The sequence below is a fragment of the Reinekea sp. genome (assembly GCF_982785585.1).
In genome coordinates this window covers 7892-55776 of record NZ_CEYAVF010000022.1, presented here as the reverse complement: position 1 = coordinate 55776, position 47885 = coordinate 7892, and the positions used below count along the sequence as shown (strand labels likewise).

Genomic DNA, 47885 nt, shown 5'->3' with positions numbered 1-47885 from the left:
GCGCCGCGAATATTATTGGGCGTAGCTTGGCGGACCTAAAAAAGCAAGCCGCTGATCGCATCGGCGGTTTCTTGTTGAGATAGCTGGTATTTTGCATTTCTATTGTAGATATTGGTCATGACAAGATCTATTAATAGCAACTGCCCTACTTTGGACGCCAGCTTCCCCGCTGTTAGGGGGGATTCAGGTGAACTGGCGACTAATAGACAGTCGGCGTCCTTTGCTAACGGGCTTTTTTTGGTATTGGAAATCGCAATAACTTTTGCACCCTGTTCTTGTGCGAGTTTGGCCGCTTTGACGATATCGACAGTTGAGCCGCTGCTTGAAATGCAAATAACCACGTCGTTCTGCTTTCGCTTTACCGCACTCATTAAACCTAAGTGCATATCGCTGTATGCCCGCGATGTAATTCCCAGTCTTATCATTCGATATTCAGCGTAGTTGGCGATAATAGACGATGCGCCGACACCATAAATATCGACTGATTCGGCCTTATCTATCCAGTCCGCACACTGCTTTATGAGCAGGCTGTCTATGAGTTCGGCAGTTGTTGCCAGGGCCTGCATGGCATCATTGGCAGTGTCGAAGGGGGTTTCGAAAGTATTATTGGTGCCGTTGTTCTTCCGTGCATTGAGAGAACCCTTACTATTCAACTCAATAGCAAGAGACATCTTAAAATCTGCAAAGCTGTTAAAGCCAATGTCTCGACAAAACCGAATAACACTTGCTTCACTTGATTTGGCATTCTCACTCAATTCTGTAATTGTTTGAAAAATCACTTTATCTGGTTCTTTTTTAACATAACTGCCAATGCGTTCTAGGGCGGGGGAGAGTCCATTAGTGTTGGAAAGAAGCTGCGCCAAAACCTTAGGTTGAGTTTTCATCATATATCTCAAGTGGGATCCAATGGTAGGCACTTTACTAAATCAAACTTCCACTAGCAAATATTCCTTCATGAAAGGCATGGTGTATGAAATATTTCATCATGGCGTATTGAAATATTATTTCACTGGTGTTAGTTTATGGTGAAATATTTCAGCTTTCATTATTGTTATGATTATTAGCTTCATATAAGGTTAATGTTTCTTATGAGCGACCTAGATATAAGTACCAATGTCCGCCAGCGACTTGATCGCGGTCTCATAGTGTCATGTCAGCCCGTCTTGGGTGGCCCAATGGATTCGATAGTTATCATAACTGCTATGGCTAGAGCGGCGGTGGAGGGAGGCTGTCACGGTCTGCGAATTGAAGGCGCTGCTAATGTGGCAGCAGTTTTTAGTGCAGTGAGTGTGCCCATCGTAGGCATTATTAAGCGCGACTTGACCGACAGTCCGGTAATTATAACGCCCTTGTTGGCAGATGTTGATTCCTTAGCTAGAGCTGGCGCACAGGTTATTGCATTTGATGCCACTAACCGCAAGCGCCCAGTGCCCGTGAAACAGCTTATTGAGCGAATACATCAGCATGGTTGCTTGGCAATGGCTGATGCCTCCAGCTTTGAAGACGGTTTAAACGCCTATCAGTTAGGGTGCGACTACATTGGCAGTACGCTTTCGGGTTATACCTCAGGGGTGGCGCCAGACTTGCCAGACATAGGCTTGGTGACCCAGCTGAAATTGGCCGGATGTGAGGTGATTGCGGAAGGCCGATATAATTCACCTGAATTAGCGGCAGCCGCGTTGCACGCTGGCGCCTTCGCTGTGACAGTCGGTTCAGCCATAACTCGAATCGAAAGAATTTCTAGTTGGTATGTTACATCATTGGCAAATGTTGATTACCCAGTTGGGGGGGCAAGCAGGTGATACTTGCATTGGATATTGGTGGAACCAAGACTTCGGCGGCCTTAATAGGCCCCAACTTAAAAATTGTCGAAAAAAGGAGTATATCAACCCAATCGCCGAATTGGGCCATGTTTGCGCGAGCGTTAAGGGAGTTGATCGGAACTTGGCAATTTGATCGAGTTGCAGTGGCCACGACGGGTCGAATAGTCGAGGGCGTTTTACAGCCACTTAATACGGAGATGATTTCGTTCTGGAACGCCTTGCCTATTACCGATGAATTAACAAAATTATTTAGCCAGCCCGTATTCGTGGTTAATGATGCAGCGGCTGCAGCTTGGGGTGAATTCCAATGCATGCAAACCAGCGATGGTCCGCTGGTGCACAGCATCCTATATCTAACGATTTCCACGGGAGTAGGCTCGGGTTTAATTGTAAACGATAGGCTTGTGAGCAGTGCGAATGGCTTGGCTTCCCATGCTGGGCACTGTCAGCATTCCTTGCCCGGACTGGGTGTATACCATTGTTCCTGTGGTCGTACGAACTGTATTGAAACCATTGCCTCGGGAACCGCGATTGCTCATCGAGCAACGGTTGCTTGTGGCGAAACACTCAGCACTATTGAGGTCTTTGCTCGATACTACACCCACAGCGAATGTGCGCGGGTAATCGACCAAGCTGCCCATGCGATATCGGATCTGATTGTCAACATGAATGCAACAATGGGCATAGACCGTGCAGTGCTGGGCGGTGGGGTTGGATTACTTGATTTATTTCGCGAGCGAGTGAGGTTTTATATGCTTAAAAATCCGACGGTATTTCGAGCTGAGATCACAACAGCTGCCTTAGGTTCCGATTCGGGTCTGGTCGGAGTTGCACAATTAAGTAATAAGGATGAGGCTGGTTAAGCAGAATAAGGTGTAGCATTGTTAATCTAATCTGAGGGTTATGCTCGGTAGTTCTGGGGCTGAGGTTAGGTGACACAAAATTCAGATATGCAATTCACAAAATATTTTTTTGGTAACGTGAATAGAATAAATGGAATATTTATATATAATTTTTTAATGTAATTCGGAGGTTTATATGACTAAAAATTTTGCTGGAGAATATGCAGCGCTGCTTACCCCGTTTGACCAGAAGGAAAACATAGATTTTAAAAGCCTGCAGTCGTTAGTTGTTAATGCAATAGACCAAGACTTAACGGGGGTTTATGTGGGTGGTTCTACGGGCGAGGCCTTTTTGCAAAGTCAGGCCGAAAGAAGAGATTGTTTGGAGTCGGTAGCTGAATCAAGTTTAGGGAAGTTAAATCTGATCGCTCACGTAGGTTCTATCCGAACTAAGGATTGCTGTGAGCTGGCTAATGCGGCCAAAGGTGCAGGCTATCATGCCGTCTCTGCAGTTACGCCGTTCTATTACGGTTTTAGTTTTGATGCTTTACTTGACCACTATCGAGCGATAGTGGATGCGGCAGACGGACTGCCCATGATTGTATATAACATACCCGTTCTGACAGGTGTTGCACTGAGTGATATGCAAATTGAAGAATTACTTAACTTGGAAAACGTCATAGGGATAAAGCAAACATCTATTGATCTGTACCAGCTGGAAAAAATCGCCAACAGAAATCCGGGAAAGATAGTTTTTAATGGGTTTGATGAAATATTCCTTCCTGGGCAGATGGCTGGAGCTCAGGGTGGTATTGGTAGTACTTATAATGTTATTGGAAGTAAATATAAAGAAATTCAAAAATTAATTTGTAGTGGCGATGTGGGTAGGGCGAAGTCTGTACAGAAATCCGCGAATAGGCTAATCGATTTATTGGTTCTTGTTGGTGTAATTCCAGGGTTGAAATACATATTGCAACAGAAAGGCATCATTGCGACAGATACGGTTAGGGCGCCTTTTAGGATGTTGGATTCTATGCAGAAAAGATTAGTTGATGATTTTATTAGTTCAGCTTTATGAGATTAACTAATACCTCAACTTCTTGATATTTATATTTAGTCGTGATGTGATTTATTTTTACATTCCGGGTGCGTGTCGAATTTTTAAATCGACTGTTTTGATTTAACAAAGAAAAAAGAAAAAAGAAAAAAGTTAATGAGAATGTAGTGATGGTTCCATTGCCAAACCCAGGCTGGGTCTATCTTACGGGAAAGGTGTCTGTATTTTTAGATGGTCTCAGGCCGTCTTGTAAATCAGATGGGTTGTATTATAATAACAATTATAGGTGAAGTAATGAAAAAAATATTCGGAATAGCAGCACTAATTGCAGCTATACAGGTATCATCTTCTTTTGCTTTTGCGGAAAAGGTGAACCAATTGTCTGATGTTCGTGTACGGCAGGCCATTGCCTATGCAATTGACATGGAGACTATTGCTGACACTTTGCTAGAAGGGAAGGCCATTGCGGCCGACTCGATGATTCCTAATGGGGCTTGGAAAGCGCCTGGCCTTGATAATTATGGGTATAATCCAGACAAGGCGCGTGCGTTATTAAAAGATGCCGGCTGGGATGACACGCAAACGCTCGATGTAGTTTACTACTATGGCGATCAATTGACAGCCGACCTAATGGTAGCGCTGCAGGCCTATCTGGGTGATGTTGGTATTAAGATTACCTATCGAAAACTTGAAGGTGATGTAGGTGGCCAATTAGGTAAATTGGCTACTGCAGGTTCTGAAACAAGTGCCATTGAGTGGGATATGGCATACGGTGCGAAAGCGGCGTTAGCTTTACAGGAATATTATAATGGCTACCAGTCAGGCAAGAACTCCTATTCGCCCGGTAGTGCGCAAGTCGACAAATTGATCAGCCGAATAAATGGTACTGTCAATGTAAAGGAGCAGAAGCAGGCTTTTGTTGATTTCGAGAAATATGAAAACAAGAATCTAACTGATATTCCTTTGTATTATCAGCAGCTTTTTGTGTATGAAAGTGATCGCATAAATCGTCACGGTGGATCCTATGGCAACGAGCAATTCAATTATGATTGGGGTCTATTAGACTGGACTGTTGAAGCTGATAAGGACGGCAAGAGAGTCGCTTATACCAATACCGCTCCAAGCCAGTTTTTCGAGCATCCTTGGCTAAATCCTGGCATAACAATCCAGCAAAAAATAACTTTTGATCGGCTCTTGACTGCGGATGGTTCCCTGGTGCCAACCAAAGGTCAGTTAGCCAAGAGCTTTAAAGTAAGCAAAGACGGCATGTCGGTGTCATTCGAACTTAAAAAGGATTTGAAATGGCATGATGGTTTTGACCTGACAGGTAGTGATGTTAAAGGGTCTGTCGAATTGGCAATGAAGGTTCCTGGCATTAACGCAGTGTTCGCTAAAACGTTTGAATCAATTGAGGGTGCTCAAGACTATACCTCTGGCGGTGTGAAAGGAGTATCGGGTATTGTTGTGGATGGGCGTAAGGTGACGTTCAATTTCGCAACCTTAGATCCCAACATGTTGTTAACCTTTAGTCAGTTCCCTCCATTGCCTATGCACCTATTGGGTAGCGTAAATCCACTGGAATTTCAACAGCAGTCATATTGGCAAAATCCGGTGGGTTCCGGTCCGTATAAGATTGAAGAAGTTCAGATGAACGATTTTGTTCGATATACGCCATTTGCCGACTATCATGGTGGAATTGCAAAGATAGGCGAGATCGTTTCATTCCCAAGCGGCGAAAATGACGCGAACGTTTTGAAAAATGCGGCAGCAGGCAGACTCGACTTTGGCTTTACAAAATCGGTTGGGGATGTCAAGGCTCTTGAGGCAATGGAAAATATGAAAGTTGTTCCTGCTGATATTCCATACACTCGTTCGCTGCGGATGAACTCATATCCAAAAAAACCATAGTTAGATAAAGTTCAGGCAACCTGAAGAAATTCAGGTTGCTTTTTTGTATTTTTTATAAATATTATATTTGTCAACGCTATTTTTTTTATTACTAATATAAACATAGGAAACCGAAATGCTAACATTTATTATTCGGCGATTATTAATTGTATTCCCCATGTTGATAATAATTAGCTTCTTGGTATATCTAGGATTAGAACTTACTCCAGGTGATGCTGTTTCCCATATGATTAATCCGGAAATTGCGAATCAAATTTCACCAGAACAACTTTTGGCGCTGCGAGAAAATTTGGGTCTAAATAAACCTTTTATTGAGCGGTATTTTATATGGCTATCGCATGTATTACGGGGTGACTTTGGCCACTCGCTATCAGGTGGGGTCGCCATTTCTGAAATTGTTTTTGATCGCTTGCCTGCTACGTTAGAGCTATCTTTTGTTGCTATTGTTTTTTCGACGATATTTGGCTGTGTCTTGGGTATATTTGGTGCTCTAAATAAAGGCACTTGGACTGATAGCACCCTATCTGTCACGGGTATGCTCGGTATTTCAATACCAGAGTTTTTCTTTGGGCTTGTGGCTATTTTGCTCTTTGCTCTGCACCTGCATTGGCTCCCCGTTGGTGGACGTTTGTTGCCGGGTTATGATTCGTTTTTTGATAGGATCCCTCACTTAGTGTTACCCGGGTTAGTGATGTCGCTGATGATGACTGCTGGGGTTATGCGCTATTCTCGGTCAGCAATGCTGGATTCGCTCTCTAGGGAGTTTATTCGGACTGCTCGGGCTAAAGGTTTATCTGAATGGCGCATAAATTTCATCCATGGGTTTAGAGTAGCTTTAACACCTGTGGTTGTGTTGATCGGCTTCAGATTGCCGATTATGATTGGTGGTTCAGTGATAATTGAACAAGTATTTCAATGGCCAGGTATTGGCAACGAATTTGTTTTTGCAGTGCGCGGTCAAGATTATCCCTTAGTGATGATGATAGCTCTGCTGTCCGTATTTGCTGTTTTGATATCAAGCCTAGTTATAGACGTGTTGACAGCACTTATCGATCCGCGTATTCGATTGAATTAACGGAGTTAATTTATGATAAATAGAACCGAATCAGCACTAAATAGAAAATTTGATCTTTTGCTTGCAATGGAAGAAGCCGGAAAGCTAAAGCCCAGAAAGGGCAATAGAGCGATGCGGAAGATGTTTAATAATAAATTGGCTCTGGTCGGCTTGGTCGTATTTTTAATTATCACCTTATCTTCAGTGTTTGCCCCTTTTTTAGTGGATCACGATCCACAAAAAATTGATCTGAGAGGTATGCTACAAGAGCCATCTTCTGAGCACCTATTTGGCACGGATAAGACAGGGCGAGATGTGTTTTCTAGGGTTTTATATGGTGGTCGTGTTTCAATATTAGTAGGCTTAGGAAGTGCACTAATTGCAGCATTTATAGGTGTTGGCATCGGTAGTTACGCAGGCTATAAGGGAGGGTGGGTAGATCTATTGGCGTTGAGGATGTCTGAAATATTGATGGCCTTTCCGCAAATTATATTGGTTTTACTGTTGGTTTCTATTGTGGGGCAAAGTTTATTAAATCTTATTTTTATCTTTGTCTTAACCGGCTGGGGACCAATGTACAGACTAACCCGAGCACAATTTCTTTCGCTCAGAGAAGAGGAATATGTTCAAGCTCTACGAAGCTTCGGGTTATCCACATCTGTTATTTGCTATAAACATATTTTGCCAAACGCATTGGGGCCTATTGCAGTTAATATCACCCTGACAACGGCAATGTTTATATTGGCAGAGGCCGGGCTCAGTTTTCTCGGTCTGGGTGTCCCTCTCAACATACCGACCTGGGGAAATATCCTGAATGTAGCGCAAGATCTAAGGGTATTGCAAAATTATTGGTGGCTTTGGCTTCCGGTAGGAATGGTAATTTCCCTTTTTGTAATGAGTATTAATTTTATTGGTGATGGTCTACGCGACTCCGCCGATCCAACTCAACAGGGGTAGTTCAATGGTTGATGATATTGCTTTGAGCGTTAGGGATTTAAAAACATACCTATATACCAACAACCGATGTAATAAGGCCATAAATGGTGTTTCGTTTAATGTTTTGAAAGGTAAGACACTTTGTATTGTCGGCGAAAGTGGTTGTGGAAAATCCATTACTGCCTTGTCGATTATGCAGCTTTTGCCAGATTTATCTAGAATTGAAGACGGCGGTATTACCTATTTCTCTGAAAAAGGTCCGATGCGTTTAGACCAACTTCCTCGGAAAGGTGTGGAAATTAGAAAAATACGAGGGGCTGAAATAGCCATGATTTTTCAGGACCCCATGACAGCTTTGAATCCTGTATTTACAGTAGGATATCAAATCGCGGAGAGCCTAAGGCAGCATTCAGTCCTAAACGACAAAGAGATAAAGTTAAAAGTAATTGATTTATTGCATACCATGGGTATTCCAATGCCAGAGGTGAGGATGAATGAATTTCCACATCAGTTCTCTGGCGGTATGCGACAACGAGTCATGATCGCCATAGCGATGTCTTGCAATCCAAAAGTCTTAATAGCTGATGAACCGACCACGGCCTTAGATGTTACCACTCAAGCACAGATCTTCACATTAATGGATAAGCTTAAGCAAGAACACAAAACTGCCATTATGTTAATCACTCATGATATGGGTGTTGTAGCGGAACTGGCCGATAATGTAGCCGTTATGTATATGGGCAATATTGTTGAAGCCGGCACTGTTGAGGATGTCCTGCGTCGTCCTAAGCATCCGTATACCCGAGCCTTGTTGGCGTCAATACCCATATTAGGTCGAGGGCGGCAACAGAACATTAAGGCTATTCGAGGATCCACCCCAGATTCCTATGACCGACCTAAGGGGTGTAGTTTTGCACCGCGATGTGACTATGCTACTCAGGCCTGTGACGAGATGCCAGATGAAATTTATATTTCCGCAACTCATAGTGTCAGGTGTTCCCAATTGGAGGCCATTTCATAAATGAACAATCATACTGATAATTCTAACCAACTCCTCGGAGTTGAAGCTAAGCCTAATCAAGCATTGCCTGCTGACCCTAATGAGAAAATATTGGCATTGCGTGATCTGAAGTTATTTTTTCCGGTTAAAACTGGAGTATTCAAAAAAACAACGGGGCATGTGAAAGCTGTAGACGGCATAGATTTAGATATTTATAAAGGTGAGGTACTTGGCCTTGTGGGTGAAAGTGGTTGCGGCAAAACGACATTGGGAAAAGCGATTCTGCAGCTCATTAAGCCAACAAGTGGCGCGGTCTATTATCAAGGCTCAATAACCAATCAGCTGCCCATTGATCTTTGTAAACTTAGTCGCGACGAAATGATTCCGTTTAGGAAGAATTTACAGATCGTTTTTCAAGATCCTCATTCCTCACTTAATCCAGCCTTCACTATTTTTGGTTCTCTTGAAGACCCCTTAAAAGCACATGGTTTCTCAAAGAAGGCCGAGCGACGAAGGGTTATTGGCGATTTATTAGTATCGGTAAATTTACATCGAGAAGATATGGACCGTTACCCTCATGAGTTCTCGGGTGGCCAGCGGCAGAGGATTGGCATTGCGCGAGCGTTACTCGTTAATCCCGAACTTGTAGTTTGTGATGAGGCCGTCAGTGCATTAGATGTCTCAATACAAGCACAGGTATTAGAACTGTTGCTAAAATTGAGAGCTGAACGTAACCTAACTTACGTTTTCATTACCCATGATCTTAGCGTGACTGAATATATTTGCGACCGGATTGCAGTGATGTATTTAGGTAAGATTGTCGAGCTGGCTAATGCGGACGATCTCTACAGTCACACATTACACCCCTATACTGAGGCTCTTTTGTCAGCAATTCCAATCGCTGACTTAGATCGGAGATCGCATCGGATTATTCTAGAAGGGGACGTCCCCAGCCCCTTAAATCCGCCATCAGGTTGTCCTTTTCACCCGAGATGCCATAAAAGAATAGAGCGTTGTAAAACTGAAGTGCCGACATTGAAGGCGGTCCGTTCTGATAAGGGTATGCACATGGTTTCGTGTTTATTAAGCGAATAGATCCCAAGAGCTAAAGAGGTTTTTCGACGATAATGGCTACGTAGTGTTTGAAGGGTTTCTGGATCAAGGTGAGTGTTTGAACCTAGTAGCCTAGTCGCAGATGGTCATTGAGACTGCGGTGCCATCAGCTATAGCTGTTACGATGTCCATTTTAAAGATAAATTAAATTTAGTCACCCTAAAGCACGTAGAACGTATCCACAATTAGAGCGATTATTATCGCGAGCTTCCTCACAAAGGCCTTGGTGTCATTATCCGACTAGCTGTTAGGTGGGCTGTGGAGCTGAAAAAGCATGCATTGTTTCAATGAGGTCGCAGTAGGCGGAGCGGGTATGCCTGCTCATCAAGATGACAATTATTTCAAGGTTAAGCATCAAACGGCCGTGACCACGTGGTTGTCATCAAGCCACGCCGACGAGTTTAATGGTGCAATTTGTTATATCCCAGGCTTACATAAAAATGGCCTACTCGATCATGGCAACACATAGATCTTGGGGTTTTCGTTGGCAATCAATGATTGGTCTGACAATGACCAAAAATTAGTCGTCGGGCCCTATGAACAAAAGGCTGGGCTGTTTGAGCTACAAGGCTATTGAGTCTTTGACTTGGTTAAATAACTGGTTAAACACCCGACATAGAGGATACTTCCTCAAGCTCATATATAGCACACTGTTCGTCCTAGGTTAGCCTTTCGTGCCCGGTCGGTGGTGCTAATAGGATACCGTTTCGGTGGACCGGTAGTAGGACCGGATGTGTTCCCTAGATAAACCTAACTTGATTCAGCAAACACTGTCTCTCAACTTGACCAGTTAGTGTTCTTTTCTGTATGGGTGCAATCCCCGTCACGGTGCGGGGCTTGTACTCTCACGATAACGAAGGTTGCATATTACCAGGGCTGCTGAGCTAGGCCCTGTTCCGTGACCGGGCAGCGTAGCAACGATCAGCTCGCTAGCCTGGCGCGGCTGGACTCACTAGAGCACCTAATGAGTTCAGATCCTAATCTAGGGGTCAAATTTACGATGAACTGTGTTGTTCTGAGATCAAGCTGCCTATAATTCCGACCTTGAATTCCTTAAGGATCTATTGTGATCGAAATATCTGCCACGCTCAGCTTTCTCGTTTTAGGGTCCGATGGCCAGGCGGGTTTGGCGTTGTGCCAATATTTCTCTGAACGCCGCGTGCCGTATCAGGGCATAGCGACCCAGGAGTGCGCTTCGCTGGATCTGTTGGCGCAACAGATCGACACAACGGAGCACCGCTATGTGTTTAATTTGCTGTTCGAAGAACCGACCGGTCATAGTCTGGCGGTGATTGATCACTGGACGCCGTTAGCAGAAACCATTGCAACCCGTTGCGCCCAACATCAGCGCGGTCTGTTTCAGTTGTCCAGTGCTCGGGTCTTTTCCGGCAAGCTGGCCCGTGCTTATTCGGAGTTGGATGTGCCGGACCCAATTTCGCCCTTGGGGCAACAGTACTGGGCGATCGAGCAACGCACGGCCGAGCTGTGCCCACAGTCGATCCTAGTGCGACCGGGTTGGCTGTTCAGCGAATACGGGACAAACTTCCTGACCCAATTGGTCGATGCCGCTATTGGCCAGCAGGCCTTGAACATCACCGGTAAGTTGCGCGGCAATCCGACCGATGCCCATGCCTTGGCCAAGGTCCTGCTGGCTATGGCCGAGCAGCTTGACTGCAACGCCCAGGAGCCAGCCCTATGGGGCACTTACCACTACGGTGATAGTGACGCCTGCAGTCTCTTTACCTTTGCTAAGGCGGCGATTACCGCCGTTAAGTCGATGACCGAAGTTCAGGTTGAGACCGTAGAGGAGGGTGAAACGGTCACCATGGTGAATACCATTGCGGAACCGGAAAACTCTGAACTGGCCTGTAAGAAAATCCTCTCAACCTTTGGTATCAAGCAGCGGCCTTGGCGCCGAGGTATTCACGATGTGCTGAAGAGTCTTTATCCCAGTCCCAGCTAGGTTCGTCAGATTTGCCAAACAGTTCTCAATTCTTGGCTATGCTTCTAGGTGATAACCTAAGGTTTTAGCCCAACTATGCCCACCCATGATCTATCTAAAATGCGTTTAACAGCCGGTCTCAGCATTAATTTGGAGGTTACCGGTGGGGAGGGGCAACAGCGCTACAAGGGCACCCTGATTGGCCTCGTGCCTGGGCGCACGGTATTGGTCAATACTCCAATGCTGGGCGATAAGCGGCCATTGTTGTTGCGTAAGAGCCAGGCGGTGGTGTGCCGATTTTTGTCTCACAAGGTTGTCTGTGCCTTTCGCAGCCAGGTGGTGCACCTCTGTACAACACCGATGCATTATATGCATCTGGGTTGGCCCAGTGAGGTAGAGGTCGGTACGGTGCGCAAATCTGAACGGGTTACGGTGAATTTACCGGTAGTGATTATTAATCAGACCAAAAACAGTGGCGAGGGTGCGCACGGCGCCATTGTCGATCTGTCGACCTCCGGTGCTCGTTTGGAGTCTGTTGATCCCGTCGGAGGAGTCGGTACACCGATTCTGGTCAGAGGCAAGGTTCTAGTCGGCCATGTCTCGAGATTGATTTCGATTGAGGCGCTGATCGTGGCCGAAGTGGGTAAATTTGAATTGGCCAATACCACCGCTGCCTACGGCATCGAGTTTACGGTGTTATCGGACCTGGATTTTCTGGCCTTGCAGGCCTTTGTCAACTGTCAAATAATCAAGCAAGACGACACCGATTGACGGCGCCCATGCCGACGGACGGGGCATTTGCCCAAACCTAGGTGCTGCGCTGGACGGCCATGGCTGCTAGGGCGGCTAGGGCGCGTTGGTAATCGCCGGTCGGAAAGTCTGCCAGGCTGGCAATGGCGCGCTCAGCGTGCTCAATCGCCTTGGCTTCGACATAGGCCAGGGCCTTGGTGCGTTGCAAAATTTGCAATATGTCGGGTAGTTGCTCGAGCGCGCCTTTGCGAATGGCGCGACGGATCAGCTTGACCTCGGCGTCGGTGCCCATCGCCATCGCATGAATCAATGGCAGGGTCGGCTTACCCTCGGCCAGATCATCACCAACGTTTTTGCCCAAGGTGGCCGAGTCGCCTGAATAGTCCAAAACGTCATCGATCAATTGAAACGCCAGACCCAAGTTTAGGCCATATTGCGCCAAGGCCTTGGTCTGTTCAGGAGTACAACCGGACAGGATGGCTGAAGTCTCTGCCGATGCCTGAAAAAGTATCGCGGTTTTACCCGTGATTACACTCATATACTGCTGTTCTGTGGTGTCAGGGTTCTTCACGTTCATTAGCTGCATCACTTCGCCCTCGGCTATCTGGCGAGTCGTGTTAGCCAGACGTTCCATGACCGATAGGTTACCAATCTTGACCAAAAGTTCGAAGGAGCGAGCATACAAAAAGTCACCAACCAACACACTGGGCGCGTTGCCCCAGTTGGCATTGGCCGTGGGCCGGCCGCGGCGCATGTCGGAAACGTCGACGACGTCGTCGTGTAGCAGAGTCGCGGTATGCAAAAACTCGATCACGGTGGCCAATTCATGGTGCTTGCTGGTAACGCCGCCGGTTAGGCCAGCTGTTAGCAGCACCAGGGTGGGGCGCATGCGCTTCCCGCCACTGGATATGATGTGTTCGGCTATTTTTTCAACCATCGGCACGCCTGAGGCGAGTTGCTGGTGAATAGTCTTGTTGACCGCGTCGAAATCGTCGGCGATAGTCTGAAATACGGCTTTTTGGTCCATCTAAGGATAGTTCTGCAGCTGCTATTGGGTGGGGATGCTAGGGAGCTGATTGCAGCCTGTCAAGAACGTTAACAAACGACTTGCATCGAGTGGGCTAAATCCGTATTATTTGCCGCCCGATCGGATAGCAACATTCCCTGTTATAGGGTGCCACAGCGTAGGCGTCGCCTTTAGAAACAGGTAGTAATGGTTTTCAGGATTGGTTGGTTAACTTTATTGGAGTAATTTATGTACGCTGTAATTGTGTCTGGCGGTAAGCAATACCGTGTCAGCGAAGGGCAAACCCTCAAGCTGGAAAAAATTGAAGCTGAAACTGGTGTCACCATCAGTTTTGAACGAATTCTGCTGGTTGCAGATGGCGATAAGATCAACATCGGCGCACCTGTTGTTGCCGGCGCTGTTGTTACAGCAGAAATTATTGCGCAAGGTCGTCACAAGAAAGTGAAGATCATGAAGTTCAAGCGTCGTAAGCACCACATGAAGCAAATGGGCCACCGTCAATGGTTCACTGAAGTTAAAATTACTGGTATCCAGGCATAACGGAGATAAATTATGGCTCATAAAAAAGCTGGTGGTAGTACTCGTAACGGTCGCGACTCGGAAAGCAAGCGTCTCGGCGTTAAAGCTTTCGGTGGCGAGGCTGTATCATCGGGCTCTATCATCATTCGTCAACGTGGCACTCGTTTCCACGCAGGTTTGAACGTAGGTATGGGTAAAGACCATACATTGTTTGCAAAAACCGACGGCAAAGTTGAATTTGTTGTTAAGGGTGGAAACAACCGCAAGTTTGTTAACATCGTAGCGTAATCTACGCACTTAACTCCTAAAAAGCCTCGCCGTGTTGCGGGGCTTTTTGCGTTTAAAGCAGGGTGTATCCAACAGTGAAACGTGCTGCTAGTTGATATTTTGGTGTTGAATATACGCTGTATTTTGTTTGCTCGGACCGGCGCATAGAACTTAAGATGTTAAGGCCTGTTCGGTTCAAGCTTACCTAACATTTAATGAGTATTAAAAGATGAAGTTTGTAGATGAAGCCACAATTGCGGTCGAAGCCGGCCATGGTGGCAAGGGTTGCCTGAGTTTTCGGCGCGAGAAATTTATCGCCAAAGGCGGCCCCGATGGGGGTGATGGCGGCTTCGGCGGCAGCGTTTGGGTCAAGGCCGACGTCAACGTCAACACCCTAGTGGACTATCGCTTTGTGCGCCGTTACCGGGCTGAAAAAGGCCAGCAGGGCATGGGCGCCGATATGACCGGGCGTGGCGGCAAAGAAATGTTTCTGGTGGTGCCGGTGGGTACGACGGTAATCGATGTCGATACCGACGAAGTATTGGTTGACCTTAAAGAAGACGGTCAGCAATTTAAGGTCGCCGAAGGTGGCGCTCGTGGCCTCGGCAATACGCGCTTTCGCTCCAGTACCAACCGCGCGCCGCGTCAAACCACCCCGGGCAAGGAAGGCGAAAGTCGTAATATCAAGTTTGAGCTCAAGGTCTTGGCAGACGTCGGTCTGTTAGGCCTGCCCAATGCTGGTAAATCCACCCTGATTCGGGCTGTGAGCTCGGCCAAGCCTAAGGTCGCCGACTACCCCTTTACCACCATGATTCCCAATTTGGGCGTCGTGCGTGTCGATGAGATGCGTTCGTTCGTGATGGCCGATATTCCGGGCCTGATCGCGGGCGCCTCGGATGGTGCGGGTTTGGGTATTCGCTTTTTGAAGCACCTGGTGCGCACACGGGTGCTGCTGCACATAGTGGATATGTTTCCGTTTGACGAATCAACACCAGCGGATAATGCGTTGGTGATAGCCAATGAGCTGGCTGCTTTTTCGCCCACCCTGATCGAACGGGAGCGCTGGCTGATTCTCAATAAGATTGACCTAGTGCCGGAAGACCAACGTCAGGCGTTGATCGACTCAGTGGTCGACGCATTAGCCTGGACGGGTCCGCTCTACGTTATTTCAGCCATGTCGAAGGTTGGTACTGAGAAATTGGCTCAAGATTTGATGACCTGGTTGGAAAATCGACAACTGCATCTGATCGAAAATCCGGAATTGGCCAAAGTCGATGACGAAAAACGCGCTCAGGTCGAAGCCGAAGCGCGTGAGCGCATCGAGCTGCTGACGGCTCGTCACCGAGCCAAGCGCGCTGCTGCTAAAGCGGGTGTCAGCGTTGAGAGTGATGATGACGACGATTTCGATGAAGACGACTACGATGTTGAGGTCGTCTACGAACTCTAGGTAATCGAGGTGCTCTATCGGTTGCCCTCTGGGCCGTTGCACTGCGGCTGAACCACAGGACAACGGCCCAAGTCGACGGCGGACCCTAACTGGAACAGGAAACTGAATTGAAAACAGCCTTGGTACCAACGCCGCTGACACGCGGGACCCGGTGGGTGGTCAAGATCGGCTCTGCCCTGCTAACTAACGATGGCAAGGGCTTAGACCTGCTGCGCATTGAACAATGGGCCGCCCAGATCGCCGAGCTTAAACTAGCCGGCATCGAGGTGGTTCTGGTGTCCTCTGGCGCCGTAGCCGCTGGCATGAGTCGACTCGGCTGGACCGAACGGCCCGGCTCGATGGAACTGCTGCAGGCGGCTGCGGCTGTCGGTCAAACCAAGCTGGTACAAACCTATGAAGACCTCTTCCAACCCTATGGGTTGCATACCGCACAGATTTTGCTCACCCACGATGACTTATCCGATCGCAAGCGTTATCTAAATGCCCGCAATACCTTGCGTGCTCTATTAGCGATGGCGGTGATCCCAATCGTCAACGAAAACGATACGGTCACTACGGATGAAATCAAGGTTGGCGACAACGACACCCTGGGCGCATTGGTCGCCAACTTGGTCGAGGCGGATGCCCTTATTCTGCTCACCGATCAGGACGGGTTGTTCGACGCCGATCCGCGCCAAAATCCACACGCAACGCTTATTCGTCATGCCCAAGCGACCGATCCGGCCCTAGTGGCAGTCGCCGGCAGCGGCGGTAAGTTGGGTCGTGGCGGTATGGCGACCAAGATTCGGGCAGCCCAGCTGGCGGCGCGCTCTGGTGCCGTGACGGTGATCGCCGGTGGTCGCATTGATCGAGTGCTCACCCGGTTGCGCGCGGGAGAGTCTGTCGGCACCTATTTGGAACCCGATTTGGCGCCCCTAGTCGCACGTAAGCAATGGCTGGCCGGCCACTTACAGATGAAGGGCGAGCTGGTTATCGATTCTGGTGCGGCGCGCGCCCTGCTCAATCAGGGTAAGAGCCTGTTGGCTGTGGGAGTGGTCTCGGTTAAGGGTAGCTTTCAGCGCGGTGAATGCGTCGCGGTTAAGAGCGAGCAGGGGCTTACCCTTGCTCGTGGCTTGGTTAATTACGATGCCCAGGATGCCGCCAAAATTGTGGGTCAGTCGACGCAGCAGATAAAAAGTCTGTTGGGCTTTATCAATGAGCCTGAATTGATCCATCGCGACAACCTGGTGGTGCTCTAAGATGGACGCAGTGCAACGTTGTGCCTGGTGTGGTGTTGATCCACTCTACCAACATTATCACGATACCGTTTGGGGCCGACCGGAACGCGACAGTCGAGAGCTGTTTAAAAAGCTTTGCCTCGACGGTCAGCAGGCGGGCCTGAGTTGGATTACCATCCTGCGCAAGGAGGCCAACTATGATGCGGCGTTTTTTGCTTTCGATCCGCTGCGCGTGGCGGCTATGACCGACGCCGAGGCAGCTGCGCAGATGCACAATGCTGGTATCGTGCGCAATCGATTAAAGATTCGCTCGATCATTAACAATGCCGCAGCTTATTTGGCCATTGAGCAAGGTGGAACGGATTTTTCGACTTACATCTGGTCCTTCGTCGGTGGCCAAACCGTAACCAACGCTTGGCTGACCCAGGCTGAGGTGCCGACCGAAACAGCGCAAAGTCGAGCCATGTCCAAAGCCCTTAAAAAGAGCGGTTTCAGTTTTGTCGGACCGACCATCTGCTATGCCTTTATGCAGGCGGTGGGAATGGTCAATGACCATCAGCCATCCTGTCATTGTTACCAAAGCCTAACCAAGCGAGCGAGATAAGGGCGATCAATTGTGACTTTTGACCGCTGAAATTTGGCTCTAAGCACCTTACACTGGCGACATTCTTTACAGGGCACAGCTTATGAACGAACGGCCGCCAATATTGCCACCGGCTTTGGGGCTTTTGATGATGTTGGGCGTGTTCAGTGCGCACTTTATTAAACCCCTTGCGATCCTATTGCATTACCCCTTTAACTATATTGGATTGATCCCTATTGCCTTGGGCTCGCTCTTAAATCTCCTTGCCGACCGCGAGTTTCGCCTCAAGGGTATGACTCAACTCCCGCTGGGCACGGCACCCGATACCTTGATACTGGTCACCAGTGGCGTCTATCGCTTTACCCGCAATCCAAGTTATCTGGGTTTAGTGTTGATTATCGCCGGTATCGCCCTATGGGTTGGCAGTTTGAGCCCGTGGATCGTGGTCATCCTGTTTCCCCTGTTTTTGTACAAAGCCTATATTCAGGTTGAAGAAAGCGAGCTTCAGGCACGTTTTGGCAGTCGCTATCAACAATATTGCCAATTGGTTCCGCGCTGGATTTTCAATCGACGCAAATTACCCGAATAATAGGGCCAATATCCCACCTTTTCGCTTTATCATGTAAACTGCTGTGCTGGTTATTAGTAGACAGGACGCAGTTTATGTTGCTCAAAGGTCAACAGTTTTACGAACGGCAAATAGCAGAAAAGTCGCATTGGTTACTTTTCTGGGTTGTTTGCGTGTTACTTATTTTAGGTTACCAGACACGCCACTTTGCACTCGATGCGTCCGCCGAAAGCCTGCTGCTGGAAAATGACAGCTCATTGGAGTATTTTCGCGAGGTGTCGGAACGTTATGGCTCGCAAGAGTTTCTAGTTCTGACCTTTACTCCGAATGGTCCCCTGTTCGGTGCTGAGTCCCTCGGTGCCTTAACGGCCTTGCGCAATGAATTGCGCGAACTGCCGCGTGTTGCTTCAGTAGTCACGGTGATGGATGTGCCGCTACTGGCCAATCCGCCGGTGCCAATGGCGCAACTCGTGGCCAACATTAAGACCTTGGAAACGCCTGAGGTTGATGTTGCTTTGGCCAAAACAGAGTTGGCCAATAGCCCGCTCTACGTGAACTTATTACTCAATCTGGACGCCAATACCACTGCCCTGCAGATTAACTTTCCCATTGATCAGGCCAAGGCAGACTTGCTGAGCGTGCGCACCGAGCTGCGCCAGCAGGTTGCCAACCTGCCCAAAAATGGCGCGGCCAAACAACTGGCGCTGATCGATCAATTGATTTTCCAACACAACCGCAATGTGGCTGACTTTCTGCATCAGGACATTGAAACGATCCGGGGCATTATCGCGACCTATCGCGGGCAGGGTGAACTGCATCTGGGCGGTGTGCCGATGATCGCCGACGACATAGTGCGTTTTGTAAAAAATGACCTAATTCTGTTCGGTTCCGGTGTGTTTCTGCTGATCGTGTTAACGCTGGCGGTTATCTTTCGCCAGCTGCGCTGGGTGGTCTTGCCGCTGGTTTGCGCCAGTGCAGTGGTCTTGGCCATGCTCGGACTGCTTGGTTGGTGGCGTTGGCCGGTCACGGTGATTTCGAGTAACTTTATTTCTTTGCTGTTGATCCTTACCCTGTCGATGAACATTCATATGATCGTTCGTTATCGTGAATTATTGCGTCGTAATCCTGCCTGGGATCAGCGCCAGCTGGTGGTGACCACGGTGCGGCTCATTGCCATTCCGTGCGTGTACATGGCCTTGACCACCGCAGTGGCCTTCTTATCGCTGATCAGCAGTGGTATTCGACCAGTGATAAACTTTGGTTGGATGATGACGGTGGGCATCTTGGTCGCCTTTGTGATGACCTTTGTGCTGTTTCCCGCCCTGTTGATGTTAATTGGTAAGCATCGCCAATCCGGAGAAGTCGAAGGCGGTGGACCGGTTCCGCTTATGTTAGCGAACTTTACCTTGCGTAACGGCCGCTTAATTATTTTACTCGGCGTTGCCATTGCCGGCTTTACCCTGATCGGTATCTCGCGTCTGATCGTCGAGAACAGCTTTATCGATTACTTTGATGAGGAAACCGAAATCTATCAGGGCATGACGGTCATCGATCAGCGTTTGGGTGGAACCACGCCGCTCGAGGTGATCGTCGCCTTTGGCGACCAGACCATTCCGCCCGCAGTGTCGGTAGCTTCGCCAGAGATGGCCCCGAATAGTGCGGATACCGATCTACCGGCAGAAACCGTCGATGACTTCAGCGATGACTTTAGCGATGAATTTGTCGACGAGGACTTTTTGACCATGGACGGGGACGGCATCGGGTCATTTGAGGACGATTTTGTTGGCATCGACGATCCCGATAAATATTGGTACACCACCGATAAGGTTGAGCGCATCAAAAAGCTTCATCGCTATTTGGATGAACTGCCACAAACCGGCAAGGTACTGTCGCTGGCGACCATGATGGAGATCGCTGAAGAATTCAACGATGGCGTGCCGCTGACCAATATCCAATTGGCGTTACTCTACACCGTTGTGCCGCAAGAGTTTCGCGCTATTGTGGTCGATCCCTATGTCTCGGTGGCCGACAATCAAGCCCGTTTGAGTGTTCGCATCCTGGATTCGCGTGAGGGCCTTCAGCGCGACATGCTGCTCAAGCAAATTGAACGCGATGCGGTTGAATTGCTTGGTTTTGCTCCTGGTGAAGTGAGGCTAACCGGGATGATGGTGCTCTACAATAATATGTTGCAGAGTTTGTTTCAGTCCCAAATTCTCACCTTGGGTGGGGTCTTTTTCGGCATTATGTTGATGTTTTTGATTCTGTTTCGCAGTTTGAAGCTCGCGCTGATTGCGATGGTGCCGAATCTGTTAGCCGCCATGTTGGTGCTCGGCATGATGGGTTGGCTGGGCATCCCGCTGGATATTATGACCATTACTATCGCTAGCATTACCATTGGTATTGCGGTCGATAATACGATTCACTATATAGTGCGCTTTAAGGCTGAGTTTGCTCACGATGGCAATTATGTCGAGGCCCTGAAACGCAGCCATAATTCGATTGGCAAAGCGATCTTCTATACCTCGGTGACCATCATCATGGGTTTCTCCATTTTGGCCTTGTCGAACTTCAAGCCGACCATCTATTTTGGTCTGTTGACGGCCTTTGCCATGGGGGTTGCACTGCTCGGTGCGCTAACCCTATTGCCCAAGCTGATCGTTATCTTCAAGCCCTTCTCGGTGGTTAAATAGCCAAAAAAAAGCCTCCAGAGGAGGCTTGTTTTGCTAGTCGATGCGCGGGCTGACCTCAAAGGCCCGCACGCGCCGGTTGTCGGCGGTGGTGACCCTAAGCTTGAGATCCCCTAGGTCAATAGTGTCGTCCCGTTTCGGGACGCAGCCAAACTCATGCATTACGATGCCGCCGATGGTATCAAACTCTTCATTACTGAACTCGGTGTTAAAGTGTTCATTGAAGGACTCGATCGGGGTCAGTGCTTGGACAATAAAGGCACCCGCGCCATTGGGCGTGATGTTGGTAACCGCCTCATCATCATGTTCGTCTTCAATTTCACCGACTATTTCTTCGAGCACATCTTCAATGGTAACCAGGCCGGCGATGCCCCGATACTCATCGACGACGATTGCCATATGGTTGCGATTTGAGCGGAAGTCGCGCAATAGGACATTGACTCTCTTACTTTCCGGCACAAAGGTCACCGAGCGAATTATGCCTTTCATCTGTTTTTGCATATCGGATTCGCTGAAATCGTTTTTCAGACTCAACGACAACATGTCCTTGGCCAGCAAAACGCCGATAATTTCATCCGGATTTTCGCCAAAGACCGGAAAGCGGGAGTGACCGGAGGAAACGATTTTAGAGGTCCATTGCTTGATGGTCTCGTCGAGTTCAAGACTGACCATCTGCGAACGGGGGATCATGATATCGCGGACATGCAAGTCCGATACATTCATGGCTCCCTGAATGATGCGTAAGGAATCATCATCCAGGATGTCATTTTTGTGTGCTGCGTGGACAATAGCGAGCAGTTCATCACTGTCTTTAGGCTCCCCGGTAAAAGCATCTCCTAAACGTTCAAAAAATGATTTTTTACCGGGGTTCCTACTCGTCGGTCGGTCGTCGCTCATTGCTCGTTAATCCTCAAAATTCACCCTTATATGGATCGGAAATGTCCAGGCCCGCCAGTATGTCGCGTTCCATCTGCTCCATTTGTTCCGCTTCAACCGACTCAATGTGGTCGAAACCGAGCAAATGCAAGGCCCCATGAATCAACATATGGGCCCAGTGATGATATAAATCCTTGTTCTGTTGTGCCGCCTCACTCGCGACCACGGCAGCACAGATTACCAGGTCGCCGAGCAAGAAGTTCATTTCTTCGGCCGGCACGCCCGGTGGCAGTTCAAACGGGAAGGACAGCACATTTGTTGGGCTATCTTTGCCACGGTACTGCCCGTTCAATTCCTGGCTCTCAGCCTCCTCTACGATACGCACGCTGATCTCGGCCGAGTCCAGTCGACCGGCCAAGGCCGCTTCCAACCAACCGGTCACTTGCGCCTCGGAGGGCAGGTTGGGTTGTTGGCTGGCTTGTTGCAAATCGAGGGTCAGATTCATCATTGCCCCTTGGCTTCGTAGGCTTCAACTATGCGTTGCACCAATGGATGGCGCACAACATCGCTGGAGTGGAAATGGGTAAAGCTAATGCCGGGTACCGCTTCGAGCACCTCTAAAGCATGCTTTAGGCCGGACGGTTGACCCTTTTGCAGGTCCGTCTGGGTAGGGTCGCCGGTAATGATGGCGGTGGAGCCAAAGCCAATACGGGTTAAAAACATCTTCATCTGTTCTCGGGTGGTGTTTTGGCTTTCGTCCAGAATAATATAGGAGTGGCTCAGGGTGCGTCCACGCATGTACGCCAAGGGCGCGACCTCGATCACATTATGTTCAATCATCCGAGCGACCTTTTCGAAGCCGAGCATATCATAGAGGGCGTCGTAAAGCGGTCGTAAATAGGGGTCGATCTTCTGACTAAGATCGCCCGGTAAAAAACCCAGCTTTTCACCGGCCTCTACCGCCGGTCGGACCAGTAAGATTCGCCGTACCTCATCTTTCAATAGAGCCTGCACGGCGCAAGCGACCGCCAGATAGGTTTTTCCGGTGCCAGCCGGACCAATACCAAAGTTGATATCGTGATTGAGCACGTTGTGGACATAGAGCTTCTGATTAGTGCCTCGCGGGCGCACCACCAATTTTGGGGTGTGTACTAGATAGAGCTTGTCATCATGCAGCTTGTTGGCGCCGGTTCGAGTGCGGTTGGCGTCAACTTCGGACGGTTGCAGAAACAGATGGATCGCATCGGGGGACAGATCTTTGCCACCCTTAGTCTCGCGATACAGGCGTTTGAGAATGTTTTCCGCCGCAATCAACTGTTCGGGATCGCCAGTAAGCTGAAATCGATTTCCCCGATTGGACAGACCAATGTCGAGCCGGCTGGCGATTTGGTTTAGGTTGTTATTAGCCAGACCACAGAGGGTTGCGAGTCGTTGTGGATTGTCGGGTTCCAGCGTGAATAGACGTTCTGATAAAGCCACCAATGGCTTGCCTTCAGGGGGTGGGGTGTTCAAATTGCTGTAATCCTCATGACTTTTGCTCAAGCATACCCATCGGATCGCACATGTCAAAAAGTCTTTAAGGCGTGCGCTGATCTGCCACACCATTTCGACCTTGCCGCGAACAAACCGTGGCCAGACTCTAGCGAGTGCTGACCACCTAGACGATCCGGTTAAGACCGAGTTTCAATAGGCCAGATCGACGTGCATTACTTCGCCGCGCAAACTGTTGGCGAAGGCTTCGGTAATACGGACCTGGACGAACTTGCCAATCACGCTTGAATCGTCACACACAAAATAGGTGTTGCGATTGTTCTCGGTGCGGCCATAGAGGTCTTCAGGGTTCCGATCGGACCGACCGGTGACCAGGATGATCTGGGTCGTGCCGACCATGCGCCGGCCGATCGCGGCGGCCTGTTGGCTGATGCGTTGCTGCAGTATCTGTAACCGCTCTTTCTTGACCTCCGTGGAGGTGTCATCGGGTAGCTCTGCAGCGGGTGTGCCGGGGCGAGAGCTGTAGATGAAGCTGAAGGAATGGTCGAAGCCGATGCGTTGAATCAAATTCATGGTATCGGCAAAATCGGCGTCGGTCTCACCGGGAAAGCCGATGATGAAGTCGGATGAAAAGCTTATGTCGGGCCGATTGGCGCGGATGCGTTCCATCTTGTCGACATAGGCCTCAACCACATGGCCGCGTTTCATGGCGGCCAATATGGTGTCCGAGCCGCTTTGCACCGGTAAATGCAGATGACTGACCAGTTCTGGCACCTGGGTATAGGCATTGATTAGGCTGTCACTGAATTCGACCGGGTGACTGGTGGTGAAACGGACCCGATCGATGCCATCAATCTGAGCCGCTAGGGCAATCACATCGGCCAGATCGGCTTCCTGCTGGTCATGACGCATACCCTGATAGGCATTGACGTTCTGTCCCAGGAAGTTAATTTCACGCACGCCTTGGCTGGCCAGGTGAGCGACCTCAGCAATCACGTCATCAAACGGCCGGCTAACTTCTTCACCACGAGTATAGGGGACAACACAGAAGGTGCAGTATTTTGAACAGCCTTCCATGATAGAAACAAAAGCGCTTACCCCGTCACTTGTGGGAGCCGGCAGGTGGTCGAATTTCTCGATTTCTGGGAAGGTAATGTCGACTAGGGCAATATTATTTTTGCTCAGTTTGGCGGCCGCATCGCTGGCGTCGATCATGCCCGGTAAGCGATGCAAGGTTTGGGGACCGAAAATCAGGTCGACATGGGGCGCTCGTTTGGCAATATTATCCCCTTCCTGTGAGGCCACGCAGCCGCCAACACCAATTTTCAAACCGGGTTTTTTATCCTTTAGTTTTTTCCAACGACCCAGCTGATGAAAGACCTTTTCTTGGGCTCTCTCGCGAATGGAACAGGTGTTGAGCAGAATCACATCCGCCTCGTTTTCATCCTGAGTCAATTCATAGCCATGGCTGTCGCCGAGCAAATCTGCCATGCGGGATGAATCGTATTCATTCATCTGACAACCGTGGGTCTTAATAAACAGTTTCTGGGTCATTGGGTCTCAAAAAGGTGGTTTTTCTAGGCGCGCAATTGTACCTGTCCCGAGCGTAAATCGAAACAATCTGTGTGAAAATGACTGCCGATGTGTAGACTCAAAGGCTTCTAAATGACCGGCTGAACGCAAATTAATGACTACTAACCAGGCCAAGACGGTATTTCGGGTGATCTTTGTTAATCAGGACAAGGTCTATGAGGTGTATTGCAGCCATATATATCAAAGTGAAATGTACGGTTTTATCGAGATAGAAGAGCTGATCTTTGGTGAACGCAGTCAACTGGTGGTTGATCCCAGTGAGGAGAAACTACAGCAAGAGTTTGCTGGGGTCACCCGATCCTTCGTGCCGATGCATGCGATTGTGCGTATCGATGAGCTCGAGAAAGAAGGAACACCGAAAATCAGCGATGCCAAAGGCACCAATGTCAGTGCCTTTCCGTCGGTGTTGCCGCCCAGGCGCGGTAACTGATGTGCACGAGGCAAGGCACTCAATGGGTCACCGGTAGATAATATTATGGCATTCTGTGTTGTTATTCGGCTTTGCGGCCTAATATAGTTAAAAAGGTTTGATTCATAAGAGGGTTGTCTATGGTCTTTTCAAGTTTGCTTGTTATCGCTGTGTGTTATCTCGGTTGGTCCAGTCTGCAACCAAAACGCCAAGCCATCCGTATTCGCCCGTCAGATCAACGACGAGATCGTCGCTAAAGCCAGTCGGGTCATTGCAGCACGAAAGTTGTTAAGAATTGTGCGTTTGGTTGATTATTGATCAATTAACTTTATAATCTCGCGCTTTATTCTCGACAAAGGTGTCATGTCAATTGAAAATTTATGCTGTCGGTATGTTACTACTAGGATCGCTGTCGATCGTGTCGAGCCAGGCATGTAGTGAATCTGCGCTGCCATCCTATGTGCTCACCGAGCAGAGCGACTTGCCCGATATGGCCAGTATTCAAGATGTTGACCAAAAGAAGCAGACCTTTTTCGAATTCCTTCAGCCTATCGTCGCGCAAATTAACGAAAAGGTACAAGCCGAGCGGGCTTGGCTCAAGGTCGTCGAGGCTAAAATCCGGCGCGGCGATAAGCTTGGTCGGTGGCAAACGAACTTTATGAGCGATTTGGCAGATTATTATAAGGTCGATGAAGCCCTCGGTTCGAAGCCATTCTTCAGTGCGTTGTATCACCGGGTCGACACCCTACCAACATCCTTGGTGTTGGCGCAGGCTGCGAATGAAAGTGCCTGGGGCACCAGTCGATTTGCCGTAGAAGGTAATAACCTATTCGGCCAATGGTGTTTTAGCGAGGGCTGCGGCTTGGTGCCATCGGAGCGCGATAACAGTGCCCGGCACGAGGTAAAAAAGTTTGCCTCGATTCACGCCTCGGTAGCCGGTTACTTTCGCAATCTAAACACCCACCAAGAATACCAACCGTTACGTCAAATTCGCTCCGAATTGCGCTACCTGCAGATACCGATCGACAGCACCTTTATCGTTTGGGGTCTGGAAGGTTACAGTATTCGCGGTGAGCCCTATATTCGCGAGCTGATCAGCATGATCGACCACAACAAGCTGCAAGCCTTCGATCGACCGGCCTTTTACGCTAAAAACGATGTCCAAGTGACTTTTGACTAGCAAGGTGACCATCTAGACTTGAACTTAGTGCCCTAAATAGCGTAAAACGAACATCAATCACTACCGATAGGAGTCGGGCATGTTTACCGGAATCGTACAGAATTGCACGGCACTCAAAATAGAGCAGACGCTCGACCAATTTAAGTCCTTTTCGATCAGCCTGACCGAGCGCCAAGCAGATAATTTGCAGACTGGCGCCAGCATCGCTTTGAATGGCGTGTGTTTAACGGTGACTCGGATCGAACAGGGACGTGCGTATTTCGATGTCATGATGGAGACCTTACGCGCGACCAACCTTGGTCAACTGGACGATGGTGCCCTGGTCAATGTAGAACGCGCCGCGCGCATGGGAGATGATATAGGTGGCCATCTGATGTCCGGTCATGTCGCCTCGACGGCGGCCCTCATTGCTATTGACCGGCCCGCCAATAATTGGATTCTTTGGTTCGCCGTCAGCCCTCAACAACGTCGTTACCTCTTCAGTAAGGGCTTCGTTGGTCTCAACGGCTGCAGCCTGACCATCGGTGAGGTTCAAGCTGACCGCTTCAATGTGTATCTGATACCCGAGACACTGGCGGTGACCACCTTCGATCAGGCCCAGGTGGGCACGCTGATCAACCTGGAGTTCGACGCGCACACCCAGGCGATTGTCGATACCCTTGAGCGAATGAAAGGCGAGGGCGCGTTGTGATCGGCAGCGCATCCCTAGCCGACGGCTTGTCACTGCAATGTCGGGCCTTTGATCGACTCGACAACCAGAGTCTCTACGATCTGCTCGCACTGCGCATTGCGGTATTTTGTGTTGAACAGAACTGCGCTTATCAGGATGCCGATGGCAAGGATGCTTTGGCCTGGCATCTGTTGGCCCATCGCCATGGCGAATTGGTTGGCACCGCCCGTCTGCTGATGCCCGGGGTGTCTTATCCGGATGCCTGTTCCATCGGCCGGGTCGCTAATCGAGCCGATCAACGCGGGCAAAAAATTGGTCAACAGCTCATGGCCTTTGCGATCGCGCAGTGTGAACAGCTGTTTGCGAACTATCCGATTCGGATTGGCGCGCAACACTATCTGATCGGTTTTTACCAACAATTTGGTTTTGTGTCTCAGGGTGAAAGCTACCTCGAAGACGGTATCGTGCATATCCAGATGGAACGACCGGCAATCGCCTAGGCCTATTCCGCCAAGATCCGATCGACGAACACCATATGGTCTTGGGCCAGTGACCGAGCTTTATCGGGCTTACGATAATAGATGGCTTCAAATAGGGCAGTATGCTGACGCATCAGGCGCAGCCGAGTCTCCGGTCGTTTCGCCAAGGAGCGAATATTGAGGGTAACGTTTTCGCGCAGCAGGGCAAACAGGCTGGTCAGACTGTGTGCCAATATTCGGTTGCCACTGGCCTCCGCAATGGTTAGGTGAAAGCGAGCATCGGCCAGGCCCTCAGCCTTTAGATCATCCTTCTGATGCACGTGTTTTAAATGCCGATGGGCCCGTTCGATGGCTTTAAGCTGATCCGGCGTGGCACGCGACGCTGCTAGAAAGGCGCATTGGGCCTCAATCGCAAAACGATATTCGCGCAATTCGTCATGACTGGGACTGAAATGCTCATTCAGCGCCGTCTCGATGATCAGTCGCTCGGTCGGTTGTGGATCGCTGACAAAGTGGCCGCTACCGGGAAGGCTATAGACTACCCCCTGTTGCTTCAAGGTCACCAACGCTTCACGCACCGTCGCGCGGCTGAGGCGCAAACTCTCCGACAGTTGTCGCTCCGACGGTATCCGTTGGCCCGGATGCCAGTGGCCTGCGCTCAGTTGTAGGAGCATATAATCGGATACTTGCTGGAGTCGATTCAAATTGGTCTGACCGCTTAAGGGGTAATAGGTTTATACGGGCTTCATAGGGGTCGATTCAAGCAGCTTAGCGCCTAATTGCGACTAAAGTACGGTCTTGTCTGCCAAATTAACCGGTTTTTAGGCATTATGATCAGATCAACACCCTACATCGAGCCAAGGTAACCGCCATGCAATTTGACGCCTTTATGACTGAGATTCACCAACTGTTGCCCAGTGAGCGAATCATCAGCGACGAATTTCGGCGTTTTGCCTTCAGTACCGATGCCAGCTTTTATCGCATGTTGCCGCGCTTGGTGGTTTTGGCGGACAACGAAAGTGAGATCAGCGCTCTACTGTTGCTCGCGGCTCGTTACGAGGTGCCGATGACCTTTCGTGCTGCGGGTACCAGTCTGTCCGGCCAAGCCGTAAGCGACAGCGTGCTGGTTATGCTGACCGATAACTGGTCCGGCTTGCGCATTGAGCCCCTCGGTGAGCTAATCCATCTACAACCTGGCGTCATTGGGGCCGCGGCCAATAAGGCCTTAGGCGTTTATGGTCGCAAGATAGGGCCGGATCCGGCGTCCATCCAAGCCTGTAAAGTCGGCGGCATCGTCGCGAATAATGCCAGTGGCATGTGCTGCGGTACCCGCCATAACAGTTATCACACCCTTAAGGGTTTACGCCTCATCCTGGCCGATGGTGCGCTGCTTGATACCCGTGACAGTGATAGTGTTGAGCGCTTTCGCGCAACCCACAGCGACCTATTGGTCGGCATCGGTCAGCTGCGCGATCAGCTCTTGGCCGATGACCCACTGGTGCAACGGGTGCGCCATAAATATCGGCTCAAGAACACCACCGGTTACGGTCTCAATGCGTTGCTCGACTACAGCGATCCAATCGATATTTTGGCGCATCTGATGGTCGGCTCAGAGGGCACACTGGGTTTTATTGCCGAGGTTAGCCTGGCAACGGTTGAGGATCACGCCCATCGCGCCTCCGCAATGGTTGCCTTTGCCAACTTACAGCACTGCGCCGAGGCGGTCGCCTTACTGAAAACGGTGAACGTCGACGCGGTGGAATTGCTCGACGCTAGATCGTTGCGCGCCGTGCAGCATATGCCGGGTCTGCCGGCCTTTAGCCATACCCTACCGGATAAGGGCGGCGTGTTACTGATCGACGTCCGCGGTGTCGATCTGGCCACCCTACAGGCCAATATTAGCCAGGTTGAGGCGGCCTTGGCGCCGGTTGCAGTGCTCGCCAATACCGGCTTTTCAACGGATCAGCACCTGATCGATGGTTACTGGCAAATTCGCAAGGGTACCTTTCCCGCAGTCGGTGCCGTGCGCCCGGTCGGCACGACGGTGATCATTGAGGACGTCGCCTTCCCGATCGATCGTTTGGCCGAGGGGGTCGATCGACTGCAGCAACTGTTCGACCGGTTCAATTATTCTGAGGCGATTATTTTTGGCCATGCCTTAGAAGGCAATTTGCACTTTGTCTTCACCCAGGCCTTCGACCGGCCCGATGAGATTGCCCGCTATCGCGACTTTATGGCTGCGGTGACTCAGATGGTGGCAATCGATCTGAGTGGGTCGCTCAAGGCGGAGCATGGTACAGGGCGCAATATGGCGCCTTTTGTTGAGTTGGAATGGGGCGAGGATGCCTTCGGCCTAATGAAGCAGATTAAGGCACTACTGGACCCCAGTACTATCTTGAATCCGGGTGTGATCATCAATGATGATCCGGACGCCCACATCCAGCATCTCAAAACTCTGCCCCCCGCCGATGAGATCATTGACAGTTGCATCGAATGTGGCTTTTGTGAGCCCGTTTGCCCGAGTAAGAGTCTCAGTTTAACCCCCCGCCAACGCATCGCGGTCTATCGTGAGATGGCGCGAAAGCAGCTTGTTCAAGAGCCGATACCGGCCGAGTGGGACGCCCAATTCCAGCATCTAGCGGTAGATACCTGTGCCGCAACCGGGCTGTGTGAGGTGCGTTGTCCAGTGGGAATCAACACTGGCAGTCTGGTATTGAAGATTCGCGCCAAGAACAATCAGCCCTATCGCTGGCTGGCACAGGGGTTAGCTCGCCATTATGCTGCTTTGGCCGGTTTGACCCGGTCTGCATTGTGGTTGGCCAGTGGGACGCAACGGATCTTGGGGGCTGCGCGCCTCGAGGCTTGGTCGGGCGCGGTGCGCGGTTGGACCGGGCAACGTACTCCGCTCTGGCTGGCGACTACCCCAGGACGTGCTAAACCCATATATGCGCGCAATGAGCGCGTCGACCCCGGGGCCAGTAATACCATCGTCTATTGGGCGTCCTGCGTCAGTCAATCGATGGGTAAGTCAATTACCGACGATCGCCAGTCTATTCCGACAGCGGTGCGCAGCGTGCTTAAAAAAGCACAATTGCATGTTGTTTACCCTCAGCCTACTCGCGGTCTGTGCTGCGGCCAGCCGTTTCACGCCAAGGGTCACGGCGCAGTTGCGCAGCGGATGATGAATGAAGTGCTGGACGCCCTCTGGGAAGTCTCCGGTGGCGGTCGCTACCCGGTTCTGTCCGACACCAGCCCCTGTTCGTTGCAGCTGCGCGACCAGGCCCTGCAAAGGGGTATTCACCTTTATGACAGCAGTGAATTTATCGATAAGTTCCTTTTAAACCGATTGCATATCGACCCGGTCACGGAACGAGTTGCCGTCCATGTGACCTGCAGTACCCAAAAGCAGGGTCTGGAAAAAAGTATGCAGCGAGTGGTTAAGCACCTTGCGCCGAACTGGGTACAACCTGAGGGGATTGCCTGCTGTGGCTTTGCCGGTGATAAGGGTTTTAGGCAGCCAGAGCTCAATGCCTCAGCGCTGAAGACCCTAGCGCCCCAGGTCAGTGACTGTGCCTTTGGTGTATCGACCAGCCGGACCTGCGAGATTGGCCTCAGTAAGCACAGCGGCCTGACCTACTATTCACTGTTTGAGGTGCTCGATAAACAGTCTAAGACCTTTCCGGAGTTAAACACGCAGACCTGATTGACTGTGGTCGGAACAAGGAGGGAGAGTTGACCGGAGACAGGGTAAGCTGTCTCCGGAGCCTGCTTAGGCCTTGATAAATGGATTGAGTATCCAGCCCAAGGGGCCAGTTAAGCGGACGGGTGCCTCGACCACAGACAACAACCAGCAATCACCATCGGCATCAGCCTGCGGCGAGTGGTGATGTTCGGTCGACAGGGTAATGAAGTCACCAACGCCATAGGATCCCATTTGGTCGGAAAAGCCACCCTCAATCACCAAGCTTATTTCATGACCACGATGGGTGTGTTGCGGCACTCGACAACCTGCCTTCATATGATGCAGACCAAGCGTCAGCCCCTGTTCGTCGGTTAATAACTGACTTACGCGTAAATTTTTCATCGGCTTCTTCCAGCACAGCGCGTCAGTGCCGTGGGCCATTAGCTTTTCCACCACCGGGGGAAAGCGAGATGGTACAACGCGCGTGGTGCTAGGCCTCGATACCGGTTGTCTGACAATACGCTCCATCAGGGTCTCAAAACCGTCTTTGGCCATTGTGACTTCTGCCTGCTGCTCGAATAATACCGCAGCGACACTTTCATATTCGACGACCTGTCGCAGGCAATCTTTGCAAAAATGCAGATGGGCCGACACAGCAATGTTCATCGCAGCTGAGCCGACGCCGCTGGAAAACTCGATTAACTTATCGCTACTTGGATGCCATAGAGTCACAGTTCATTTACCCCCATGGTTAGTTTTAATTTTTGCATCGCCAGCCGAACCCGGCTCTTGACGGTACCCAGTGGTAAATTCAATTCGTTTGCCACCTCTTGATGACTCTTATCTTCTAAGAAAACCTTGGCTACAATCTGTTTTTGTTCCGGCGGCAAATGGCGCAACTCACGATTGACGTTTTTTTGAATTCGGGTATCACGAATTTCGCCAAACAAATCAGTATCGCTGGTGAGCTCCCATACATCGTCTGCATTGAGGTCATTTTGATATTTACGAAGTCGGCGCAGGATATCGATACGCTGATTCCGGGCTATAGTAAATATCCAGGTGGAGGGGGCTGCTTTGCGGCGATCAAAGAGGTGGGCTTTGCGCCAAATAGACAACATCACCTCTTGGGCCAGTTCTTCTGGCAAATGGTCGCCCTGATAACTCAAGCCAGATGAAATTCCAAACGACTTTATAAGCGGCGAAAAATGCGTATAGATCGCTTCAAAAGCACGTGTGTCTTGGCTCTGCGCGACCTTTTCCAACTGATTGGCAAAGTGTTCGCGGAGTTCGATCTGTTGTTGCGTCATCACCCGACCTATGTTGTCGCGACCTGTTTTAATAGCTGCGCTCGCCATCGTAAGCCCTTGTCAATAACAGTTGCTTACTTTACGAGTACCTGAATTTACTGGATCATTTTTTAAGCTGTTCTTTTATCCATTTGAGCAGTTTTTTGCTGTTTTTACCGCCGGCAATCGGTGCGGCCGGATCGTCCGGTTGCTCCTTCTTGGCCGCTCGCACTATATTGCGAAAGGTTTGCCGATCTGTATCCGGATAGGTTTCGAACCACTCCGCATCGGCCGCTTCGGTCTTGATCAGCTTTTCGCGCCAATATTCGGCTTGATTCTGGACCCGAAGATAGAGGTCTGAGGATGGGTCGAGACGATCAAGTTCGCGCTGAATGCCCTCGATATCGGAGACACGCATGATTTTGCCGATATATTGCAGGTGACGACGCATCGCCTCATTGCTTTTTATCCGCTTGCTCTCTTCGATGGCAGCGAGCAGTTCATCGTTGAGGGGGAATTTGGCCAACTTGCTTTTTTTAATGCCCAGTAAACGCTCACCCATGGCCTGCAGTCGGTGGCTATCGCGTTTCATTTCAGACTTACTGACCCATTCAATATCGTCGTGGGTATCGTCAAATTCGTTCATGTACTTACATGCCTTATAGTAAAAAAAGTGTTGCTAAGCCTAAAAATGTCAAAAAACCGAAAACATCGGTCAATGTCGTCAAGATCACGCTGCCGGACAAAGCCGGGTCTATGTTGGCGGCCTTAAGAAAAAAAGGCAGCACGGTACCAGAGAGCACAGCAATGCAAATATTGACCAAAATTGCCGCAGCGATGACCAAGGACAATGATACTTGATGATACCAGAAGAAGGTGATGACGCCGATAACAATAGCCCACAGACTGCCATTAATGAGGCCAACGCCCAATTCCCGCAGGACCAGCCAGGTTAAATTGGATTGGCCAATGTGGCCGGTGGCCATGCCTCGGATCATTAGCGTTAGGGTTTGGCTGCCGGCGATACCGCCCATGCTGGCGACAACAGGGCTCAATACTGCCAAGGCCACTATTTGTGCAATTGAGGCTTCAAATTGACTCATTACTAGGGCGGCAATAAAGGCCGTCGCCATATTAATACCCAGCCAGACGGCCCGGTCTTGGCTGCTCTTTACAATGGGGGAATAGGTGTCATTTTCTTCATCGAGGCCGGCCATGCTCATCATATTGTGCGCCGCACTATCGCTAATTACATCGACCACGTCATCGATGGTAATACGACCAATGACGATGCCGTCGTCGTTTATGACCGGGGCTGACACCAAATCTTGACGCTCAAATAGACGTGCGACCTGTTCCTCATCTTCGCCGGCTCGGATGCCCTTGATATCGGTGTTCATGATATCTGAGACCAGGCTAGACGGTTTGGCGGTGAGTAGAACCGTTAGCGCGAGTGAGCCTTGGTAATGGAACTGACGATTGGTCACCCAGAGGCGATCCAAGGCGTCTGGAAGCGATATTTTGCGTAAATAACGCAACACCGCTGCGACCGTTACATCGCCACGAACGGTCACCATATCGGTGGTCATCAAACCGCCGGCGGTGTCCTCTGGGTAGGCCAATAGCCCTTCAACTTGCGAGCGCTCCTCCGGTGCTAAGAGCTGGAGAACTCGACTGGACCGGCCTTCGGGCATTTGTTGCAGCAGATCCGCGAGGTCATCGTTATCGATGTCGTGCGTGGTTTCAACGATTTCCTCGGCTGACATGCGGGCCAGGAATGACTGCTGAATGTCCTCATTCAGGTGTGTTAGCACCTCGCCTTGCAACGCTTCGGCGACAAAATCCCACAGGGTCAGGCGATGTTTATGAGGGGTGGTCTCCAAAAGGTGCGCGATATCACCAACCGCTATATCTGCGTTGATTAAAATCGACACTAGGTCCAGGTCGGCCTTTTCCAGTGCCGCACCCAATTGTTGTTTGTGTGAATTTAATTGTCCGTCGGTTAGGCTGGCAGGCATAAGGTATCTCTGTGATCAGGCGGGGTTCGTGAGTTATTCGCCCTCGTCGAAAAAGTTATTTATCAGGGTCTCGATCGCTGTCCAGGCTAAGACCTCATCGCTGCCATCTATTTCAAAGGTCAGGGCAGTGCCCTTGGATGCCGCGAGCATCATAACGGCCATAATGCTTTTCGCATCGGCTTGTCGTCCGTCCTTATAGACCGACACCATGCTACCAAATTGGGATGCCGCCCCGACCAGTTTGGCGGCCGCGCGCGCATGCAATCCGAGTTTGTTAATGATGACAATCTCTTCTCTAATCACGCTGTATCCTGCCCCATGTCTCGGTGTCTGATTTGTGTGGTCGGGTATTTTTCTTTGAAGGCCGTCGTGAGCTCCTCAGCCAGATATACCGAGCGATGTTGGCCACCGGTGCAACCAATGGCCACGGTTAGGTAACTGCGTTGGTTGCGTTCGTGTTCCGGTAACCAGCGCTCCATAAAGCGCCGGATATCCTCAAACATGTCCGCCACTGCCGGTTCTCGGCGTAAGAACTCTTGAATAGGGCGATCAACACCGGTAAACATGCGCAAGCTCTTATCCCAGTATGGATTAGGCAGGCAGCGCACATCGAACACCATATCCGCATCTCTGGGTAAGCCATGTTTAAAACCAAAGCTCAGAAACTGCAACGCCAAACCGGTTGGTCGGTTGATTAGTCGGTCGCGGATCTGCACGCGCAGTTGCTGTACCGACAGGGTGCTGGTATCCAGCTTGAAGTCTGCCCCATCGGCGATGGGCGCTAAAGACAGCGTTTCTTGGGCAATCGCTTCGGCCAGCGAGTGGGCGTTGTCGGTTAATGGATGCTTACGCCGGGTCGCAGAAAAACGCTGTAACAGGATGGCTTCATCGGCATCGAGGTACAGTAGCTCTGGTTGAATTTTTGCACTGAGACTGCCTAAAATTTCGGGTAGGTCACGCAGACCCTCGGTGGAGACTCGGACGTCAATGCACACTGCTATCTGTTTATGAGGTGCGGACTCAGTCATCCATCTGACCAGTTCAGGCAATAAAGCTGGGGGTAAATTGTCGATGCAGTTAAAGCCGGCATCTTCAAGTGTATTTAAGACAGTCGACTTACCGGAACCGGAACGGCCACTAATCACTATTAGTCGGATTTTTTCAGAAGACATAGCCATTCTCAGTTTATTGCTTATTTGGGGCTCCTACAAATTGCTCATATAGGGCCATCGCGCTAGGACATTGGCGAATCAAAGCTAAAGACTTAGGGTCATTAACCTTTTCAACCACCATCGCCAGCAGCTGTAAATGTTCATCGGTAGCATCAATAGGGACCACCAGGGCAAAAACGAGATCCACTGGCTTGGCATCTATCGCTTGGAAATCAATAGGATTGGTCAATAAAACCAATGCCGCCGTGGGCTTGTCTAAGCCAACAAGGCGGCAATGGGGTATTGCAACGCCTGAACCTATACCGGTACTGCCCAACCGTTCACGAGCGATCAGTTGGTCAAACAACTCAACATCCGATACCCCAGTAAGCGTCTTGGACAGGCGCTCAGCAAGGGTTTGCAGTACCTTTTTTTTGCTCGCACCGAAGTCATCAACAAAGGTGCGTTCGGGGCGCAATACTTGGTCCAGAGGAATCATGCTTTCGTTATGACCCGTGGCTGCGTGAGACAGTTTTTTCTTTGTGCTTGATCAATTGACGGTCCAGTTTGTCATTCATTAGATCAATGGCGGCGTATAAATCGTCATGTTCGGCGTCTGCATGGAGTTGGGCGCCCTTGATGTTCAGCGAGCCTTCTGCTTTTTGTCTCTCCTTTTCGATACTGAGGGTGACCTGCACGTTGCCGATTTGGTCAAAATGTCGTTGGAGCTTTTCAAGCTTAGTTGAAACGTAGCTCTGGAGGGCTTCTGTTACCTCAACGTGATGGCCGCTGATATGAACTTGCATAGGCTGCTCCTCTTGCAGTTTTTACCTTTCCAGCCAGAGTGGGCTGGTACACAGGCGGTGGTCGAAAATGAGGCCACCGTCCACCGACAAACAGATGCCGGTAATCGTGAAACCGTTATGTAACTCATATTCTAACTATTGCGCTTCATTGCCAAAACTGCAAGGGACTTTTTAAAAAATTTAGGCTCTAAATCAAACTCTTACGTTCATTTGACGGTGGAATGTTCAATGACTCTCGGTACTTGGCGATGGTTCGTCGGGCGACCTGTATGCCCTGTTCACCGAGTAAATCGGCAATTTTAGAGTCACTCAGCGGTTTACGAGTATTTTCCGCGAGCACTAACTTTTTGATCAGTGCGCGAATCGCGGTGCTGGAACAGGCGCCACCGGTATCGGTGCTGACATGGCTACTGAAAAAGTACTTTAATTCGTATATACCACGGGGGGTGTGCATGTATTTTTGTGTGGTGACACGCGAAATGGTCGACTCGTGCATACCCACCACCTCTGCGATATCGTGCAGAACCAGCGGTTTCATTGCCTCATCGCCATAGTCCAAGAAGCCACGTTGGTGCTCAACGATGGTGGTGGCGACCTTGAGCAGCGTTTCATTTCGACTCTGCAGGCTCTTAATAAACCACTTAGCCTCTTGCAAGTGGTCCTTTAGGTAGGTGTTATCCGATGAATTGTCGGCCCGCTTGACCATCGAGGCGTAAGAGGAGTTGACCCGCAGTTTCGGCGCTATATCGGGGTTCAGTTCAACAAACCAACGATTGTTTTTGATGTCTTTGGTGACAATAACATCTGGTACTACGTACTCGGATTTGCCCGAGGCAATGCTATTGCCGGGCCGGGGATTGAGTGTTTGTATGAGTAGGAAGACTTCGCGCAGCTCGTTTTCCTTGATCCGCGCCTTGCGCATTATTTGCGCAAAGTCTTTGATGCCCAACAGCTCGATATGATTTTCGACGATGCGTATCGCCAGCGCTAAATAGGGTGTGTCCGTGGCGAGCTGCTTGAGTTGGATCGCTAGGCAGTCAGCTAGGTTGACCGCACAGACTCCCGGTGGGTCAAACTGTTGCAAACGGTGTAATACCGCATGGAATTCGTCTTCATCGAGCGGATCATCATCGGACGAGATGGCCACCATCAGACCTTCAAATATATCGGCTACGGGGCTCGACAAATAGCCTTCATCATCGACACTTTCCAAAATGGTTTCAGCAATGACCCGATCCTTATCGGTCATCGGGGTCAGGTTCAGCTGCCAGTAGAGGTGATCTTGTAGTGAGTCGGTCGTGCCATAGATGTTTTCGAGATTATAATCATCATCGCCGGACGGCAGCCCATGGCTAGTGGGTTGATGGGTGTAGATGTCGTCCCATGAGCTGTCTACTGCCAGCTCATCCGGAATGGTTTCCTGAACGGTCAGTTCTCGAGTGGAGTCATCGGTCTCAGTCTTAGCAACCTGACGGTCGTCATTATTGGGTGGCTCCTGAGTGTTGGCGTGTTCTGGAGCATCGGCATCGTCCTCCTTGACCTCGAGCATGGGGTTGGTGTCCAACGCCTGCTGAATTTCCTGCTGTAAGTCGAGCGTGGACAGTTGCAATAACTTAATCGCCTGCTGCAACTGCGGGGTCATCGTCAGTTGCTGGCTCATTTTAAGTTGTAAGGATGTCTTCATACTTGCTCAATACCCACCAAATGTGCTCCAACGCTAAAAATATCAAGGCCACCGCTTCGAATGTTATAAACGGAACTGATCACCTAAATATACCTCACGGACAGTTTGATTGCTGAGAACTTCTTCAGCGGAACCTTCCGCAATGATGTGACCATTGCCGACAATATAGGCCTTTTCACAAATATCGAGGGTTTCCCGAACATTGTGATCTGTAATTAAAACGGCAATGCCGCGTTTTTGTAGATGATAGATGATCGCCTTGATATCACCGACCGAAATAGGGTCGACACCAGCAAAGGGCTCATCCAGCAAGATCACCTTAGGTTCCATCGCTAAGGCCCGGGCTATTTCCACCCGCCGCCGCTCGCCGCCGGATAGCGCCATGCCCAAACTGGTGCGGATGTGGGTGACATTGAACTCGGCCAATAAGGACTCAAGCCGTTCATTCTGCTGTTGCTTGGAGAGGTCTTTTCGGGTTTGCAGGACGGCGAGGATGTTATCGGCAACCGACAGCTTACGAAAAATAGAGGCCTCTTGGGGCAGATAGCCAATGCCTTGGCGCGCCCGGGCGTGCATCGGCATATGGGTCACCGAAACACCGTTGATCGTCACATCGCCATGATCGGCGGCAATTAGACCGACGATCATATAGAAACAGGTGGTTTTACCGGCCCCGTTCGGACCCAGTAGCCCAACGATCTGGGCCTCTTCGACGGCGATGCTAACATCTCGAACAACTGGACGTTTTTTGTAGCTTTTGGCCAGATGGGTTGCTTCCAGTAAGGCCATTAATTCACGGCCTCAGGCTGAATGAGCAACTCTGCTTGCTTGCCGCCTGGCTGTCCGGTGATGGCGCGCTCGGACTCTATGGTCATAACCCCGGTGTCGGTCAAATAAATAATGCGCTCGCCCTCGGCTTTGTTGCCGACCTGAGTAACCTGTGCCTGACCCAGAGTGATAATCTTATTCTCGTTGGGGAAAAATTCGACCCGCAGGCCTTGTACTTGGACCATTTCACCGTCGGCCACAGGCTGGTCGAAGAGCCGCACCGGCTTGCCTTCGGCGAGTAAATAGGAAAGCTGATCGGACACTGGATCCGTTTCAATGGTGACCTTGTCAGCATAGATAATCAAAGCCCCCTGGGTGATAACCACCTGGCCAATTAAGACCGTCTTACCGCTATTGGCATCCATGGTGTTGGTATCGGCCTTGCCGGTAATGGGCTTGTTGCGATCTTCCGGCGTCGCTAGCGCCAAGCTTGCCGCGCAAAGACTGACTAACATCAGTAAGGCGGTTTTTTTACGACGGTTCATAAACAAAATTAACCTCCGATAGTAAGTTGATCACCGGTTCGGGTGCATCTAGTTGGACCGCCATGCCGACCGCATCAACGGTTTGTCTGCCCTTAACGATGGTTACCGCTAAGTCGGTGCTGATTAGCTGGCCCTGGTCGGAAACCCTCATAAACTCGCTCCCGACTCGAGTCGCAGGCGTACCGTTGAGTTGAGTTGCCACAACGTTGTGGCGGAATTCCATGTCGTCATTGGCCATAACCAGGGCCTGGTCGGCTCTGATATGCCACGTCTTTTGACCAGCATCGGTCAGGATCACCACCGGTTGACTCAACAGGCTCTGACCGCTGCTGTTGTACACCGACACGGTATCCGCGTCGACGGTCATAACCTTAGAACCCAGTTTATCGTAGCGCGTTAGGGCCATCCCGGTTACGTATATATCCGGTGAATCCGCCGGCAGCGATATCTGGTTTGTGACCTCAGCCGTCATCCGCTCATCACTGGACATAAGCAAGATTAGTAGTAGAGCAGCCAAACCTATCAGCACCATAAGCAGTAGCTTGCGATACATCATTAGGCCACGCCGGCTCTCAATATGTCGTGCATATGAATCACGCCGGCGACGATATTCTTATGGGTCACAACCAGCGAGGTAATCTTGTGCTCCTCCATCATATAAAGGGCTTGGGCGGCCAGCTGGTCAGCATCGATTGAGTGTGGTTTAGGGTGCATTACGGTCGAGATGGACGTCGCCGAAAAGTCTATTTTTTGATCAATTACCCGGCGTAAATCGCCATCGGTGAAGATGCCCAGCAACCGCCCGTCTTGCTGCACGGTGACCATGCCGAGGCTTTTCTGTGTCATCACCATTAGGGCTTCTGAAACGGAGGCGTCCGGATTAATGATCGGGATCTCATCACCATCGTGCATGATGGTTTCCACCTTGAGCAGTAATTTCCGGCCTAGGCTTCCGCCAGGGTGGGAAAAGGCAAAGTCTTCGGCGCTGAAACCACGCGCCTCCAGCAGGGCAATTGCCACGGCATCACCCATTACCAGGGCCGCGGTGGTCGAGGATGTCGGCGCAAGGTTCAATGGGCAAGCCTCTTGCTCGACCCCACAGTATAGATGCACATCGGACAGGGTGGCCAAGCTGCTGCTGTTATTGCCGGACATGCCAATAAGTGCGGCACCCAGCCGCTTGATCAGCGGCAGCAGAGAAACGATTTCGTTCACTTCGCCCGAATTGGATAAGGCGATAACGACATCTGCACCGGTAATCATACCCATGTCGCCATGACTGGCTTCACCGGGGTGGACAAAGAATGCTGGGGTGCCCGTGCTGGCCAGAGTGGCGGCTATCTTGTGGGCGATATGGCCGGATTTACCCATGCCCGTGACCACAACGCGACCCTTACACCCGAGCAATAACAAGCAGGCTTGGTTAAATTGGTCATCCAGGGCCTGTTCCAGTGTGGTCAAGGCCGAAATTTCCAGCGCAAAGGTTCGTTTTGCGATGGCGAGAAAGTTGGTATTGGTCATATATTACACAGCGGTTGCGGCCAGAAATACGATGTAGCCATAGACTGCATAGCTTACCACAAAAAACGTGCCAAGATAGCGACCCAGTTTCGCATTACGCTTGCCTTGGATAAAAAGAGCGGCAAAGAGGACCAGGCTAATGGCCAACATAAACCAATAATCGCGGTTAAAAACCTCAGCGGCAAAACCGCCTGGGGCAATTAGCCCCGGCACGGCCAATACGGCGAGGAGATTAAATATATTGGAACCCAAGATATTGCCGATCGCTATATCATGGTGTTTCTTTAGTGCGCTGGCCACCGATGCTGCCAGTTCAGGCAAGCTGGTGCCGATGGCGATAATGGTTGCACCGATAATGGCTTCACTGATGGCGTATTGATTGGCGATACCAACAGCACCCCAAACCAGCAGGCGGGCACTGCCAATCAGCACGGCCAAGCCCAGCACAAATAACACCAAGGCCTTGCTGTTGGTCATGTCGCTGGGGATGTCTTCTTCGAACTCAGCGTCACTGCCATTGGCTCGTTTATGCTGAACATAGATCCAAGCCAAAAACACCGCCAGGCACAGAACAAGGCTCAGGGACTCGATAAAGCCGATAATATAGTTGAACAATACCAAGCCGGCGAGAATGGCAACGCCGAGCATGATTAAGTTCTCATTGATGATCAAGCGCTTGCTGATTGGAATGGGCGCAATCAACGCAGTGATGCCGAGCACTAGGCCGATGTTGGCAATGTTAGAGCCGATGGCATTGCCCATGGCAATCTCAATCTTATCGTCCAGCGCGGCAAAGATGGCGACAATAATTTCCGGTGCCGATGTGCCGAGCGAGACAATGGTGACGCCGATGATAATGTGCGGCACGCCAAAGTTATTCGCGATAGCGGCACTTCCGGCTACGAATCGATCGGCACTGAGAACCAGTAAGATAAGCCCGGCCAAAATAGCCAAGGAAAAGATCAACATAATGTACTGCCTAAAGTTTTAATCCCGCGCATTTAACGGGCTTTGCGTCCAGAATGCAATCCTGTGACGGCAAATTACGCTAGAATTGGACACTGGCTTCATCACAGGTTCGTCTCTAGACTGTTATGATTGCTGCCAAAATGAATCTAGGAGAGTGAAATGCGTAAGATATTAGCTTTTATGGGCCTGGCGGGTCTATTAATGGCCATGCCCAGCCATCTTTTTGCTCAAGATGGGGCCAAGGCGGCAGATGAAACGGTGCGCGAGGGAGTTCAATCTATCCTGACTGTGGTGCGCAAGTATGCCGGTAGTGAGGATGAGGCGGCTCGACAAGCTTATCTTGATGAGGTGACCGAATTGCTCGAGCCGGTCATTGGCTATTCAGTCATTGCCCGAAAGGTCATGGGCGAAGCCTATAGTGTGGCTACCCGAGCGCAAAAAATTCGTTTTTTGGAAGTCTTTAAACGCAGTATGGTCAACACCTATGCCGGCGGCATTTATGCCTTTGGCGCCTTTGAGGTCAATCTATTGCCGAGTCAGGACGATAAAAAAGATACCCTGCGCAATACCCGTGTGTATATGGAAGTTATATCGCCTGATGGGCCCAAATACCCGTTGGTGCAGAGTGTGTACTACAGCCGAAAGTCGGATGACTGGAAAATGCAAAATGCCATCTTTAACGGCATTAACCTAGGGGTGACCTTCCGTACCCAATTCGAACAGCTCTACAGTGAGGCTGGAGGTGATCTGGATGCGACTATCCTGGCTTGGGAGCGAATTACTGAAGACGCCTATAAGAGCATTCGTTTTAGAGAGTAAGCGGACTGGGGGCCCAAAAGCCTGCCTTTGGGTGTATACTGTGGCAAATTTTGCGAGCCAGTACAGAGCACAGTGTTTTTCATATCGATATGTGCCTCTATTACGTATATTCTTGCCCCCTTTATTCTGATGATGAGACCCCTCTATGACCGTTGATGACGTAACCGCACTGCTTGATATTGCTTTCCCCGATGCACAAATTGCAGTCGAAGGCGAGGGTGCTAAGTTTGCGCTATCGATCGTTGCCGAGGCCTTTGCCGGAAAACGTCCCGTGCCGCGCCAACAGATGGTCTACGCAGTGTTAAACGACCAGATCGCGTCCGGTGAAATTCACGCCGTGTCGATGAAATTACAATCACCTTCCGAAGTTTCTTAAGGATCAGCTCAGTGGATAAATTACTTATTACCGGCGGCGCCAAGCTGAACGGCGAAGTTCGCATCTCAGGTGCTAAAAATGCCGCCTTGCCGATCCTAGCTTGCACCCTCTTAACTGAAGAAACCGTGACCCTGAGCAATCTGCCTCATCTCAATGATATTACAACCTTGATCGGTCTGCTCGGCTGCATGGGGGTGAACGTTACTCTGAATGAAGATATGAGTGTCGATGTTTGCGCCGGCACCATTACCGAATATACGGCACCCTATGAGTTGGTGCGCACTATGCGGGCCTCTATTTTGGTGCTGGGGCCGCTGTTGGCCCACTTTGGTGAAGCCAATGTATCGCTGCCCGGCGGTTGCGCCATTGGCAGTCGGCCGGTGGATCTTCACATCCGTGGTATGGAAGCCATGGGCGCACAGATTATTGTCGAAGACGGCTACATTCGAGCCAGTTGTGACGGTCGTTTGAAGGGCGCACGGATCTATTTTGACACCGTGACCGTGACCGGCACTGAAAACCTCCTGATGGCCGCAACCCTGGCCGATGGCATTACCGTGCTGGAAAATGCCGCCAAAGAACCAGAGGTTATCGATCTGGCTAAATGCCTCATCGCCATGGGCGCCCGCATCGAAGGTGCCGGGACCGACACCATTACCATTGAAGGCGTCGAGCGCTTACACGGTTGTCATCATCGGGTTTTGCCCGATCGTATCGAAGCCGGTACCTATCTGGTGGCCGGTGCGGTCGCCGGTGGCTGTGTGCGCATTCGAGATGTGATCCCGGAGCACTTAGACGCCGTATTGGTAAAGCTACGCGAAGCCGGAGCTCATATTGAATGTGGTCCCGATTGGGTCGAAATCGATATGAAAGGCGAGCGAGTCAAAGCTGTGGATATTACCACCGCGCCTTATCCAGAGTTTCCTACGGATATGCAGGCCCAGTTTACCGTGTTGAACTCGGTCGCGATTGGCACCGGAACGGTCGAAGAAACGGTCTTTGAAAACCGTTTTATGCACATCAATGAGCTTGAGCGGATGGGCACTAAGGCCTATATTCGCGGTAATTCGGTGACCATCGAGGGGTGCTTGAAACTCAAGGGTGCACCTGTGATGGCGACTGACTTACGTGCGTCGGCGTCGCTGGTCTTGGCCGGTCTGATTGCCGAGGGTGAGACGCTGGTCGACCGGATCTACCATCTTGATCGCGGTTATGAGTGTATCGAAGAAAAGCTGGCCGGCCTGGGTGCAACCATCCGCCGAATTTCCGGCTGATCGAGCTCGACAGAATACATTTTCTCATAGACCCATAGGCGCTCAACAGCGCCTTTCGGATCTATAGAGCCTGACTAAACAGATTAGCGAGTTACCATGCAACGAAGTGCTGAGAGCATCACCATTGCCCTGTCCAAGGGGCGGATTTTAAAGGAAACCTTGCCGCTATTTGCCGCAGCCGGTATTGAGCCCCTTGAGGATGTGCATACATCCCGTAAACTTATTTTTGAAACTACGCAGCCCAACGTATATTTCATCATTATCCGGGCGGTGGACGTGCCGACCTATGTTGAATATGGGGTCGCAGATCTGGGTGTCTCCGGCAAGGACGTGCTGATGGAGCACGGTGCCGAAGAGATGTATGAGTTACTCGATTTGAATATTGCCAAGTGCCAATTGATGACGGCCAAGATGAAGGATGTGGCCCTCCCGGCAGGTAGGTTAAAGGTCGCCACCAAATATATTAATGTGGCGCGGCGTTACTTTGCCGACCAGGGGCGTCAGGTCGATCTAATCAAGTTGTATGGCGGTATGGAACTGGCGCCCATTATGAATCTGGCCGATGTCATTGTGGATATAGTCGATACCGGCAATACCCTAAAGGCCAATGGTTTGGCTCCAGATGAGTTTATCGCCGATATCAGCAGCCGTTTGGTGGCCAGCCGATTGGCCCTGAAGATGAAAGACGAAACTATTAAACCCCTAGTCGCCCTGTTGGCGGCAGCTATTAAAAGGAATTCGGAGCAAGCATGAGTTCGCTAACTATTAAGCAATTGCGTTCGATTGACGACGGTTTTGATACGGCGTTAAATCAGCTTTTGGCCTGGGAATCGGTCTCTGACGGTAACCTGCAGCAAACCGTGGCCGATATTATTCAGCAGGTTCGCACCGAGGGCGATGCCGCCCTGTGCCGCCTGTCGGACCAATTCGACCGCTTCCCGGTCGAGTCCATGGCGCAGCTAAGCTTGGGCGCGATCGAGATTGCCGCCGCCTTTGAACGGTTACCGGCGCAGCAGAAAGCCGCCTTGCGCTTTTCCGCCGAGCGGGTAACCGCTTATCACGAAAAGCAGATCGCCCAGAGCTGGCGCTATACCGATGATCTGGGTGTGGTCTTAGGCCAGCAGGTGACGGCGATGGATCGAGTCGGTATCTATGTGCCCGGCGGCGTTGCACCGCTGGCGTCCTCGGTTATTATGAATGCTCTGCCGGCCAAGGTCGCTGGGGTTCGGGATATTATCATGACCACGCCGGCGCCGGGTGGCCAGGTCAACGACTTTGTCTTGGGGGCGGCCTTTGTCGCCGGCGTTACCGAGGTCTATCTGCTTGGTGGCGCACAAGCCATTGCGGCGTTGGCCTATGGCACCGAGACGGTGCCGGCCGTTGATAAGATCGTCGGCCCAGGCAATGCCTATGTGGCAACGGCGAAGCAGCAGGTTTTTGGCAAGGTCGGGATCGATATGATCGCCGGGCCGAGTGAAATATTGGTCATCTGTGACGGCCTGACCGATCCGGACTGGATCGCGATGGATCTCTTTTCCCAAGCCGAACATTCCCACGATGCCCAAGCTATCTTAATTTCCCATGACGCGGAGTTTTTGCGCCGAACCCTGGCCGCGATCGAGCGCCTGTTGCCGACCATGGAACGGGCCGACACCATACGCCGCTCACTCAATGCCCGAGGCGCCTTTATCTGGGTACCCAAACTCGACGATGCCAAGGCGTTGATCAACAAGATCGCGCCAGAGCATTTGGAGCTGTCGGTGGCTGATCCTGAAGCCTGGTTGCCCGACATCCGGCACGCCGGTGCCATCTTTATGGGCCGGCATACCTCTGAGGCCCTGGGCGACTATTGCGCCGGACCCAATCATGTTCTGCCGACCAGCGGTACGGCACGATTTTTCAGCCCCTTAGGGGTCTACGATTTCCAAAAACGCAGCTCATTGATCGGCGCCTCGGCGTCGGCGGCGAGTGAATTGGGCAAGGTCGTATCAGTACTGGCGCGCGGTGAACTCTTAACCGCCCACGCCCGCAGCGCGGAGCAACGTATCAATGACTGATTTTCGAGACCGCCTGGATACCCATTTAGATCGTTGGGTGAATAAGACGATCCGTGATATTGGTGCCTACTCGGTGCCAGACTCGACCGGCATGGTCAAGCTCGATGCCATGGAAAACCCCTTCGTTTGGCCGGAGACCATGCAAAAGGCCTGGTCTGAGTTGATGGCCGATGCCCATGTGAACCGTTATCCGCACCCCGATGCCCCCGAGGTCAAGGACAGCATTCGGCGTCTGTTCAATGTACCGGATGATATCGATATCTTGCTCGGCAACGGCTCCGATGAACTGATCCAGCTGATTGCCCTAGTGGTGAACGGCTCGGGCCGGAAAATTATGGCGCCCGAACCCAGCTTTGTGATGTATGAAATGGTCGCCAAATTCCTGGGCATGACCTATGTTGGCATGCCATTGAATCGCGATTTCGATCTTGACCTGGAGGCGACCCTGCGTGCCATAGAGGTCGAAGACCCGGCGGTTATTTTTCTCGCTCAGCCCAACAACCCAACCGGGAATCTTTGGGGCGATGAAAAGTTGCGTCGTATTCTGGAGCGGGCCAATGGCTTGGTGGTTATCGATGAGGCCTATACCGCCTTTACCGATGCCGATTATTTGGCCTGGTTGGATGAGTTTCCGAATCTTTTGATCATGCGCACGTTCTCCAAGGTCGGTCTAGCCGGTTTACGCCTGGGTATGTTGTTTGGTCACCCGGCCTGGATCGAGCAGATTAATAAGTTACGCTTGCCTTATAACATTAATGCCTTAACACAACTGACCGCTGTCTTTGCCATGGACCACTATCCTGTGTTGATGAACCAGACCCAGGAATTAGTGCGTCAGCGGCAGCAACTGAGCCAAAGTTTGGCGGCGTTTCAAAGCCTCACGGTGTATCCGAGCCAGGCGAACTTTATCTTGGTGCGCACGGCCGAAGGCCAGGCCGTGGATATTCACCAGAAATTGAAAGACGCCGGAATTCTGGTCAAAAAACTGCATGGTGGTCACCCATCGCTGCACGATTGCCTGAGAATTAACGTCTCTTCGAGTGACGAAAATGCTCTCCTGATCGCGGCGCTGCAGCAGATTTTGTAGCCGTTTAGCACGCGAGTCCAGGCATAGACTCCAGTCATATGCCCGGCTCGCTCTATCTAATCAATTTGCAATGCACCCCCAGCCTAAATCCGCCTTAGTTTTCGCGCCCAGCTCTGTTTCAATACCGAACCATGTTAAAAACCAAAGAGAGTTGCGATGAGTCTGCTTGCTTTTCATGATGCAATACCCGGCTATCTGGAAGACCGTGACGACCAGCTCTGGGTCAGGCTCGCAGTCTATGGCCTGCAACCAGACGCCCTCTATGTGCGCATTGAACCGGACAACGAAGAGTATCTCGTGCCCATGGTCGCAGACGGACATCAGGGTACTTGGCATTTCTACACAGCGTTGATCGACAAAAGCCAACATATAGAGCAAACCGAGTATCTGTTTAAACTGGT

The 47885-nt window shown here is 50.7% G+C and carries 51 protein-coding genes; 30 read left to right on the top strand and 21 right to left on the bottom strand.

The features are described from left to right. Nucleotides 1-35 precede the first annotated feature (35 nt). On the bottom strand, nt 36-887 hold the full coding sequence (locus AC4FIC_RS10175) for a MurR/RpiR family transcriptional regulator (protein ID WP_476194978.1): 852 nt from the start codon (nt 885-887) through the stop codon (nt 36-38). A gap of 192 nt (nt 888-1079) precedes the next feature. Here AC4FIC_RS10175 and AC4FIC_RS10170 point away from each other — a divergent pair, with 192 nt between their 5' ends. The 11 genes from AC4FIC_RS10170 (at nt 1080) to AC4FIC_RS10120 (ending at nt 12446) form a co-directional block, all read left to right on the top strand. Further along, nucleotides 1080-1802: an N-acetylmannosamine-6-phosphate 2-epimerase gene (locus AC4FIC_RS10170; RefSeq protein ID WP_476194977.1), complete on the top strand. Its 723-nt coding sequence runs from the start codon at nt 1080-1082 to the stop codon at nt 1800-1802. A gap of 8 nt (nt 1803-1810) precedes the next feature. Beyond that, nucleotides 1811-2686, top strand: a complete 876-nt coding sequence (locus AC4FIC_RS10165) for an ROK family protein (RefSeq protein ID WP_476194552.1) — start codon at nt 1811-1813, stop codon at nt 2684-2686. 175 nt (nt 2687-2861) lie between these two features. After that, nucleotides 2862-3743, top strand: a complete 882-nt coding sequence (locus AC4FIC_RS10160; protein ID WP_100257803.1) for an N-acetylneuraminate lyase — start codon at nt 2862-2864, stop codon at nt 3741-3743. Nucleotides 3744-4016: 273 nt separating this feature from the next. Then, nucleotides 4017-5630, top strand: a complete 1614-nt coding sequence (locus tag AC4FIC_RS10155; RefSeq protein WP_100257802.1) for an ABC transporter substrate-binding protein — start codon at nt 4017-4019, stop codon at nt 5628-5630. A 115-nt stretch (nt 5631-5745) separates the two neighbouring features. Then, nucleotides 5746-6705, top strand: a complete 960-nt coding sequence (locus AC4FIC_RS10150; RefSeq protein WP_100257801.1) for an ABC transporter permease — start codon at nt 5746-5748, stop codon at nt 6703-6705. A gap of 12 nt (nt 6706-6717) precedes the next feature. After that, nucleotides 6718-7641: an ABC transporter permease gene (locus AC4FIC_RS10145; protein ID WP_100257800.1), complete on the top strand. Its 924-nt coding sequence runs from the start codon at nt 6718-6720 to the stop codon at nt 7639-7641. Nucleotides 7642-7645: 4 nt separating this feature from the next. Continuing rightward, complete coding sequence (locus AC4FIC_RS10140; RefSeq protein ID WP_100257799.1) at nt 7646-8641, top strand: ABC transporter ATP-binding protein; 996 nt, start codon at nt 7646-7648, stop codon at nt 8639-8641. After that, nucleotides 8642-9715: an ABC transporter ATP-binding protein gene (locus tag AC4FIC_RS10135; RefSeq protein WP_100257798.1), complete on the top strand. Its 1074-nt coding sequence runs from the start codon at nt 8642-8644 to the stop codon at nt 9713-9715. It abuts the gene before it with no gap. Between the two features lie 292 nt (nt 9716-10007). Beyond that, entirely contained in the window at nt 10008-10202 is a 195-nt protein-coding gene (locus AC4FIC_RS10130) for a phytanoyl-CoA dioxygenase family protein (protein ID WP_100257797.1), read from the top strand. A gap of 597 nt (nt 10203-10799) precedes the next feature. Further along, nucleotides 10800-11696 carry an SDR family oxidoreductase gene (locus AC4FIC_RS10125; RefSeq protein ID WP_476194975.1) on the top strand — a complete coding sequence of 299 codons (897 nt, stop codon included), beginning with the start codon at nt 10800-10802 and terminating at the stop codon, nt 11694-11696. 99 nt (nt 11697-11795) lie between these two features. Continuing rightward, complete coding sequence (locus AC4FIC_RS10120) at nt 11796-12446, top strand: flagellar brake protein (protein ID WP_287438425.1); 651 nt, start codon at nt 11796-11798, stop codon at nt 12444-12446. 37 nt (nt 12447-12483) lie between these two features. Here AC4FIC_RS10120 and AC4FIC_RS10115 read toward each other — a convergent pair whose 3' ends face one another. Further along, nucleotides 12484-13452 (bottom strand): polyprenyl synthetase family protein, encoded by a 969-nt coding sequence (locus AC4FIC_RS10115; protein WP_100257794.1) that lies wholly within the window; start codon nt 13450-13452, stop codon nt 12484-12486. Between the two features lie 228 nt (nt 13453-13680). Here AC4FIC_RS10115 and rplU point away from each other — a divergent pair, with 228 nt between their 5' ends. From rplU to AC4FIC_RS10080, 7 genes are all read left to right on the top strand, one after another. Continuing rightward, the gene (rplU, locus tag AC4FIC_RS10110) at nt 13681-13992 is read left to right on the top strand and encodes a 50S ribosomal protein L21 (protein WP_100257793.1); all 312 of its coding nucleotides are present in this window, start codon (nt 13681-13683) and stop codon (nt 13990-13992) included. A gap of 12 nt (nt 13993-14004) precedes the next feature. After that, the gene (gene rpmA / locus AC4FIC_RS10105; RefSeq protein WP_100257792.1) at nt 14005-14259 is read left to right on the top strand and encodes a 50S ribosomal protein L27; all 255 of its coding nucleotides are present in this window, start codon (nt 14005-14007) and stop codon (nt 14257-14259) included. A gap of 208 nt (nt 14260-14467) precedes the next feature. Then, nucleotides 14468-15685 carry an Obg family GTPase CgtA gene (gene cgtA / locus AC4FIC_RS10100; protein WP_100257791.1) on the top strand — a complete coding sequence of 406 codons (1218 nt, stop codon included), beginning with the start codon at nt 14468-14470 and terminating at the stop codon, nt 15683-15685. A gap of 107 nt (nt 15686-15792) precedes the next feature. After that, the gene (gene proB, locus AC4FIC_RS10095) at nt 15793-16923 is read left to right on the top strand and encodes a glutamate 5-kinase (protein ID WP_227003678.1); all 1131 of its coding nucleotides are present in this window, start codon (nt 15793-15795) and stop codon (nt 16921-16923) included. Nucleotide 16924: 1 nt separating this feature from the next. Then, nucleotides 16925-17506, top strand: coding sequence for a DNA-3-methyladenine glycosylase I (locus tag AC4FIC_RS10090; RefSeq protein ID WP_100257790.1), 582 nt, complete (start codon nt 16925-16927; stop codon nt 17504-17506). An 82-nt stretch (nt 17507-17588) separates the two neighbouring features. After that, entirely contained in the window at nt 17589-18074 is a 486-nt protein-coding gene (locus tag AC4FIC_RS10085) for a methyltransferase family protein (protein ID WP_100257789.1), read from the top strand. Nucleotides 18075-18148: 74 nt separating this feature from the next. Then, complete coding sequence (locus AC4FIC_RS10080; RefSeq protein ID WP_476194974.1) at nt 18149-20743, top strand: efflux RND transporter permease subunit; 2595 nt, start codon at nt 18149-18151, stop codon at nt 20741-20743. 33 nt (nt 20744-20776) lie between these two features. On the opposite strand, the gene AC4FIC_RS10075 is transcribed toward AC4FIC_RS10080, so the two are convergent. From AC4FIC_RS10075 to miaB, 4 genes are all read right to left on the bottom strand, one after another. Next, the gene (locus tag AC4FIC_RS10075) at nt 20777-21637 is read right to left on the bottom strand and encodes a CorC family transporter (protein WP_273285685.1); all 861 of its coding nucleotides are present in this window, start codon (nt 21635-21637) and stop codon (nt 20777-20779) included. A 13-nt stretch (nt 21638-21650) separates the two neighbouring features. Then, entirely contained in the window at nt 21651-22124 is a 474-nt protein-coding gene (gene ybeY / locus AC4FIC_RS10070) for an rRNA maturation RNase YbeY (RefSeq protein ID WP_227003676.1), read from the bottom strand. Then, nucleotides 22121-23128 carry a PhoH family protein gene (locus AC4FIC_RS10065; protein ID WP_227003675.1) on the bottom strand — a complete coding sequence of 336 codons (1008 nt, stop codon included), beginning with the start codon at nt 23126-23128 and terminating at the stop codon, nt 22121-22123. Before AC4FIC_RS10065 ends, ybeY begins: the two co-directional genes overlap by 4 nt. A gap of 171 nt (nt 23129-23299) precedes the next feature. Then, nucleotides 23300-24661, bottom strand: a complete 1362-nt coding sequence (miaB, locus tag AC4FIC_RS10060) for a tRNA (N6-isopentenyl adenosine(37)-C2)-methylthiotransferase MiaB (protein ID WP_100257783.1) — start codon at nt 24659-24661, stop codon at nt 23300-23302. A 133-nt stretch (nt 24662-24794) separates the two neighbouring features. Between miaB and AC4FIC_RS10055 the strand changes: the two genes are divergently transcribed. The 4 genes from AC4FIC_RS10055 to AC4FIC_RS10040 all read left to right on the top strand — a co-directional run bounded on the left by AC4FIC_RS10055 (nt 24795) and on the right by AC4FIC_RS10040 (nt 27459). Beyond that, entirely contained in the window at nt 24795-25130 is a 336-nt protein-coding gene (locus AC4FIC_RS10055; RefSeq protein WP_100257782.1) for a DUF1820 family protein, read from the top strand. Between the two features lie 370 nt (nt 25131-25500). Next, nucleotides 25501-26289, top strand: coding sequence for a glucosaminidase domain-containing protein (locus tag AC4FIC_RS10050; RefSeq protein ID WP_145980292.1), 789 nt, complete (start codon nt 25501-25503; stop codon nt 26287-26289). Between the two features lie 79 nt (nt 26290-26368). Further along, nucleotides 26369-26980, top strand: coding sequence for a riboflavin synthase subunit alpha (locus tag AC4FIC_RS10045; protein ID WP_100257780.1), 612 nt, complete (start codon nt 26369-26371; stop codon nt 26978-26980). Beyond that, complete coding sequence (locus tag AC4FIC_RS10040; protein WP_227003674.1) at nt 26977-27459, top strand: GNAT family N-acetyltransferase; 483 nt, start codon at nt 26977-26979, stop codon at nt 27457-27459. The genes AC4FIC_RS10045 and AC4FIC_RS10040 overlap by 4 nt, the downstream gene beginning before the upstream one ends. 2 nt (nt 27460-27461) lie before the next feature. Here the strand turns inward: AC4FIC_RS10040 and AC4FIC_RS10035 are convergent, their stop codons facing one another. Continuing rightward, nucleotides 27462-28142 carry a FadR/GntR family transcriptional regulator gene (locus AC4FIC_RS10035; protein WP_227003673.1) on the bottom strand — a complete coding sequence of 227 codons (681 nt, stop codon included), beginning with the start codon at nt 28140-28142 and terminating at the stop codon, nt 27462-27464. Nucleotides 28143-28309: 167 nt separating this feature from the next. Between AC4FIC_RS10035 and AC4FIC_RS10030 the strand changes: the two genes are divergently transcribed. After that, nucleotides 28310-31141 carry an FAD-binding and (Fe-S)-binding domain-containing protein gene (locus tag AC4FIC_RS10030; protein ID WP_100257778.1) on the top strand — a complete coding sequence of 944 codons (2832 nt, stop codon included), beginning with the start codon at nt 28310-28312 and terminating at the stop codon, nt 31139-31141. 66 nt (nt 31142-31207) lie between these two features. On the opposite strand, the gene AC4FIC_RS10025 is transcribed toward AC4FIC_RS10030, so the two are convergent. From AC4FIC_RS10025 to AC4FIC_RS09960, 14 genes are all read right to left on the bottom strand, one after another. Continuing rightward, nucleotides 31208-31852 (bottom strand): ChrR family anti-sigma-E factor, encoded by a 645-nt coding sequence (locus tag AC4FIC_RS10025; protein ID WP_100257777.1) that lies wholly within the window; start codon nt 31850-31852, stop codon nt 31208-31210. After that, nucleotides 31849-32478, bottom strand: coding sequence for a sigma-70 family RNA polymerase sigma factor (locus AC4FIC_RS10020; RefSeq protein WP_100257776.1), 630 nt, complete (start codon nt 32476-32478; stop codon nt 31849-31851). The genes AC4FIC_RS10025 and AC4FIC_RS10020 overlap by 4 nt, the downstream gene beginning before the upstream one ends. Nucleotides 32479-32533: 55 nt before the next feature. Further along, on the bottom strand, nt 32534-33055 hold the full coding sequence (gene yjgA / locus AC4FIC_RS10015; RefSeq protein ID WP_100257775.1) for a ribosome biogenesis factor YjgA: 522 nt from the start codon (nt 33053-33055) through the stop codon (nt 32534-32536). A 13-nt stretch (nt 33056-33068) separates the two neighbouring features. Next, nucleotides 33069-34427, bottom strand: coding sequence for a magnesium transporter (mgtE, locus tag AC4FIC_RS10010; protein ID WP_273285695.1), 1359 nt, complete (start codon nt 34425-34427; stop codon nt 33069-33071). 33 nt (nt 34428-34460) lie between these two features. Beyond that, the gene (locus AC4FIC_RS10005; protein WP_100257773.1) at nt 34461-34730 is read right to left on the bottom strand and encodes an HPr family phosphocarrier protein; all 270 of its coding nucleotides are present in this window, start codon (nt 34728-34730) and stop codon (nt 34461-34463) included. Further along, nucleotides 34727-35599: an RNase adapter RapZ gene (gene rapZ, locus AC4FIC_RS10000; protein ID WP_227003672.1), complete on the bottom strand. Its 873-nt coding sequence runs from the start codon at nt 35597-35599 to the stop codon at nt 34727-34729. Before rapZ ends, AC4FIC_RS10005 begins: the two co-directional genes overlap by 4 nt. Nucleotides 35600-35612: 13 nt before the next feature. After that, nucleotides 35613-36077, bottom strand: a complete 465-nt coding sequence (locus AC4FIC_RS09995; protein WP_100257772.1) for a PTS sugar transporter subunit IIA — start codon at nt 36075-36077, stop codon at nt 35613-35615. Nucleotides 36078-36084: 7 nt separating this feature from the next. After that, nucleotides 36085-36384 (bottom strand): ribosome hibernation-promoting factor, HPF/YfiA family, encoded by a 300-nt coding sequence (gene hpf / locus AC4FIC_RS09990; protein ID WP_100257771.1) that lies wholly within the window; start codon nt 36382-36384, stop codon nt 36085-36087. 187 nt (nt 36385-36571) lie between these two features. Beyond that, nucleotides 36572-38068, bottom strand: coding sequence for an RNA polymerase factor sigma-54 (locus tag AC4FIC_RS09985; RefSeq protein WP_100257770.1), 1497 nt, complete (start codon nt 38066-38068; stop codon nt 36572-36574). 63 nt (nt 38069-38131) lie between these two features. Next, nucleotides 38132-38857, bottom strand: a complete 726-nt coding sequence (lptB, locus tag AC4FIC_RS09980) for an LPS export ABC transporter ATP-binding protein (RefSeq protein ID WP_100257769.1) — start codon at nt 38855-38857, stop codon at nt 38132-38134. Continuing rightward, a complete protein-coding gene (lptA, locus tag AC4FIC_RS09975) occupies nt 38857-39381 on the bottom strand; it encodes a lipopolysaccharide transport periplasmic protein LptA (RefSeq protein WP_100257768.1) in 525 nt (174 codons plus the stop codon). The genes lptB and lptA overlap by 1 nt, the downstream gene beginning before the upstream one ends. Beyond that, nucleotides 39368-39937 (bottom strand): LPS export ABC transporter periplasmic protein LptC, encoded by a 570-nt coding sequence (gene lptC, locus AC4FIC_RS09970; RefSeq protein ID WP_100257767.1) that lies wholly within the window; start codon nt 39935-39937, stop codon nt 39368-39370. The genes lptA and lptC overlap by 14 nt, the downstream gene beginning before the upstream one ends. Next, complete coding sequence (locus AC4FIC_RS09965) at nt 39937-40902, bottom strand: KpsF/GutQ family sugar-phosphate isomerase (protein WP_100257766.1); 966 nt, start codon at nt 40900-40902, stop codon at nt 39937-39939. Before AC4FIC_RS09965 ends, lptC begins: the two co-directional genes overlap by 1 nt. A gap of 3 nt (nt 40903-40905) precedes the next feature. Continuing rightward, nucleotides 40906-41871, bottom strand: coding sequence for a calcium/sodium antiporter (locus AC4FIC_RS09960; RefSeq protein ID WP_100257765.1), 966 nt, complete (start codon nt 41869-41871; stop codon nt 40906-40908). A gap of 159 nt (nt 41872-42030) precedes the next feature. On the opposite strand from AC4FIC_RS09960, the gene AC4FIC_RS09955 reads away from it, so the two are divergent. From AC4FIC_RS09955 to AC4FIC_RS09925, 7 genes are all read left to right on the top strand, one after another. Beyond that, nucleotides 42031-42690, top strand: coding sequence for an MlaC/ttg2D family ABC transporter substrate-binding protein (locus AC4FIC_RS09955; protein ID WP_273285704.1), 660 nt, complete (start codon nt 42031-42033; stop codon nt 42688-42690). Between the two features lie 145 nt (nt 42691-42835). After that, nucleotides 42836-43066 carry a BolA family protein gene (locus tag AC4FIC_RS09950; protein WP_100257763.1) on the top strand — a complete coding sequence of 77 codons (231 nt, stop codon included), beginning with the start codon at nt 42836-42838 and terminating at the stop codon, nt 43064-43066. A gap of 11 nt (nt 43067-43077) precedes the next feature. Further along, a complete protein-coding gene (gene murA, locus AC4FIC_RS09945; RefSeq protein WP_100257762.1) occupies nt 43078-44340 on the top strand; it encodes a UDP-N-acetylglucosamine 1-carboxyvinyltransferase in 1263 nt (420 codons plus the stop codon). A 96-nt stretch (nt 44341-44436) separates the two neighbouring features. Beyond that, a complete protein-coding gene (gene hisG / locus AC4FIC_RS09940; protein ID WP_100257761.1) occupies nt 44437-45093 on the top strand; it encodes an ATP phosphoribosyltransferase in 657 nt (218 codons plus the stop codon). Then, nucleotides 45090-46397 carry a histidinol dehydrogenase gene (gene hisD / locus AC4FIC_RS09935; RefSeq protein ID WP_100257760.1) on the top strand — a complete coding sequence of 436 codons (1308 nt, stop codon included), beginning with the start codon at nt 45090-45092 and terminating at the stop codon, nt 46395-46397. Before hisG ends, hisD begins: the two co-directional genes overlap by 4 nt. Next, nucleotides 46390-47484 (top strand): histidinol-phosphate transaminase, encoded by a 1095-nt coding sequence (gene hisC / locus AC4FIC_RS09930; protein WP_100257759.1) that lies wholly within the window; start codon nt 46390-46392, stop codon nt 47482-47484. The genes hisD and hisC overlap by 8 nt, the downstream gene beginning before the upstream one ends. A gap of 156 nt (nt 47485-47640) precedes the next feature. Continuing rightward, nucleotides 47641-47885 (top strand): hypothetical protein (locus tag AC4FIC_RS09925; RefSeq protein ID WP_476194970.1); only part of this gene is annotated, 245 nt, incomplete at its 3' end.

Bases quoted from the DNA above. Each gene is read 5' to 3' on its own strand.
- lptB (WP_100257769.1), bottom strand. From the start codon at position 38,857: ATGGCCTTACTGGAAGCAACCCATCTGGCCAAAAGCTACAAAAAACGT.
- AC4FIC_RS10115 (WP_100257794.1), bottom strand. From the start codon at position 13,452: ATGGACCAAAAAGCCGTATTTCAGACTATCGCCGACGATTTCGACGCG.
- rpmA (WP_100257792.1), top strand. From the start codon at position 14,005: ATGGCTCATAAAAAAGCTGGTGGTAGTACTCGTAACGGTCGCGACTCG.
- hpf (WP_100257771.1), bottom strand. From the start codon at position 36,384: ATGCAAGTTCATATCAGCGGCCATCACGTTGAGGTAACAGAAGCCCTC.
- AC4FIC_RS10055 (WP_100257782.1), top strand. From the start codon at position 24,795: ATGACTACTAACCAGGCCAAGACGGTATTTCGGGTGATCTTTGTTAAT.
- rplU (WP_100257793.1), top strand. From the start codon at position 13,681: ATGTACGCTGTAATTGTGTCTGGCGGTAAGCAATACCGTGTCAGCGAA.
- AC4FIC_RS10050 (WP_145980292.1), top strand. From the start codon at position 25,501: ATGTTACTACTAGGATCGCTGTCGATCGTGTCGAGCCAGGCATGTAGT.
- AC4FIC_RS10145 (WP_100257800.1), top strand. From the start codon at position 6,718: ATGATAAATAGAACCGAATCAGCACTAAATAGAAAATTTGATCTTTTG.
- yjgA (WP_100257775.1), bottom strand. From the start codon at position 33,055: ATGAACGAATTTGACGATACCCACGACGATATTGAATGGGTCAGTAAG.
- AC4FIC_RS10155 (WP_100257802.1), top strand. From the start codon at position 4,017: ATGAAAAAAATATTCGGAATAGCAGCACTAATTGCAGCTATACAGGTA.
- AC4FIC_RS10140 (WP_100257799.1), top strand. From the start codon at position 7,646: ATGGTTGATGATATTGCTTTGAGCGTTAGGGATTTAAAAACATACCTA.
- AC4FIC_RS09960 (WP_100257765.1), bottom strand. From the start codon at position 41,871: ATGTTGATCTTTTCCTTGGCTATTTTGGCCGGGCTTATCTTACTGGTT.
- AC4FIC_RS10160 (WP_100257803.1), top strand. From the start codon at position 2,862: ATGACTAAAAATTTTGCTGGAGAATATGCAGCGCTGCTTACCCCGTTT.
- AC4FIC_RS10170 (WP_476194977.1), top strand. From the start codon at position 1,080: ATGTTTCTTATGAGCGACCTAGATATAAGTACCAATGTCCGCCAGCGA.
- hisD (WP_100257760.1), top strand. From the start codon at position 45,090: ATGAGTTCGCTAACTATTAAGCAATTGCGTTCGATTGACGACGGTTTT.
- AC4FIC_RS10135 (WP_100257798.1), top strand. From the start codon at position 8,642: ATGAACAATCATACTGATAATTCTAACCAACTCCTCGGAGTTGAAGCT.
- AC4FIC_RS10080 (WP_476194974.1), top strand. From the start codon at position 18,149: ATGTTGCTCAAAGGTCAACAGTTTTACGAACGGCAAATAGCAGAAAAG.
- lptC (WP_100257767.1), bottom strand. From the start codon at position 39,937: ATGATGTATCGCAAGCTACTGCTTATGGTGCTGATAGGTTTGGCTGCT.
- AC4FIC_RS10045 (WP_100257780.1), top strand. From the start codon at position 26,369: ATGTTTACCGGAATCGTACAGAATTGCACGGCACTCAAAATAGAGCAG.
- ybeY (WP_227003676.1), bottom strand. From the start codon at position 22,124: ATGATGAATCTGACCCTCGATTTGCAACAAGCCAGCCAACAACCCAAC.
- rapZ (WP_227003672.1), bottom strand. From the start codon at position 35,599: ATGTCTTCTGAAAAAATCCGACTAATAGTGATTAGTGGCCGTTCCGGT.
- AC4FIC_RS10085 (WP_100257789.1), top strand. From the start codon at position 17,589: ATGAACGAACGGCCGCCAATATTGCCACCGGCTTTGGGGCTTTTGATG.
- AC4FIC_RS10090 (WP_100257790.1), top strand. From the start codon at position 16,925: ATGGACGCAGTGCAACGTTGTGCCTGGTGTGGTGTTGATCCACTCTAC.
- AC4FIC_RS10175 (WP_476194978.1), bottom strand. From the start codon at position 887: ATGATGAAAACTCAACCTAAGGTTTTGGCGCAGCTTCTTTCCAACACT.
- hisC (WP_100257759.1), top strand. From the start codon at position 46,390: ATGACTGATTTTCGAGACCGCCTGGATACCCATTTAGATCGTTGGGTG.
- AC4FIC_RS10130 (WP_100257797.1), top strand. From the start codon at position 10,008: ATGCATTGTTTCAATGAGGTCGCAGTAGGCGGAGCGGGTATGCCTGCT.
- AC4FIC_RS09955 (WP_273285704.1), top strand. From the start codon at position 42,031: ATGCGTAAGATATTAGCTTTTATGGGCCTGGCGGGTCTATTAATGGCC.
- cgtA (WP_100257791.1), top strand. From the start codon at position 14,468: ATGAAGTTTGTAGATGAAGCCACAATTGCGGTCGAAGCCGGCCATGGT.
- AC4FIC_RS10120 (WP_287438425.1), top strand. From the start codon at position 11,796: ATGCGTTTAACAGCCGGTCTCAGCATTAATTTGGAGGTTACCGGTGGG.
- hisG (WP_100257761.1), top strand. From the start codon at position 44,437: ATGCAACGAAGTGCTGAGAGCATCACCATTGCCCTGTCCAAGGGGCGG.
- AC4FIC_RS10075 (WP_273285685.1), bottom strand. From the start codon at position 21,637: ATGAGCGACGACCGACCGACGAGTAGGAACCCCGGTAAAAAATCATTT.
- AC4FIC_RS10150 (WP_100257801.1), top strand. From the start codon at position 5,746: ATGCTAACATTTATTATTCGGCGATTATTAATTGTATTCCCCATGTTG.
- AC4FIC_RS09950 (WP_100257763.1), top strand. From the start codon at position 42,836: ATGACCGTTGATGACGTAACCGCACTGCTTGATATTGCTTTCCCCGAT.
- AC4FIC_RS09965 (WP_100257766.1), bottom strand. From the start codon at position 40,902: ATGACCAATACCAACTTTCTCGCCATCGCAAAACGAACCTTTGCGCTG.
- AC4FIC_RS09995 (WP_100257772.1), bottom strand. From the start codon at position 36,077: ATGATTCCTCTGGACCAAGTATTGCGCCCCGAACGCACCTTTGTTGAT.
- AC4FIC_RS10030 (WP_100257778.1), top strand. From the start codon at position 28,310: ATGCAATTTGACGCCTTTATGACTGAGATTCACCAACTGTTGCCCAGT.
- miaB (WP_100257783.1), bottom strand. From the start codon at position 24,661: ATGACCCAGAAACTGTTTATTAAGACCCACGGTTGTCAGATGAATGAA.
- AC4FIC_RS09985 (WP_100257770.1), bottom strand. From the start codon at position 38,068: ATGAAGACATCCTTACAACTTAAAATGAGCCAGCAACTGACGATGACC.
- mgtE (WP_273285695.1), bottom strand. From the start codon at position 34,427: ATGCCTGCCAGCCTAACCGACGGACAATTAAATTCACACAAACAACAA.
- lptA (WP_100257768.1), bottom strand. From the start codon at position 39,381: ATGAACCGTCGTAAAAAAACCGCCTTACTGATGTTAGTCAGTCTTTGC.
- AC4FIC_RS10020 (WP_100257776.1), bottom strand. From the start codon at position 32,478: ATGGCGAGCGCAGCTATTAAAACAGGTCGCGACAACATAGGTCGGGTG.